Below are 57,671 nucleotides of genomic sequence, written 5' to 3'. Positions count from 1 at the left end.
AAAAGGTCCAGGAGCGCACCCCGGAGGACAACGCACGCCTGATCCGGCGCGGCGTCACCGCGGTGATGGGCGTGGGGATCCTCGCCCTGGTCGTCGCCACGGGCGTGACCGGCGAGAGCTCCAAAGCGGGCGCGGCGGACAACGCGGCCCAGATCGTCCAGCTCAAGGGACAGTTGGACAATGCCCAGTCCACGCCCGTGAAGGCAGACGCCGGTGCGCAGTTGTCCAAGCTCACCGAGGCGGCAGCGGCCGACGCGAAGAAGGTCGCAGCCAGGGAGCAGACCTTCGCCACGCTGTACCACCAAGCCAGCATTCAGCCCAGCCCGAACAACGGGGCACCGAATCAGGCCACGCTTCAGATCATCAAGCATCGCCGGGCCATGGCTCCCCTGTTCAGCACCGACTCCTTCCTGGTCGATGACAAGACGGCGTACAGCACTTCATCGCTGACGCCGTTCGATGCGACCACCGAGATCGATCCGCGTCACGCCTGGTACATCCGCTACGACGGTGCGAACACAGCCGCCCCGAGCACGTACGCGTGGAAGGTCGAGACGGTGATGCCCGACCTGAGCGTGAAGGACGTCTCGGGCATGACGAACCAGGCAAAGGTCGTCTGGCTGTGCCGGGACACGAAGAGCGGCGAGGTGCTCGCCTGGGCGAGTGCGCGCTATGTGCGTAGCGGCACGACGGGAGCCTTCGATCACCTGGCGCTCGTGGTGACCGCCACCGGGGCTCAGTACGAGAACCCCGCGATCAAGCAGCCGGCCGGTTCCGGCGTCCCCGAACTCAGCGGCTCGGGTGCACAGAAGAAGGGTGGGAAGCGATGACGGAGCAGACGGCAGCACCCACGCGCCGGGGGTTCTTCCGGCGCAATGCCTGGGTCCTGGCGACGGCCGCGGTCCTCGCAGTCGTCACCACGGTTGCCGGCGTGACCTGGAGCAGCCAGCACGCGGCCCTGACCAAGCAGGAAGCACAGATCAGTGACGTCGTGGGTCAGCTGGCGGGCATCCAGAAGAAGAACTCCGAGCAGGTGAACGCGGACGTCATGGCGGCCCTGGGTGTCAGCCAGAACCGGCTGAGCACCGACGGTGAGCGCATCAAGTCGCTGCTCTCGATGGCCTTCACGTGGGACTCGGGACAGAGCTACGAGGCAGCGCGCGAGAGCCTGAAGAGCCGGTTCGGCCTCACGGAGAACGATGCGTTCCTGAAGTCGTTCATGCCCCCGTCACGGTTCAGCGAGGACTCTCAGGGCCGGCGTTACTACTACATCGACACGGTCGGCCTGAACTCGGCTCTCGGCGGGGATCCCGACATCGAGGTCGTCGATGTCAAGGCAGGCGTCTACACCTACGCCGGCCTGGCCGACGTCGAGGCCACCTCTGATGCGGTGGCGCAGAACAAGGCGAGCAAAGCCAATGTCACAGCGCACCGGCGCGCGCTGCTCTTCGTCACGGTCGACGCCCAGGGCAAGGTCTCGAATCTCTCCGGTGTCTCGGCGAGTGGCGAGACTCGCCATTCCGGATGACTCAGACTCCCTTTCGACTCGTCTTATTGATAGAGTTGTCCTGGTATTCGAGTGGAACAGCGAGTTGAGGACTAATGGCATCGACACAGACCGATGAGTCGGGTGAAGGCGCAGTGCGCAAGACGCGCTTCGTCGCGACGTCCGCGTCCTCACAGGAGGGCGCAAAGGTCCCAGAGCAGACAGAGCCCACGGGTGGTCTGCGCAAGCGCACCATCGTGACCGGCGTGAGCATGGGCGTGGGCGCACTGCTGTGCTTCGTCCTCTGCGCAGGGTTCTCCGGCGGCCAGAGCGCGGTGAGCGACACGGCCGCACCAGAGATCTCCTCCCTGCAGGAGCAGATCCGGACCACCGAGGCGAAGACAGCGGCGCTGCCGAAGGCCGATGATGCCGAACGCGGCCTGACGGCGGCTCTGACGGCGGCCGGTCAGGTCGCGAAGCTGCAGAACGACTACCGCTTCTTGACGCCCGGCGTGGCGGCAGCCGGCGGCAAGCTGGACCCGGCGACTTCGCAGTCGACGCTGCGCAATCTCATCCCCTACTTCGCCCCGTCGGTGCACCAGGCGGAGCTGGAGCCGTGGTACCTGCTCGCCAGTGACAAGGACGCACCGACCGGCGTCGGGATCCCGATGAGCTTCAACTCGGGCTTCGAGTGGGCTGCGCAGGTGCCCTACCTGATCAACGACGACAGCACCATCACGGTGACCTGGCTGGCGGTGCAAATCCGGACCGGCACTGGTGAGAAGCCGGCGGTGCTGGCCTGGGCCCGCGCCGACTACGACCTGGTCCGCAAGGCGTTCGTGAACATCCAGACCGGCACAACGGCCACGGGTGAGGCCCTGAGGCAGGAGGTGAAAGCATCGTGAACGAGGAGATCAAGAACAAGCTGCGTCAGCACGCCGGGAAGATCCTGCTCGGCGGCACCGGGGCGCTGCTCGCCCTCTCGGTGGTCACGCTCGGAGCCAGCCTGCTCAGCGACGGCCCGGCCGCGTCGGACACCCAGGGTGATGCGGTAGTCCAGAAACTCGACGGCAAGCTCAGCGACGCCCAGGCCAATCTGGCAACGCAGCGCACGGCGCTGCTGGCCCAGCTGCCGGGCATGGACATCGAGCGGGTGAACCGCGACAAGGCGACGGGGCGGTCCCTTCTGCTCAGCTTCACCGACAGCTCGGCGTCAAGCCGGACCGTCAAGGGGCAGCAGGTGGTGTTCGATGCGCGCTACGGCTTCCTCGACCACACCTCCCGGGTGCTCATCGAGTTCGTGCCGGAGTGGATGACGACGACCGGAGCCACGAAGGGCGCTGGGATGACGTACACGCTCGTCAACCTGGATATCGATGTGAGCCGGGTGCAGGGCCTGACCTACTCCTACACGGGGGTGGCCCGGCTCGATCCGGTCCATATCGAACCGGATCAGAACAGCGCTGCCAAGAGTGAGCTCGTGGTCTTCACCTACGCCACCTTCCACGACGGCACGGTGACGTCACTGGACGCCTATCAGGCCTCCAGCAAGACCCGCGACGCCCTCGCTGCCAACAGCACGGCCCAGCCCTCCCCCAAGCCGACCAGGTGACCGAAGTGCCCACCGCTTCAGCACGCACCCCAGAAGACACCGACGAGACGAAGGACAAGCGCATGTCGACTCAGACCCTGGAGAAGACCGAGACCACCGCCCCGATGAGCCCGGCCGCGACGGCGAAGAAGACCACGGCGAAGCCCGTGACGGAGAAGAGGGACTCGAAGCTGCGCGCCGGCTGGCGGGCTCTGGCTCCGAAGAAGGAGGCCGGCAGGTTCTCCGTCGTGGTGTGGGCGGGGTTCTTCCGGGCGATCGTCCTTCTCGCCGACTACCTGCTGGCATTCATCACGGCCGTGGTCATCATCCCGTTGCTGGGCGCATGGCTGCACCAGCAGTCGGGCGCGTCCCAGGGTGCACTCAGTGCGGACGGGACCATCGCCATGTGGCTGATGCCGCTCCTCTTCCTTGTCGCGCTGCTCGCCGCGGGCGAGATCGTCGTGATGCGCAGCATGTGGCGCTGGGCGACTCGGATGATCACGAAGATCCGGGACGCCCGTGACGTCACGCCGAAGCCCATGACCAGGACTACCAACCAGAGCAAGACCAACCGCAAGAGGAGCAAGTGATGCGCACCGCAGGACTGACGATGAACGACGTATGGGCACACCGTGTCCTGCGTGAACGAGGAGTGGAGACGCACCGGCTGGAGGGGCTGAGTGCCGAGCTGGGCGTCATGGTCGAGTCGCTCGATCTCAAGCACCGGGGCAAGGAGGAGAACTACCGCCCCTATCTGCACATGGCGGGCGAGCTGCGCTCGGTCACCCCGGCCGAGAAGCTGCCATTCGGCATCTCCCAGGTGACCTACTCCCCCGGTCAGGGCGAGAAGGTCGATGCCTTCTACGAGTTCCACGACCAGCAGCTGGTCGTACTCGCCAGCAAGGGCTACTTCACGAGCGGCTTCGCCGTGCCCGAGCAGGTCACCGGAATCGAGTGGGAGCTTCCGGCCACCGCAGACATGCTGGTGCTCGCTCCGTCTGGAACTCAGACCGAAGGCGATGCGCCCGTGGTCTTCACCCAGATCCACGACATCGGGAACTTGGAGATCGACCTCGAGTCCAGCGGCTATGACCTCGCCGGCTACTTCGCCGACCACTCCAAGGACGGCGTCCAGCGGGCGGAGGCTGTGGTCGATGCGCGTGGGTTGAAGGCACGCTCGGACGCGATCAACCAGCTGTTCACCGAGGACGAGCTGGGTCTGGACACTGAGGGCAAGCCGGCCGTCGGGGTGCCTGTGCCTGAGGAGGCCCCGGTCGCCGCCGACGGCATGAGCGCACGCCTGCAGCAGATTGAGGCGGAGCTCGCCGCCGAGCGCGAACAGTACCAGACCGAACGCGCGAGCACCGAGGGCACCACGGAGAACCTCTACCGGGAGCGCGTGGTGGCAGCGCTGCACACGGCCGAGGAACAGGACGCGCTGTTCGCTCCCCCGATCCCGCCCCGTGAGGTGCAGCGTGACCTGGACCTCGATCTCGACCTGGAACTGGAGGAGCAGGAGACCCGGCGACGTGAGGCGATCAAGCCGGCCCCGAGCCTGGACGAGCGCAAGCGCCAGGTGGCGCAGCACGCGGCCGATCTGGACTTCGGCAAGGACGGCGAGCAAGGCCTGGGGTCCTGAGAACGGATCAGGCATGACAAGCGCGGCCCCGGTTGCTGGCAGACAGCAGCCGGGGCCGTAGTGCATTGGTACCGAGACAGGAAGGAGGGTGACGATGGGTCTGAAGCAGGACATCATCGTGGTCAACGAGTTCAGCGTGCCACTGCCCGGCGGCAAGGGGTCCCGCGGCGCGACGCCGGGCGACTACGTCACCCGGTACATGGCCCGTGAGCAGGCAACAGAGTCCCTGGCTCCGATCCAGCGCCTGCGCACCGACGCCTTCATCCTGCGCTACATGGCACGGGAGTCCGCCGTCGAGCGCCCCGGCATCACGCGGGGCGCGGCGAAGCATGAGATGCGCCAGGCCCAGGGCGACGGCGGTGTGGCCTTTGGCTACGGCTCGGTCTCGCTCTCGGACGAGCAGCTCAAGGCAGCGTCCAAGGACATCCAGCAGCACTTCGAGAACGGCAAGACCGTGTTGAAGACCGTGCTGTCCTTCGACGAGGAGTACCTGCGGAAACACAAGATCGTCGACAAGGACTTCCACTGTGAGGGCCGCGGGGACTACCGCGGCCACATCGACCAGATGAAGCTGCGCATGGCGATCATGCACGGCCTGGAGCGGATGAGCTCGGGCACCAGCGGCTTCGACGATCTGCGCTACGTGGGTGTGATCCAGGTCGACACCGAGCACGTGCACTGCCACCTGGCCATGGTCGACGGTGGGGTGGGCCACCTGGCCAAGGACGGTACCCAGCGCGGCAAGCTGCTGGACCGGCACAAGTCCCGGCTCCGCCGCGGCGTCGACGCCTGGCTGGATGAAAAGCAGGCGGTGGCTCATCTCTCCAGCGCCGTCGGCTACGAGCGTCGCAACGTCACCACTTTCATCAAGCGGTGGGCGCACGAGCGGATCCGCGCCGAGTCCCTGCCGCAGTTCCTGCTCGCCTGCCTGCCGGCGGACCGGACGCTGTGGCGCGCTGGCTCGAACGACGCACGCATGCGCAAGGCGAACCAGCTGGTGACCGAGCTCGTGAAGGAGCAGCTGGAGCGTGCCGGGTCTCCGATGCCGGAGGCCATGGAGCACATCGTCGACTACGCCAACGAGCGCCGTACGAAGGAGTCCCTGAGCACGGAGGAATGGCAGAAGCTGATCGATCAGGGACGCACGCAGATCACGGAGCGCTCCGTCAACGGCGTCTACCAGATGTTGCGGGCGATGCCGGAGTCGGAGCTGCGGGTGCACACGCCGATGCTCGAAGTCATGGGGATGGACTACCAGCAGATGGCCGTGCTGGCCGCGGACCGGCAGGGTGAAGACGAGAACGCTGAAGCCGATCTGGTCTCCTTCGGCTTCCGGCTGCGCAGCTACGCCTCACGCCTGCAGCACCACCGGGAGAAGGCCGGAGCCTACCGCGACCTTGCGCATCAGTGGGATCAGGCCGAGAAGGCCGGCGTCGCCGCCGAGGACTCGCGCCCGCTCTACGACTTCTACCGCTTCGAGGAGGACTACCACCGGCGGCTGATGAGCAAGTACCAGCACTTCTTGCCCTTCCTCGGGGACGCCGGCCAGTGGTACGAGCAGCAGCAGGACGTCGCCGCCTACGGTCAGCGGCTGCTCTCGCTAATAGCGCTGCGTGCGGATGCCTCCCTGCAGCGGATGAAGGACTCCGAAGAGGCCGAAGGCCTGGGCCGGACGATCTACGATCAGCCCGGCGGCCGGCTCCTGACCGAGGGCAAGCGCGGCCGGGCAGTGCTGGACGCGCGCATCCGGATGATGAAGCAGTCCTATGGCCGGAAGCTGGGCAGCCTGCGGGCTGATCTTGCGTCCTCCGGCCTGGTGCTGCGCGTGGGGTCGAGCGCTGAGGATCCTGCGGATGCCGGGACTGACGAGGTCAGCACGGACTTCGAGATCGTCGCCGGTGTCCTGTACGACTTCGACGAGGTCAAGGCCCTGGACCTGCATCACCTGGGCTACGACTTCGTCACCGACGTCGAGATCGGGCTGCAGGCACGCCAGACCTTTGTCGAGACGACCAGAGAACGCCGGCGGCTGCTGCTGTCGGCAATGGACTACCTCGACCAGTCGGGTCAGGCCGAGGCGATCCCCGATCTACCCGTGGATGACGTCGCGGCGATGACGCGCATTTCTCGGGAGCTGGCGCCTCAGCAACAGGACGAGGAATCCGGCTCACTCGTGCTGCGCTCCCGGATCGCGGAGCTGCGTGCTGAACGTGAGCAGGCCGAGCGGATGCGGCGGTCCAAGGCTTCGTCGCTGGATGCCGGCCTCGTCGTGCGGGTCCAGGCCCAGGTCGATGAGGCTGTGACCGCAACGGACGCCGGGATGGCATTCGACTCACAGTCAACTTCCCTGTCGAATGATTTGGAACGCGCACAGAAAGACTAGCCGTGAGTCTTGTTGAATGCTCTATAGCAGTATTAGTGTGAAGGGTGTTCGACAGGGACTCAACCCCTTGTCAGGACGATGCGACTGATCGCAGTCGGCCTTACAGAAGGCAGTCGGAACAACGAACGGAAGGAATCATGGCACTCCTCAAGGGCAGGGGCGCGATGACCGGGGTCAACCTCATCGCTCGGGTCTACAAGAACGGCATCACCAAGGACAGCAAGTCCCAGTACGCCGACGTCCAGCTCGATGCTCGAGATCCGCGCGGTCCCGAGCAGACGAACCTGCATCTGAAGTCCGATCGGGAGCGGGGTGATGACGGCAGGGTCCGTTACAACAACGGCGCTGCGTACTCCGTCGGCCAGATGGAGGAGATCGCCAAGGCTGCGGGTCCGAACAAGGAGCCGATCCTGGACAAGGACGGCAACGAGGTCGGCACCATCTACGGCTTCAAGGGCAACGTCATGCCCGCGACCCGCGGTACCGGCCTGGTGGTCAACACCAAGTCCGTCGAGGCCTCCGACTTCAAGATCGACGGCAAGACCATGGACAACCAGTTCGAGTCCATGAAGGCCGCGAAGGTTACTCAGGAGGCGGCCAAGAAGTCGCAGGCTGAGGCTCCGACCCCCGAGGCCGAGCAGGAGCAGGCAGCCGAGGTCGACGAGCCGGCGGTCGGCTGAGACCGAGCCAAGCCCCATTCGAAAGGCCCCCGGATGCCACTCCGGGGGCCTTTCGGCTACACGGGACACGAGCAGGAAAGAGGGAGAGATCACGGCGAATTTCAACGGACCGGCGCCGCGGGGCGTCAACTTGCTGGTCAGGTCATATCAGTGCAACCGCAAGGACTACGGGCGAGAGCGCATGTACATGGATGTGCAGGTCGACCATCGTGACCCGCAGGCGGGCTTGCAGAGGAACCCGCACCTCACCTCGATCGACGTGGTGGACTCCCAGGGCCGCACACGCGGCAGAACTACGCAGCGGAGTACCCGACCGATGACTACGAGGCGTCGAAGTTTCATTCGGAGCATCGCCGGGCTCCGATCCTGGATGGTGAAGGTGCCGAGATCGGCGAGGTGTTCGCGGCCAAGGCCGACCTGATCCAGACCGAGCACGGGTATGCCATCGACATCGACAAGCTTCAGACGCCTGATTTCGGGGTGGATGAGCACACGCTGGCGCGACACGCCGCCGCGAAGGCCGCTCGCCAGGCCCCGGTGGACGAGGCGTCGGTGATTCTGGACGATGAGCCAACGCGGGATGGCCAGCCGCTGACGCAGGAGAAGCTGCAGGTGATGATGTCGGGAACGACTGCATCGGAGCCGACGCGGACTCTGCCGGCGAACTCGCAGGCCGGGCTCAGCGCACATGGCGGGCCGCGCCACAGCTATTCGTCGGTGCCGGCACCCGGTGCGCCGGGGTCGCGCTTCAACCCGGTGGTGCGTGAGCGTCAGCCTCAGCCCCAGGAGCCGGCGGCTCCTGGGTTGATCACCGCCACCGATGTGCCGAAGTCCTCACCTTCGTTCGGTGCGGACCTGGTCGGCCGCATGGGTTCGGTGGTGAACAAGAGCGGTGCGGAGGGAAGCAACAAGGCCCCGGTCAGTGAGCGCTTCAACTACCAGTTCGAGCAGCCTCCGGTGCCGGAGGGCAGCGAGCCCGAGTACGGCGGGTGAGCGGTCCGCGACCAGAGCTCACAACGAAAGGCCCCGGAGTGGACTCCGGGGCCTTTCGTATTGACTATTCAACGCCTTATCGAATGCGATTCGTGATAGGATTTCGACTGATTTTCCAGTTAAATCTCAGTCCAGTCGAGAGGCCTTGCGCGGCATGTTTCACGAGACACAGCTCAATGAGCGCTACCCGCTCCTGTCCAAGCTCTCGGAGCCACTGAAGAAGGCCGAGCGCGACATCGTCGGCCGTAAGCACGAGACGACGCAGCTGCTGGCGTCCATGAGTCGGCCCGAGCTGTGCAACGCACTCCTGCTGGCCGAAGCTGGCACCGGAAAGCTGCTGCCGCTGGGCACGCCGATCCCGACGCCGTCCGGATGGACGACGATGGGCGATCTACAGCCTGGCGACTTCGTGCTCGGGCGCGATGGCAAGCCGACCAGGGTCTCGTACGTCTCTGAGGTCGACGAGACGCCGGCGCTGTACGACATCGCGCTGAGCGACGGCCAGGTGGTCACCGCCTGCGCGGATCACCAGTGGTTGGTGGCGTCCGTCTCCGGGAGGGCGGAGTCGTATCCGACGAATGTCGCGACGACGCAAGCGCGTCGCGACCGCGCCCAGGTCCGCAGGGAAGCTCTTCTGGCATTGGCCGAAGGGAGTGTTCCCGAGTTCTCTACGGCAGGCGAACTGATCGACATGATCAGCGAGATCGAGGGCGTGACGTGGCGTAAGCCCACGGGTCTACATACGTACCTGTTGAAGCAGGGTGTGGAGTGGCGCGAGGCGACGCGGACCACGGAACAAACCTGGAAAGGCGGCACCCGAGTCTCCACGGTGCATGTTCACGAGTTCAACACGCAGATCGCGCTGAAGGCGCTGTCAGAGCAGGTCTTCCGCCGTACGTCGTGGGGGACCAGCGGTGAACTGCAGGAGTCGGTCTTCACGACCCAGCAGATGGTGGACGCCGGTGTGTTGTGCGCGGGAGGCAAGCGTCGCCGGTTCTCCATCCGCGTTACCGAGCCCCTGGATCTGCCGGAGGCTGATCTCTTGATCGACCCGTACACCCTTGGGGCGTGGCTGGGCGACGGCTCGACCGGAAAGGGTTCATTCACCCAGTCCGATCTGTCCGCCGATGGGAAGTCCTTGTCGGACATGGGCCATCTGATCGAGCAGCTTCGGTCGGCGGCCTACAAGGCGTATCGGCTGACGAGCAACGACCAGACCGTCGGGACCGAAGGTCTGCAGGCCCAGCTGCGCCAGATCGGCGTCCTTGGTCGCAAGCACGTCCCGCTCGCCTATCTCCGTGCGTCCATTGATCAGCGCCTGGCGCTCCTTCAGGGGCTCATGGACACGGACGGGACGATCGACGAGCACGGCGTCTGCGAGCTGACGCTTTCCGACGAGACGCTGGCCAGAGACGCGGAGGAATTGATCCGTTCGCTGGGCATCAAGGTGAATCGTACGGAAAATCGTTCGGGGTACCGCGATGCCGACGGCGTGCACGTCGAGTGCAAGCCCCGGCACCGGATGGTGTTCACCACGACGCAGCAGGTGTTCCGCCTGCCGCGCAAGGCTGCCCGCGTGCCGAGCGCGACACGTTCGACCCAGGAGTGGCTCTACATCACGGACATTTCCCCTGCGCCGACTCTGCCGGGAAAGTGCATTCAGGTCGACAACGAGGACCACATGTACCTGTGTGGCCCCGGGTTCGTGCCGACGCACAACACTGCCCTGGTTCAGGCCACGATGCTGGTGGACAAGGACCGCCTCTACCTGGAGGTGGACCCGGCGCGCATGATCTCTGAGGCGGGCACCGCCGAGAACATGGCCGCGATGCTCAAGGGCTTCTTCGACGAGGCCGAGCGCTTCGTCAAGAAGGAAGAGCACGAACTGGTGCTCTTCATCGACGAGTTCCACCAGATCATCCAGCTCTCCGACGCCGCCGTCGAGGCGATCAAGCCGGTCCTGGCGGCCTCGGGAACCCGCGGCATCAGGATCATCGCGGCGACGACCTACGAGGAGTTCCACAAGCACATCTCACCGAACCAGCCGCTCGTCGAGCGTCTGCAGCGCATCAACCTCAACCCGCCGGACCAGGCGACGACCATCAAGATCCTGCAGGGCATGGCCGAACGGTACGGCGTGGCCGAGGAGTTCTACGACGATCACGTCTTCCGGCAGATCTACGAGTACACCCAGCGCTACATGCCAGCCAGCGCCCAGCCGCGTAAGTCGATCCTCGTGCTCGACTCTATGGTCGGCTGGCACCGTCTGACGCATCGCCCGATGGATCGAGATCTGCTCTCGGATGTGCTCATGGAGTCGCTGAACGTCAACGTGGCCTTCAAGGTCGACGGCGCGAAGATCAAGGAGCAGCTGGACGAGAAGGTGTTCAGCCAGGACTGGGCGACCGGCGCGGTGGCGCGTCGCCTGCAGCTGTCGGTGGCAGACCTCAACGACAAGGGTCGCCCCATGGCGTCCATGCTCTTCACGGGGTCGACGGGAACGGGGAAATTCTGCGTCGACTCGACGCAGGTTCCGGTCTACTCGAGCAACGGCGAGACCACTTGGAAGCTGCACGGCGACCTGATCCCGGGCGACAGAGTGTTCGGTCGCCAAGGTCGCCCGGTCGAGGTGCTCGGACACTTCCCGCAGGGCATGCAGGACGTCTACCGGGTCACGCTCTGGGACGGCCGGACTCTCGACGTTGGAGGACCGCACTTGTGGACGGTCTACACGGCCAATCAGCGGTCGACGAAGCATGCCGGCAAGGACGTCGCGCCGATGGTCCTGAGCACGCAGGAAATGGTCGAGCGTGGCGTCGTGCGGACCTACCCCGGCGACTCTCGGGAGCATGTGAAGTTCTTCATCCCGGCGAACGGACCGGTGCACTGGCCGGGGCAGGACTTCGACGTCGACCCGTACGTCTTGGGCGTCCTCATCGGCAACGGGTGCCTCACTGAGACGCAGCTGACGCTCTCGTCTGACGGGGACGACGCCGACCACACCGTGTGGACGGTGGGCGAATGGCTGGGATCGGCACCGAAGTCGTACGGGCACAGCTACAGCTGGGTCTTCCCTGTCGGCGTTGGCCCGGTGGAGGACCGCCGCGATTCGCTGTACCAGACGAAGGACGTGCTTGCCTCGGTTCCCCAGCTGATCGGCGTGCGCTCGGCGATGCGCCGTATCCCGGAGAGGTACAAGCACGGATCGGTACAGCAGCGGTGGGCTCTGGTACGGGGCCTTTTCGACACCGACGGATCGATCGGCGGCTCGAACGACCGCTTCAACGTCTCGTACTCAACGTTCTCCAAGGGGCTCGCGGAGGACCTGAGGGAGGTGCTGTTCTCGCTCGGCGTCTCGAACACGATCAAGTCGTGGACACGCACGAAGGAGGGCGGGCGCGAACTGGTCGAGTACGACGTGCACGTGAAGGTCGGCAACGAGGATAAGGCCCGGTTCTTCTCCCTCCCCCGCAAGCACGAGATCGCACGGCGGGCGGTCATCGAGACCTCGGGTCGTAAGCGCGTGAAGAAGTTCGACATGGTCGGCATCGCGTCGATCGAGAAGCTGCCGGAGCAGCAGAGCTCGTCGTGCATCTACGTCGACGACGAGGAGCACCTCTACCAGGCTGGTCAGTTCGTGGTCACGCACAACACGGAGCTCACGAAGCAGCTGGCGAAGCTGCTGTTCAGCGACGACCAACGCCACCTCATCCGGTTCGACATGACGGAGTACGCCGAGAACTCGTCATTCGCGGCGTTCCGTTCCGAGCTCACCAAGCGCGTGTGGGACCTCTCTCACGCGGTGCTGCTGTTCGACGAGGTCGAGAAAGCCTCGGCGATGGTCACGCGCGTGTTGCTGCAGGTGCTCGACGACGGCCGGCTCAACGACGACAACAACCGCGAGGTGAGCTTCCTCAACACCTACATCGTGCTGACGACGAACGCGGGCTCGGAGATCTACAAGGACATCGCACAGTATGCGGCGGATGACACGGGCTCGGGCAAGCAGCTGATGGAGTACGAGAAGCTCATCCGCCGCTCGATCTCCTCGACGACGGGCGACAACCGGTTCCCGCCCGAGCTGCTGGGTCGTATCGACGCGATCGTGCCCTTCCAGCCGCTGTCGCTGGCCACGCAGCAGAAGATCGTGCGGAAGAAGCTGCGCCAGATGGTGCAGGAGGTGTTCGTCAAGCACAACGTGCGCATCGACGTCGATACGCGGGTTCTGCAGTACCTCATCGAGGACAAGGGCGACATCGACTCTGACGCCGGCGGTGCACGTGCGGCCGTGGCGAAGCTGACCGACGAGGTCACCACCTCGGTGGCGACCTTCCTCAACGAGCACCCCTCGGAGCGGCGGATCCGCATCGACGTCGTCGGCGACCTGGTCAGCGACGACAAGAACCTGCTCAGTTCCGATGCCTACGTCGAGGTCAGTGCGGTGCGATGAGCCGGTCAAGGACAACGGGAACGAGTTGACTCATGAGTCAATAGCCCTTCCATGCCCTATGGTTGCCCACTCCGATAGGACGGCGATAAGATACTTATAAACCAGGAGAACTGTGTTTTATTAGCGAAGGGATCGGCATCAATGGACATTCTGGGAACGGCAACGGTCAGCCAGAAGAAGGAACGGAAGAAGAAGCCCGACGAGGTTCTGGCCTCCGTGGTGAGAGAGACGGCGATCCCAGCAGCGGTCGAGCTGCTGCGGTCGAACACTCAGTTCGTCTTTCCCAGCGGTACGGCCTGGGTGATGCTCGTGCTCGCAGCCGACGAGATCGGTGGTCTGAGCAAGCGGCATGGCCGGGACGAGGCGAAGGGCTCGATCATCGAGCTCATCAGCTCCGACCAGATCCGCACGGTGGCCACGGCGGAGATGATCGAAGAAGAGGTCTTCGGCATCATCCCCACCGACGAGACTCTTGAGCGCATGGAGGAGTACTCGCTGCTCACCGGTGCCAAGTACGCCTGGGCCGTCGTGTGGCAGAAGCCCAGCGGCGATCTGCTCGTGGATCTGGTGAACGATGCGAGCTTCGTGCAGGCGCGCTCTGTCGCGGCCGGCACCACGAGCCTCGAAGAGGCCGTGGGCGAGAAGGCATGGGCGGAGCACAGCGGCCTGGTCGCCGAAGCTGGGGCCACTGGCTCTGCTTCCGTGGTCCTCGGGGAGGACGAGGGCGATGTGATCTTCGACGAGATCCCCGGCGACGAGGGTGCAGACGAGGGTCTGGATGACGAGCCGGTCTTCAGCAACGTCGTTGATGACGACGAAGGAGCGGATGCGCCCATGTTCGACGAGGACGACGCAGGCATCGCCGCTCCGGCCTTCGAGACGGACGATGACTACGAGATGGCCGGCTACGAGGGCTTCGAGGAGACCGACGCCGGCTACGGCGTCGAGGGCGACTACCAGGAGGCCGACGACACTGTGCTGCTGGCCGATCAGACCCAGGCGCGTGACGTCATCGCCCGCCGGTTCCTCTCCGAAGAGCTTGACCTGGACGTCCGGCTCGACGAGTTCAACGCGACCTTCGCCATCGGTGCACCGGTGGTGCAGATCGCTGTGCCTGAGGGAGCGACCGAGTGGCTTGGAGACCAGGTCGCCCAGTTCAACCGGCAGGCCAACGCGGATCTGACGCAGCTGCGCCACGCGCACGAGGACGAGCTGCGCACGTTCTACGTCAACCTCATGTCGGCGCACACTGAGCAGGTCATCCGCGATGTGGCCACCGATCGTGACGGTTCCCGGTACAAGCTGCTGAAGGACGCCGCCGAGGCTGAGCATCAGCAGCGCCAGACGGAGAAGGACGAGAAGATCCGGACCCGCCGGGCCGAGATCGCCAAGGACTATGAGGCGCAGGCCACCAAGGTGGCTCAGCAGGCGGCGCTCTCGGCGGAACTGCAGTACAAGGAGCGCAACCGCTCGAAGATGGAGCGCGAGCAGATCGACTCCGTCGCCGAGATCGAGCGGAACATCGAGGACACCCACGCGCACAACCAGCAGGAGATCCTGCGGGTCCGGCGCTCGGACGCGACGCTGAAGATGCAGACCGGACAGTCGCGGATCTTCGAGCTGCTGGCCGAACGGCAGTCGGAGTACCTGGCTGCCGAGGAAGAACGGCTGACCCAGTGGAAGTCCGAGATCCAACGGATGATCGACGACAACCGCAAGGCCGACATCGCTCAGTCCGAGGCCCTGGCCGAGCACCTGCGGACCACGGACGAGATCGGCGTCCTGCGCCGTGACCACGAGGCACGCCTGGAGTCGGTGCGCACAGAGCATGCCGACCGGACCCGCCGGATGGAAGACGAGCTGGAGCGCAACCGCAAGGATGCCATCACGCAGATGACGGCGCGCGACGCCGAGTGGCAGCACAACCTCGACCTGGAGAAGCAGAAGACCGACTCCCAGGCGGCGCGGGTCATCGATCTGCTCACGCAGCTGGAGACGATCGAGGACACGGTCAAGCGCCGCTACGAGGGTCAGATCGAGCAGCTGAAGGAAGCGCGCGACTCCTACTCGCTGGAGATGGCGCGGGCCTCGGAGGTGCAGAGCCGCTCGAACAAGATCCTCATCGTCATGATCGTCACGCTCTCGCTCCTGATGGGCGTGGCCGGCTTCATCGTCGGGGTGGTCTTGACCCGTTGAGCGATCCGGTCATGACCGACGGGGTGATCTGACGGCGCATGGGGCGCGTTCCCCATGCGCCGTCGTCGTTCGCGCACACAAGCGCACTGGACAGCAGAACAGCAGAACGAGCGAGGCTCGAGAGTAAGGAACCACGATGGCCATGAGCAGGCGGAAGGCAGCACGGCCGAAGGCGAGCAGCTGGGACAAGATCTCGGCGCGGACGCCCGACGAGACGCTGACGAACCGAGATGTCTACGACAACCAGCAGCTGGACCGCAGCAAGTTCCTGACCCTGAAGTCGACCAAACCGGGCATCATCGTCGCGGCGATCACCGGCGTGCTGGTGACGATCGTCGCCTGGGTCTGCTACTCGCTCATCGCCACGGCAGTGCTCTCGGCGGGCGCGTCCATGAACTCGGGCCTGCCCGGCAGCAACAGCGGCAAGCCGAGCACGTACTACGTCCAGGACACCACGACGGGTGCGGGCGGCTCGGTCGTGAAGTGCTACCGCCCCCTGACCCAGGACGGCAACCCGGACGTGAAGGCGAAGTGCTACTCCAGCGCCGAGGCTGTCCCGGTGCCCGGCTGGTACAGCGCAGCGAAGGACGGCAAGCCCAGCGCCGAGAAGCCGACCGAACCCAAGAAGAGTACGACGACGGTCGGTGAGCAGCTGGCTGACGTCTCGTGGTTCAAGCTCTTCATCACGTTCGGCTCGGGTCTGATGATCGCCCTCATCATCGGCACGTGGTTCTCGCGGAAGGTAGCCGCGGCGAACCTGATGAACACCACGAGCGACATCAACCAGTACCAGAACGATCAGCACATCGCCCTGCCGGAAGAAATCCAGCAGAACTACGACTGGTTCCCCGACGCCGGCGCTCACTCCAACGTGCAGGTCAGCTCGATGCTCAGCCACATGATGCTCCGGAAGAAGGGTCTGGGCACCGTCGAGGTCGCCCAGCGCGCGAAGAAGGACGTCATCGATCAGGACGGGAATCTCGTCTACTACGCCGGCGAGATCATGGACGACGACGAGGGCAATCCGCTGATGCAGACCCTGCCGATCATCGACGAGGACTTTGGCGACGCTCTGTTTGAGGCATCGGGACTCCCCGATGACAAGGCGCTGCGCCAGAAGTACGACACGACGCTGATCCCGTACAACCCTGACGGCAAGTACCGGGACAAGCTCGGGAAGTACGCGACCGTCGCCGAGTTGATCAAGAAGGACTGGGAGTTCCCGGCGTACGAGGCCCAGCGCCCGGCCGGGGCGTACGTGGTCGATACCGCGCCGGTGAACACCATGGTGCTGGCCATCACCCGAGCCGGTAAGGGCCAGACGTACATCGAGCCGACCATCGACATGTGGTCAAGGGAGAAGAAGCCTTCGAACATGGTCATCAACGATCCCAAAGGCGAACTGCTGGTGAAGAACTACGTGCCCCTGGTCACGCGTGGGTTCGAGCCGGTGCAGTTCAACCTGATCAACTCCATGAAGACCGACATCTACAACCCCCTGGGACTGGCGGCCGACGCAGCGCGCGAGGGCAACTTCACCAAATGCGCCCTGTATGTGGAGAACATCGCCGGCATCTTCTTCCCGCTCGACGGCGGCGAAGACCCGGTCTGGCCCAACGCCGCCAACAACGCCTTCAAGAGGGCGGCCTACGGACTCATCGACTTCTACCTGGAGGAGGAGCGGGAACTGCGCAACGCCGCCGCGGTGCTGAACATGGACCCGGCGCTGCTGGAACAGAAGCTCGACGACCTCTGGGGCAAGGTCACGCTCTACAACTGCTACCAGCTCTTCGTCCAGATGAGCTCGAAGAAGATCAAGAACCCCGAGGCCGAGCTGGAAAAGCGGGTCAAGGCCGGCGAGTTCGAGAACAACGAGGATGGCCTGGCCGAGGAGCAGGAGAAGGCAGCGGCCCAGGCCTTCATGTGGGAGGGCAAGGCCGATCAGGACATGCTCAGCCTGTACTTCAACGCGAGCGAGGAGCTGCCCCGCAACAACATGCGCACGCTGGTGGGCAACGCCCACAACGCGCTGCGCTCGATGGCCGGCGCGGAGAAGATGCTGGCCTCGGTGTACGGCATCGCGATCACCGCCATGTCGTTCTTCACCGACCCCACGATCTCAACGCTGACCTCGGGCAAGCCCTCGCAGAACACGGATCTCGCGGGCCTGTCGTTCCCGCGCCGGCTCGGCGTGCGCTTCGCGCCGAACTACGTCAAGCGCGACCACCTCGTCGGCCAGCAGGCCGTGTGGTCGGCCTACGCGGATCCGATGTTCACCGAGAACCTCGGCGAGGACTTCGAGCACGAAGAGATCGTCGGCCGCGAAGGCTGGGCCCGGTACAACTTCAAGGGCAAGTTCCCCACCGACGAGGCCTGGCTCAAGCTGGAGCTGGTCAACCCGCAGACGAAGATGCTGGTGCGCACCTTCTACTTCAGCTTCACGAAGAACTACCAGGTCTCGCTCAACGGCCGGCACTACGTGGTCGAGCCGGTGACGGGCAAGAAGATCGTGAAGAACGGCGTGATGCGTGAGCTGAAGCCGGTGCGTGAGGGTGGCACCCGGGACGGAAAGATCGTCTCCTTCCAGCCCGCAGACACGCTCTACCCGGATACGAAGCTCGACTTCTCCGGTGGCGGCAACCCGGAGAAGGTCTCGTACCAGGCCCGGGCGATCACGCAGACGCTGGCGCGGTACTCGGAGGCGACCAAGGCACTGTTCTTGGTCACTCCCCCGCACCTGATGAAGTACGCCAAGCTGATCCTGATCCTGGTCAAGCAGCTGTTCGATGTGAGCGCCGACCAGGCGTACATGACCAAGTCGAACCAGAAGCCGCTCTACCGCACGCGGTTCATGCTCGACGAGCTCGGCAACCTTCAGTCGGAAGGCAAGGGCATCGACGGCTTCGAGACGATGCTCTCCATCGGCTTGGGCCAGGAGCAGCAGTTCACGCTCATCCTGCAGACCCTGCAGCAGCTGCGTGACGTATACGGCGAGTCGGTCGACAAGATTGTCCAGGGAAATGCCGCCCCGCTTCACTCGCTTATCGCCACTCCGACTGGATGGAAGCGCATGGGCGACATTGAGGTCGGCGACGAGGTGCTCACGCCGTTCGGCACGGTCACCACGGTGACCGGGGTCTATCCGCGAGGTGTGCGTCCGGTCTATCGGCTCACCCTGCGTGACGGCTCTTCAGCCGAGTCGTGCAACGAGCACCTGTGGCCGATCGAGCGCTGGAAGTCCAGCGTGAAGTACGTGGGAGGTAAGACCGAGGACGGCAAGAGGGCGTACGTCGGCGGCAATGGCGGCAAGACCGCCGAGCGTGTCACCGAGATCGTCACCACGGAGGAGCTGAAGTCGCGCGTCGACAAGGGTCGTCAGGTCGACCTGCCTCGCATCATGCCGGTGGCCTACCCGGAGGCCGACCTTCCGATGGACCCATACGTCCTGGGTGTTCTCATCGGGGACGGTCATATCGGCAAGGGTGGTTTCTCCTGGCTCTCGTGTAACGACGAGGAGATCGTGGAGGAGATTCGTCGTCGCGGTTACACGGTCTCGGAGTACAAGGTCGAGGATGGGCACTGCCCGACGTACAGCGTCCTTGGGGTCAGCAAGTACCTGCGCGCGCTCGGCCTCGCGGGCAAGCGCTCGTGGGAGAAGTCGATCCCGGAGGCTTACCTGTTCGGCTCGGTCCAGCAGCGGACCGATCTGCTGCGCGGTCTCATGGACACCGACGGCACGATCAGCCGCAAGGGCGAGATGGAGTTCACCTCCGCGAGCAGCGAGCTGGCTGAGGACGTCCAGAAGCTCGTGCGCTCCTTGGGCGGTCGTGTGGCGATCAACGTCAAGACGAACGTCAAGTACACCTCGCCGAACCAGCCGACACCGAAGGAGGCCAGGGACGCCTACCGCGTGCAGAACATTCGGCTGCCCGAGATCAATTCCTTCCTGCTCTCGCGGAAGGCTGAGCGCTGGCGCGACCGTACCCGTGGATTCAACCGTGTCGTGAGCGTCGAGTACGTGCGTGACGAGGAGGTGCAGTGCATCCGCGTCGCCGATGAGCGCCGCCTGTACATCACGGACGACTTCATCCCGACGCACAACACTTCGAACATCGTCTTCCTGAAGTCCACGGACGACTCGATGATCGAGACGCTGGAGAAGATGAGCGGCAAGACGCACCGCTCGTACCGGGACAGCAAGCAGATCAGCCAGGATCTCGACAAGGTCATCGGCGGCAAGACCGAGGGGCGTGTCTCCTACACGATGAGCACCAAGGAGGAGCCGCTGATCAGCTACAACGACATGGCCTTCCTCTCGCCGCGCAACTCAATCGTCTTCCGGGCCGGCGACGCGCCGATCTGGAACCGCAACCAGACGATCCTGCCGATGTCGTTCCGGCTGCTGGGGAGCACGATCAAGCATCCGGGGCACACGTACTCGTTGCAGACGATCCCGACCCTGTCCAGCGCCATGGACTTCGATGTGCGGATGAACCAGCCCGACTTCGTGAAGATGCTGGAGAAGCGCATGGCTCAGGCGACCAAGGCCTCGGACGCGAAGGCGCAGTACAAGGAGATCTACGGCTACCAGGGGGTCGACATCGAGCGCCTGGACCCGGATGTCTACGCCGACGAGGTCATGGAGGTCATCACGACCATGACCGCGGTCGCCGAGGGCCATGACCCCAATGCTCCGGTGGTCGTAGACCCCGACGAGTACGAGGGAACGATGATGTTCGACGATGACCAGTTCTTCGAGAACGTCGAGGTCGGGGTTGCGGTCGCTGAAAGCCAGGCCGTCAACACGGAACGGCAGCGAATGCTCTATGCCGAGGGCACGGTCGGCAAGGAGATGCTGGTCAACCTCGACGGCTCGGCGAAGGTCAAGAGCCTGGACATCGAGATCGGCGAGGCCTACAAGTCGGCGCAGACCGAGCTGGAGCAGGACCGGGAGCACTTCTCGGTCGGCGGTGACGGCGAGCTGCGCAGCGCCGATGGGTCCCAGACGTACATCAGCCAGATCCGCTCGGACGCGTACGCCAATGCGGCCCGCCGGATCAACGGCCACGTGAACGACGAGGATTCAAGGATGTTCGCCGAGGAGGACGTCACCGAGGAGGACCTGAAGTCGCTGGCGACGGTGAAGGTCCACGCTGCGTTCTACCAGTACCTGGCCTCTCTGCCGAGCTGGGAGGTGCTGGCCGACGGCCGGTTCGACCGGGCCATGGCCATCGAGATGAACTCGAAGTAGTCGGCGGCCACTTGGGGCCAGCGAAGGATCGCGATCAGTGCCGGGGCCGTCTCTCGAATGAGGGGGACTACCCCGGCACTGGCCTTTCTGAATGGCCTCTCGCTTCCTTTCGATAAGCGGGGTAGGCTCTATACACACTTACGTAACCCCGAGCATCAACAGGAACTGATTTGGCTATGAAGAAGGCACACGGACTGCGCAGGTACTTCTACGAATACGTCTACTACAAGGCCGTCGAGGAGGCCCGGGATCAGACCGGGCAGGTCATTCCGATCTCTCAAGCCAAGGCGATCCGCGCCCGGGTCGATGCGATCCTGGGCCAGCGGGGCACCGGACTGGCCGACCCGCGACTCGGCGTCACGGACTGCCTTACTGCCATCGACCAGGCGTTCGCAGAGAAGGTGGCCGACTACGAGCCGCAGTTCGGTGACCATTCGGCACAGAACGAGCGCTACCAGCAGTCGCAGCGGGAGTTCACCCGTGTCACCGGTGTCGGTGCCCAGGTGGACCCGAAGTCGGCCCGGCTGCCGATCAGCCCCTACGACCCCCACTGGTCCGAGCGCTCGACAGTGAAGCGCGCCGGGACTGCGCTGGTGTACCTGCCGGACGAGACGATCGGACGCGTGGCCGGCGGTGAGGTGGAGACCCTGGCCGGCCCGCGGCGCGGAAACATGGTGCTCTGGCGCATCGACGACGATGGCAGGCCGTTCGAGGCGGGCCGCGCGATGACGAGCGACGACGCCGCCGGACTCACCGCGCTGATGGACAAGATGAGCCAGCGGGAATACGACCAGGTCCGCGAGTGGGTCATCGACGGCGGCCGGACCCCGCAGACGAACCACGTCGACCGCAACCGCTTCATGTCCCAGCGCGCCGTGGCGCGCTCGGCAGCACTGCTCGAAGAGCTCAAAGCTCAGGGTGTGTCCTACGAGGTGATGCGCGACCGCGAGCCGGGCCAGATCAAGGCGAGGATCGCCGGGACCGGCATGGAGATCCGCCTCATCGACACGCGTCAGGAGGAGTACGCCGGAGCCCGGATCTACGACAACGGCACCGTGCTGCGCTACTCGACGAACTACCGGGTCCCCGGCAGCATGGCCGTCTACTCCCCCTCGCCGGGGGAAGCTGTCCAGCTACTGCGCTTCGCCCAGGGCCATCGCGTCGAGCGCACGGATCTGCCGGGGCACGCCGCCGGCGAGACCGGCACGACGCACCAGGAGCGCAGCCGCAGCCGCACGGTGGTGAATGTGCCCGACAGCTACCACGTCGACCGCGAGTCGATGTTCGTGGTCGGCGACTACACGGCCCCCGGCGAGTCCGGCCCCCGGCCCGGAGCGAAGGTGATGCTGCGCCGGGACGCGAAGAACCGCTCGCTGCCGGCCTTCTTCATCGACGCCGAGCCGGCCGAGGCCTATGCGAAGGCCGCCGTCGAGAGTGCTCGGGCGAACCTACAGGCAGCCCTTGGCGTCGAGTACCTCATTGCTCGTGCCGAGGACGAGCTGGAGCGAACCGGCGGACAGCTGGATGCGATCGAGCCGCCGGAGTACTCGGCTGACGCCGAGGTCGCTGCGATTCAGCGCTCGTACTGGGACGTGCTCACCGGCGCGAACAGCGACCTGCTGCGCCCGGGCGCGACCGAAGAGATGTACCAGGAACGCCTAGAGGCGATCGGCGAGCTGCAGCCTGGGGAGGTGCCCGAGATGGGCAACCTCGTCTACAGCGGCACGGCCATCGAGAAGGTCCGGCAGCACGCCGATGACGTTCCCTTCGAGCTCATCGGGACCTGGGAGGCCCAGCCCCACCACATCGACGGCGAGTGGGTCGACCAGCGCTTCAACCCGGACCGGGTGGCACGGTACATGACCAGCCCCACCGGGCAGTGGTCGAACCTCGACAACCTCGCCTCGGCGCTACGTCGCTGCGGGATCTCCCCCGACGAGGTGATGGGCTCGACCTTCCAGACGACCCGGTTCAAGGACCGGCTCGTCCGCTTCAACGCCGAGCGCTCCGTACCGATCGCCGCTCACGAGTCTGCGTTCATGCGGCGCGTCGGGGGCACCGTGCGTGACAGCATCGAGCGCAACGCGGCGACGGTCTCCGAGATCCTGATCGACGAACAGGGCGTCATCCGCTGGAGCGGTGAGAAGCTGCGCCGTGACGGCAAGGGGAGCCCGGTCTCGGGTGAGATCGGTCAGGTCTTCGATATCGGCGAGTACGGCGAGGTCACCACCGCCTTCGCCAGCGGGAGCAACGCCCTGGTCGTGCCGGGCTACGAGGCCACGATCACGGCCCAGGCTCCGGGCGAGGCCCCGACCTCGGTCGAGGAACGCACCCGCCTGCGCGGCTACGAGCAGCTCATGCACGAGCGCATCCAGTACCAGATCGCCGGCGACCTCATCTCCGGACGCAGCGAGACCGGCGAGCCCTCCTCGCTCAACGCGGTCTACTCACAGCTGTACGGCACGAAGCACCCGGTCGACTTCATCGAGCGCGCCACCACGTACCGGCTCGACGAGTCCACCGGCGAGCTCAAGGGGCACCTGGAGGAGTGGACGGCCGCGATCCTGCAGACCGAGGCGCGCCGTGTGCGCTACTCCAACGAGATCAAGGCAGGCTCGACAATCTACGCCGAGTACCGGGCCCAGCGCGACCGGACTGACCCGGCTGACGACAACCGCTTCGACGCCTGGCGGCTCACCGGCGGACGGAACATGACGGTGCTCACCGGCAAGGACCGGAACAACGTCGTCGCGCCCCGCGGCTACTTCGACCCGGTGATGACCGGGGGCGCGACCAACCAGGGCATCGTGCGGTACCTGACGGCTCAGGCCCGGGTCGGCGCCGACGGCCGGATCGTGCCGGGCGACGAGAGCGTGGCCGGACAGCGTGCGCCGCTCATGGCTCTTCCCGAGCTCGAAACGCTGCAGTACGACCCGTTCGACCGCCAGCAGATGACGGCCTCGACGATCATGCAGTCCTCTGAGGTCACCGCGCCCGCGAAGACGGCCCTGATGACCTTCGGCGGCTGGACGGCCGACGATCCGATCGTGGTGTCGAAGGAGTTCGCGGGGCGCCACCGCATCCGCGGGGCCGGCGGCCGGGAGCGCGATCTCGTCGTGGGCGACAAGATCTCGGATCTGCACGGCAACAAGGGCGTGATCTCGCTGATCGTCGACTGGGAGATGCCGCTGCAGGACGCGCAGGAGCAGGATGTCGTCGAGGAGGTCAACTGGTTCCGGGCCAACCCGGGCCTGGACGTGGTGATGAGCCCGTTCAGCCTGATCTCCCGGCGCAACGCGGGCTCGGCGCGCGAGCTGATGAGCGGGAACGTCTCCGACCTGCGCTCCCCCAACGGGGGACTGCGGCCGAGTGCCCTGGGCGAGATGCGCTTCGTGGTCACCCATATGGCCGTCGACGAGAAGACGAAGATCTACGACGACCAGCAGGTGCGTGCCGGAAAGGGCCGTAAAGCCTCCTCCCAGCTGGCCTGGGCGCTGCAGTCCCAGGACTGCCTGGCGATCATGCGCGAGTTCTACGGCCACAACAGCGGACCCGAATCGAACCTGCGCGAGTACCTGCTGGTGACCGGCATGGACATGGAGGCTGACGGCACACTGCGGGTGATCGGCCAGGCCGAAGGCCTCGACGAGCGCCCCGAGCGCCGGTTCATCCCGATGCCCGGGCTGCTGCGCACCCAGCCGCGCAAGGCGGGCCAGCTCCCGGGACTCAACACCACGGCGATGCGCAAATCCTTCGGCGCCCTCATCGGCGACCGCGGCGGCGACATGGAGATCCCATTCCCGCTCACCTATCCGACCGGGGAACAGACCGAGACGGTGAGCGCGAGCTCGTGGAAGCTGCCGGTGATGTCCTCGCATCTGCGCAGCGGCCAGGAGTTCGAGGACGGGTCCTCCGTCACGCACGACCACACCCGCAGCTACCAGGACGTCTTCGTCGATGCCTGCCGCTACCGCTACATGGCAGAGCAGCTCGCCGGGCAGGGCCTGTCCGCGGAGAAGCGCGCCGAGGTGCGCCAGGGTATGAGTGAGTTGGTCTCGCGCGCTCAGCGCGCCTTCGAGTCGCTCACGACCGACGTACAGAACCGGGTGCTGACAGGCAAGAACAACATCTTCAAGACCGGGCTGATGGCCTCGCGGCTCACCGACTCGGCGACGATGGTGTGGACCTCCGACCCGCGGCTGGACGTCGACCAGATTGCGCTCAGCTCGGTCAAGGCCGAGCAGCTGGGGCTGGCCGAGGGCGACCACGCGCTGGTGTGGCGTGACCCGGTGCTCCGCGACGCCGGCGTGCGCTACATGCGGGTAGCGATCGACGACCGGCTCACCGGTGCCGCGATCAACCCGGTGATGGACGCCTGCTTCGACGGCGACTTCGACGGCGACGCCGTCGCCGTGGTGAAGCTGCACAGCGAAGCCGCCAAGGCCGAGGCCCTGGCGAAGCTCTCGGTGCCGGCCAACCTGCTGGACACCGGAGTGGTCAAGGGCGACGGCACGCACCCGCTGGCCATGCAGGTGTCGCTGGACACCCAGGTCGCGCTCTCCAAGGACACCGGACTGGCAGAGGAGCTGGAGAGTTCGCGGAGCGAGTCGAACCGGATCAGGCTGCAGGCGCTCACGGGCACAGAGTCGCCTGAAGACATCAAGCTCGCCCAGCAGGTCGTGACGGAGGAGCTGAGCGGGCTGTACCGCCAGGCGCAGCGTGGTGAGCTCGGTGCGGCACTGACGTTCTCGGATCGCGAGGCACACCTGAAGAGCGTGCGCGAGGTCTGCGTCGAGACCGGCGCCAAGGGGAGCGAGAAGAAGCTCGGCGACTACGCCCGCAACCTGGGCGATGCACACGGCACACCCGGCATCACGCAGGCAGACCAGGAAGCCTCGATGTTCGCCACGGCGATCAAGGCCCACGGCACCGGCCTGGGCGGATCGTTCAGCCAGCGGGCCGTACGCGCGCTGCGCGGCGAGGACCTCAAGGCCGTCCTGGAGGTCACCTACCCGGTCACCCAGTCGATCCTGCAGGCCAAGCACGACGCCGCCGAGGCCCGGCACAAGTACGCGATGCTCCAGGGCCCCGGCCGCGATCTCTGGAGGGGCCGCAGCATCGAGCACGTCGGACCGGGCCAGTGGCGCACGCCACTGCTCGACGGTGAGCCCGTCCAGGCCACGGCTGAGGAGTGGGAGAAGCAGTTCATTGAGTTCTACGAGTCCAAGGAGGGCTTCGGTGTCACGGTCAACCCTGACTACGTGGCCCGCGTGGCCAGTGCTCTGGAAGACCCGAAGACCGGGCTCATCCGCAACCTGGAAGAGGACCCGTCGCTGGCCGGCACCGTGATGGACCGCATGGCCTACGGCGGTGACTTCGAGGCGCTCGTGCAGGCGGCCAAGAACCGCGAGAGCGTCTACGACGGCGAGAAGAACGCGCAGTTCGCCTCCTCCGGGACCCGGAAGGCCCGGGCAGAGATCTGCCGGCAGCTCGATCAGCTGGGCTCCGCCGAGGCGCACAGCCTGGACAGCGCCGTGATCGCTGTCGACGACTCGGTGGTCAAGCCCGACGTGATTTTCCAGGACCGCACCCGCGGTTCGCACCGTCGCTCGGCGCATGCCGTGGGCGTGGGCGCGTCGCACCCGGTCTACACGCCGAGCATCGAGATCGAACAGCGGGGCAACGACGACTACGAGATGGGGTACTGAGATGGCACAGCGCAAGGACCTCAGCGCGGGGCCTGCGGGCCGCCGGCGGGCGACCAAGGAGCTTCCGGTGGACGACCATCGGCAGCAGGCCGACGAGCCGAAGGGCGGCGCCTATGCCTACTGGGACTCGCGTTCCGACGAGCCGATTGACGCCGAGGTGATCGACGAACCGGGATCGGAGGATGACGCCTCGCGGGCATGGCGCGAGCGGCTCCGGGACCGCACCCGTGGGTTCTTCGGCCAGAAGACCCGGGAGCGGATGGCCGATCGGGATGCGGATTACCGGATCGACATCGACCTGACTGAGAATGAGAGCGAGGGCCTGGACCAGCGCGAACAGCTGCTCAAGCTCCGGGCGGAGACGCGGCTGGCCGGCGAGAAGTACATGGCCTCGCTGCGGGACTCGAAGTTGCTGGTGCCCGGTTTCAATGACGAGGAGCGGACGCAGGAGCTCGGCGTCATGCACCACGTCTACATGCAGATGATGATGCAGTCGTGTCTCAAGCCGCTCTCGCGCGGAGTCAATGCCAACTCGGTCGTCCAGGCCGTCGGGATGGTGATGGCGATGCGGATGCTCGCCCCGGACTTCAAGAAGGAGATGGACAGCTACCTTCAGCCCCTCAAGGACAAGATCCAGGAACGCATCGACACCCGGACCCACGGCATGGTCGCTTCTGCCGAGAGCGGCATCGCGCACCGGCAGCGGATCTTCAAGGACGTGCCAAGCGAGGCCAGGCGTGAGCGCCTCATTGGCAGCACCGATCCGCTTGACCATCTGACGAAGAAGTGGCAGAAACGCTTCGACGCCATGCAGCATCGCAAGCGGGGCCACCGCGAGATGTACACCCCAGACTCGGCGGCCATGACCGAGGTCGCGCTCATGGAGAATGCCTTCTGGAAGATGCGTGAGCCGGGCGCGGATGCTGGCTTGATCCGTGACAGCTACCAGGCGATGCGCAAGCGGCTGCACGAGCAGATGAGCGAAGACGGCTTGGAGCGTCAGGAGGTCGTTCAGCGTGCGCGGATGATCATCGGCGAACGGATGGAATACGAGCCCGAACTGCGCACGATGTTCAACGGCGTGGCCCACGGCCGGATCGTCAAGGCCTCCGCGCACGAGGAACGGATCGCAGGCTCGGAGAAGGTCCGCACGGTCTGGAGTGGGGAGTTCGACGACCAGCTCGGCCAGCGCCTGCCCAAGGACGGGATGTTCACGCTGCGCCGGCCCATGGACGCCGATGCTCATCAGGTGCAGCTCGCCGAGACGATGAAGACCTCGATGCTCGACGCGCTGGGCCGCGATGACGAGGAGGACTACGGGGGCAACATGCTGGGTTACCTGGTCGGCTTCGCGGCACAGAAGCAGGGTCTGGACACCAGCGGGCTGCCCGACATGCTCCAGCATCGCCTGGACCAGTCCGAGGTGATGATCGCGAGCATGGACATCGATGGCCTCTCGTCTGAAGAGCAGCAGCGGGTCTACTCCAATGCCTACGTCGACGCGATGGAGGCCGTGAACGAGAAGTACCCGGATCTGGAGGCCGAGTTGAAGCGGAGCCTCGGGGAGAACTGGCATCAGACGTTGCAGACGGCGGTCGACGACCCGGGTGCCTTCTTCGAGGAGCAGCGGCTCAAGCCGCGGTCGCGCCCCACGGGCCCGTCGTCCGAGCGGGAGGCCGGCCCGCAGAACGACGGCCCGAACGCTGAGGCCGATTCCGAGGACTACCAGCCCGCCTGAGGGCGATCCGAGAACACGAACAAGGAGCAGGAGGAAGGGCCATGAGCCAGGAACAGAATGAGGGACAGCAGATCAGGTTCGGATCGCGTCTCGCGCAGATGTTCGGCTACGTCACGCCGGAGGACCGGAGCCGATGGGAGCAGCAGCGAGCGCAGAACAAGCCGAACATCAACGCGACCAAGCAGGGCACGAAGTCATTGCTGGGCTCGATGATGGAGTTCGGGGAGCGCAACATCGGCGCGAAGCTCGACGCGGCCCACCGCGTGGCGGCGCAGCAGCGGTTCGAAGAGTCCCACGACAAGATCGTGAACCAGCGCCGCGACCCGAACACGCGGAACATCATCGAGTCGGTCGACTACGAGCCCAAGGACGACCGGGAGGAGATCGAGCCGGATCTGGAGCTCTAGTCGAATGGGCCACGACAAGCGAAGCGAGCGTTATTCGATAAGCCCTCCCCTCCTTCTCGACTCGTAACTATCTTCGATAGACTGGTTTCTAAGCGAAACCGCGGCATGAAGGACGACAGGACAGGGTGTGGGTATGGAGACGACGACGAATCCGCGTGTCAGTAAGCGCGAGTTCATTTCTCGGGTCGCGACTCGCAGCGAGTTGCCGGTCCGAGTGGTGAACAAGGTGTACAAGTCGTTGCTCGGTGAACTCACGGGGGCGGTCAGTTGCGGAGAGACGGTCGTGCTCACGAGCTTCGGCCGCTTCTACCGACAGGACCACAAGGGTCACAAGGTGCGCTTCGGCAAGAGCAACGTCGACGACTACGTGGTGCTGAAGTTCTCCGCGTCGAGCAGCTTCAACCGCCGGCTCGGAGGCGACGGGGACGAGATCGCACCGGAGACCTACGGGATGATCGAGGATGCGGACGAGTTCGAGAACGTCATTGAGGATCGCGAGCAGCGGGCCGCGTCGTAGGCAACGAGGGGCCAGCAGAAAAAAGAGAACCCCCGTGATGCTTGCGCATCACGGGGGTTGGTTCTCTCATGGCGGGACGAGCCCAGGCGCAAGGCTCAGTCGTCGGCGATGCGAAGATCAGAATGAGCACGATGACCGGGACGAGGAGTACGCCGGCCCCGGCGCGAAGGTGTTCCCATCCCAGCGGCGAGTTGGTCCAGCCCATACACCGGAGCAAGCAGATCAGCGTGGAAGACGACATGGAGGATTCCGTAGGCCATGCCGAGCGCGATCGCCAGTCCGATATTGGGTCGCACGAGGGGTGCGGAACGAAGGATGATCCGCCGACGGCGATTCGCCGCCTGCGCTGGACTGGGGTTCAGCATCAGGAGCAACTGCCTGAATCACTGGACTGTAGCCGCATATCCTCATCATCTCGCTCTTATCGAATCGTCGTTGCTTCCATTCTGCGAGAGGGCCTGGCTGATGAACAGAATCATTCACTCGATCAGGAGGTCAGGCTCATCCGAGGAAGGCGTTTCGAAGCTGCTGGTCGAGCGCTGCTGAGATCGTGAGGGATCCGCGATCGGTTCACGCTGTGCAGCCAGCTCGGCGAGGGTGACGCCTATGGGGCGACCTAAACGCTGGCCGGCGATTCGATACACCTTACTGTCCTGCCGAGCGCCGATCGCGACGATCTCGCGGCGGGTGATCCCGTCAGGGCGGTTCGGTCTGATGTCCCGGGAGACGATCCGCAGCGGCGGTTTCTCGTAGGGATCGGCTCCGATGTAGGTCGTGTCGCAGTCGGAGAGATCGGCGAAGTGCGGGTTGCAGTCGAGCGGCTTCGTCGGATGGCGACGCCCGTTCAGCCGGTGCAGCATCACGATGGTCGCTTCCAGCAGCGCCTCCTCCTTCCCGTGCGGGTTCTTGAGGGCTCGCTGATTGAGCTGCTGAAGGTCGGCGCGACCCCCAGGACTCAGATGGACCTTGATCCGGAGACTATTCGCCATCGTCGAGCACCCTGCGGATTATCGACTGGGCCGGTCCTCCGAGCTCGTCACCGAGTTCTTCCAAGGTCATGCCCGGCTCGCCGGAGGCGTCAGACTCCTCGATACGGCGGGAGAGTTCGGTCTGGAACGCCGTCTCTTTGCGGACATGGGTCGCGTGGTCGTACTTCATGAGGCGCATGAAGGCGGCAAAGGGGATGATCACGGCTTCGGGCTTGTTGTTGTCGCCGAAGATCAGCGGCGTGTTCTCCCCGCGGCGATAGAGGTTCAGCATCGTGCCGAGGTCCTCGCACCTGAGCCGGTTGGTCGGGACGACGTTGACGGAGAACTTCGGGAGGTCGGTGTCGGCGGTCTTGTCGTTGTGAGTCATAGCTTCAGCCTAATCAGTCGAGATTAGATTGTCATCGACTCGCATACGACCGAGTTTGCCGAGTCGATAGGGAATCAAATGGTGGATCGCTCCGTCTCTGAGAGCTAGGACAGGCGAGGAGAAAAGAACAGGCCCGTGCCCTCAGCCCGCGCGGTGCGGAGCCGAAGACACGAGCCTGGGTGGCTGCACGGTCGCAGCCCAGAAGTCTCCGTCGTCGACCTGCAGGCAGACGATGCAGAGAGAGCGCCACAGGGCCACCACTCGGTCACGGCCGTCCAGGGCCAGGCGGACGTCGTAGAGGTCACGGATGTGGGTGTTGAACAGTTCGCGCTTGACGGCGGTGATCGGGGCATATGTCCCCCTGGCCACGCATCAGCAGCGGAGCATCCTCCGTCCGCTCCCCCCAGGTGCTGGCTTAGCCGGCCTTGGGTCGCACCGCGGACGCTGTAGCCCCGGTCGTCGTGCTCGGGCCGACCCGGGCAGAGGATGATGCTGGCGGGGTTGGCGTACCGGTGGGGCAGTCCCCGGACCGGCTGGTCGACGACAGCGCGCCCGAGTAGCCCGCGGCCTGACCGTCAGGAGTGGAGTTCCCTGGTCGCGTTGGACGGCTGAACGCCCTTCAGCACGGCCAGCTCCCGCCGCGCCTCCACCAGCTTGGCCAGGTACACCGCGGCCTGTTCCTTCCAGTCCGGGGCCGCCCCAGCCCGTATACGGCCGGTCATGAACCGGTCCCAGCCTTCCAGGGCGTACTCGAGGTTCCGGATACGGGCGCGTAGACCGTCTGGGTCGCGGTCCTGCCGTAGCTCGGCGACCTCGGCTTCCAGGCGGCGCATGTCGGCCGCTGTACGGACCTTCTGGCGTTCCCTGCCCTTCTCGTAGCCGCGGGTGAAGGCTTCCCGGCGTTCCTCGCGGGGGCGCTCCTCGATCCATGTGGCGAGGGCTGCGGCCGCGTCCCGATGTTCTTGGGCCCGCTCAGGGTCTTCCTTCTCCGGTTCGTCCAGGGAGCAGTAGTCGTACTCGCGGGCGAGCTGGTCGGCCAGGCGCTGCTCTCGGGTCGGCTGGTCGGTCATGAATGGTCAGTCTCCCTCGATGTGCTGGTGTGCGTCGCGGTGCTGTCCGCACGGGACTCCGAAGTCCTCCGCCTGGCAGGCTCCGGGGCCCTCGTACGCGTGGTGCCCGATCGTGGCAACGCTGATGGTCTCTTGGCCGGCGAGTGGCGCTGGAGTCGGCTTGGACAGATTGGTCTGTAGGGCGTCCAGGCGGTCGCGCACAGCCGTCTCGGTCACCGCTCGTTCTCCTTCCCCTCGATGGCGTCGAGCGTCGGGCAGGGGTGCGGGATGAACGCTACCCATTCCTCCGTCTTCGGGCCTGTACGGCGGCATACGGAGCACTCGCCGCACCAGGTCTGTCCCATGTGCTGAACGGGCGTGTGGAGTTCCGTGACGCGCTTCTTCGCGTCCTCCCAGGTGCCAGCGCAGACGTGCAGGGCCTCGACGGCGAGGAAGCGGCACTTGCGGAGGGTCTTGATGACGGCGGAGATGTCGACTTGGTCCAAGGGGCGGTCCAGGGCCGACCAGACAACGAACTCGATGGAGTCGTCCGGGTAGGCCTGGTCGGCGAGGTCTTTGCGGGCGCGTTCGGCTTCCTTCTGCCACGCGGCGGCGAGCTTCTCCATGGCGGCCAGTTGGGGCTCGGCGTCGGCCAGCTTGGCTTGGCGGGCCTGCTCCAGTTCGCGGGTGAGCCGTGCGATGTCCGCTTCCATCTCGGTGACACGGTCGTCCAGCCCGGCCAGGCGTGCCCGACCGGACTTGGTGCAGGCCTTGGAGGCGAAGTGTTCCGCTTCTTCAGCCCAGTCGATGAGGTTCGGCCAGGGCAGGTCGGGTGCGGCTTTGAGGACGCGGGCGAGTTCGCTCCGCCAGCGCTCCAGCTGTTCCTCTGGCGTCTGCTCGGTCACTGAGAGTTGGCCTCCTTGATCTGCTCGGCCACCTTGATGGCGTTGGCTACCCACCACCGCAGTTGTCCGGCACGGATGGTCTGGTCGGTGGGAATCCCGTGCTCGCGGGCGATGTCCCACAGGCCTTGGTCTCCGGCGCAGTCGTCGTCGTGAATGTGCCCCTCGTCAGGGTTCTCGCAGTTCCAGCCGACGAGGACGGCCCACAGCCAGGCATCCAGCTTGTCGGCGGCCCAGTCTCGGGAGTCGGTGGTGATACGGCTGCGCAGCGCCTCAAGGGAGGTTCGCGCGCCCAGGAGGGCGGGGACGGCGGCCGTGTAGCCAAGCATGCAGGCTCGGGCGGTCTCTCGGGTCTCCTCCCGGTCGGCTTCGGCGTCCCACAGCCGGTCGTACAGCTCGGCGAGCGTCGCCTCGGTGTGCTCGGCGAGGGGGATGCGGTGCTCGGGGCCCGTCTGCGGGGGCGCGGCCGGGAGCTTGCCGGTCTCGGTGAGGAGGTGCTCCTCCCACAGGACGCGCAGGAGCGCGTAGTAGCGCACGGGCGGTGCCGTCCAGCCGCATGGGCAGGCAGCGCTCCACCGGTCGTTGGGGAGCTGGAGACGCTGCGGCAGGTGCGCGGTGACGACGTCCTTGTGGTCGGGACAGACGTGGCCACCACCGCTTACGATGCTGCCGGTACCCAGGGTGGCCCAGCCCTTCCCGGACCACTCGGGGCGTGGGGGCGGGTCGCCAGCCATGCAGGAGAAGGCGTCGTACTGGCGTAGGCAGCCGGGGAAGAAGCAGGTCCGCAGGGACGGGGCATTGGTGTAGGCGTCGATGCGGGCGTACAAGCCCTCGAGGTCGTCTTCCGTCAGCTCGGTGAGCGGTACGCGCTCTTCATGGATCACGGGGCGGTCCTCTCGGTGGCGTGCTCGTAGTCGTGGCGGGCTTCGCTGTCGTCGGCCTCTGTCTCGCAGGTGGCGCAGGTGCCCGGGGTGACGGGGTCGTCGCCAGGCTGGTGTGCATCCTTCGGGTGCCCGCACTCAGCGCACGGCGCATGTGCGCGCCGTCAGAGGGGCCCGAAACTGCACTGGTGGCAGTGACCTGCACCGAGGAGCCGCAGTCGCACATGTGGTCGCCGTGCCAGAGGGATCCGTCGCAGTTGCGTTCCCAGTCGATGGTGACGGGGATCGGGTTCATGTAGACGAGGTCCTGCCAGTCGCCCCAGCCATGCGGGGGCTGCTTCCCGCAGGCAGCGTGGACGAGGACGGCCTGTCCTTCTTCGATCTCAAGGAGGTACTGGTTGTCGCCGGGCGCGCACTGGCATCCGGTGTCGTCGAAGTCCGGGTTCTCGGAGACCGGTTCGTCGGCGGGCTGGAAGTTCAGGGTGGTCATCGGGTGACCCTCTCGGGGTGGGCTGTGTACTCCATGAGCACGCGCGCGTGACATTGGTCGGGGTCGCCGGGTTCGGGGAGCGGACACCAGCAGGAAAGGTCGCGGCCGGCCAGTTCCCGGCGCGCGGCGGTGGCGAGGCCGGGCTGGCTGGAGAACCACGCGCGGTACCAGTCGACGGCCACACGGCGGGCGTCGGTCGGGTTGTCGGCGGTGTAGATGATGCCGCCGTCGGGGTTGATGACGGTGTGGTGGAGGGCGTGTCCGACGACCTTGTAGGGATTGCCCCAGCGGCTGCCGCGTCCGCCGGGGTGCGCTGTGGCCGGCGCCGCGCAGCACGTGCACCGTGTCGATGACGGGCGGGTTGGGCAGGTTCCAGATCACCCGGCGTTAGTCGTGATGGCCCCGCAGTAGCGTGCCGTCGTCGAACACATGCTTGGCCATCATTCCGTCGATGTCGACGATGACGGCCCGGGCCTTGTATGGCGTCTCGGTAGTCGTGAGTGCGTTCATAACTGGTGTGCCTCTCCTGGTCGAGATCGGTGCTTCAGCTGACGACGGGAGCGTGGACGAGCTGGCCGTCCACGATGATCCAGTTGTGGCGGTCGACCAGGCTGTGCTCGTCGGAGGCGACGAAGTCGGCGTCGAACAGCTCGTCGGGGGCGGTGAGTTCAGGCATCAGTGGGCTCCTCTCGGCTGGTAGCGGGCCCCGACAACGCTGGGGCATCGAGTGACGAGGCTTCGATGGAGGGCTCGGCACCGGTCAGCCGGACAACCTCCAAGGCGTGGGCCTCGATGTCGGCGCGGACCTGGGCGACGACTGCTCACCGGCCTCCACGAGCGAGTCGACGGTGAACTGGGCGTTGTTGCCCGCGCCCGCGACAGCGTTCTCCAGTGCGTTGAGCGCTTCCTTGGTGGCTCTCACGCCCTTCTTCTCGTGGATTGCTTCGTGCAGTGCCGCTGTGGCGGTCTTGACGCGGGCGTACATCCGGTCGGTGGCCTCCCGGACCTCCCGCAGGTTCTCGGCGGTGCGGGGCTGATGCGGGATCTCGGGCAGGAAGGCGTCGCGCTCAGTACTCCGGATGGTCACCGGCACGCCACTGCCGAGACCCATGGAGGACACGAGCGAGCCCCACTGCGCGAGGCTCATCTCGATCTCGACGAGCTCCCGGCCCGGATGGACCCAGTCGTGGTTGAGGTCACGCTTGCGTACGGCCTCGCGGACGGAGAGCGAGACGGTCTCGTTGTGGAGCAGGTCGGACTGGAACAGCGAACGACCCCCTCCGCTCCGTCGCGTGACAACCGCGACGCCAAAGGCGGGGTGGATCTCACCGCCGTCCTCCGCGTCGATCGCTGGTTCCTGGGCCGGACGGCGGCTCATGCCGGCATCACCTCAGACGCCTCGATCTGCTGGGCCTGGTGCCCTCGGTAGGACCTCAGGGCCAGCACGATGCAGTAGCAGGTGAAGATGCCACCCATGCCGGCGTCCCAGAACGACGAGTCGCGCAGCGGCCGCAGAGGGCCGTGCGGTCGTGCGGGCTTGATGTCGATTCGCTCGGTCATGCTCACTCCTCGGTGGCGTATTCGATGACGATGGCGTCGTCGCGGACGTGGAAGCGGAGGGCATCTCCGGGGATCGGCTCTGTACTGGCGAGCTCGCACGTCTCCCGGTAGGCGTCGGCGGCCACGGCCCACGCTTTGCTGATCTCCTCCGCTGCGGCGCCCCAAGGTTCGGGGGCGGGAATGATCCAGCGGTGCACACTGCGGGTGACCGTCTCGAACGTGAAGTCAGCCACGAGCCACCGCTACCTCGGACGGGGCTTCCACGATCACGTCAATGTGGGTGAGGTGGATGCCGCCCGTGTAGCCCTCGACGGACACCACGGGGGCGCCGTGGCCGAGCGTCCAGGCCGGAGTACGCGTGACGGTCGTCAGGGCGCGGCACAGGTCCGCGTCGGCCTCTTCCACGAAACGACCGTCCGCCTGCCGCTTCCGGACCGCGACCGCGAGCGGGTCCTCCAGGCGGACACCGGGGTACGCGACCACCGGCGTACCGATCGGGTACAGGGCGTTCCACTGCTCGGCGTTCACCGGTTGCCCTCCTCGTTGTCGGCTGGCGGCCGGTGCGGGATGTCGATCCCTTCGCCCAGGGCAGGCTTGTTGTAGGAGGCGAGGACTGCTTGCCACTTGCGCCGGAAGCGGGCGGCCTGGACGAGCGACCACGCAGTGGTCACGATCTGCGCGCACACCAGGCCCGTCATCGGCGACGGTGTCTCGCCCGCGGCCACGAGCCAGATGCCGGTCACGACCAGGGCTCCAGCCACGCCGCTCAGGAAGGCTTGGGCGAGCAGCCGGAGGAGCGAGAAGCACGTCACGACGCCTCCTCTCCAGCTACCGAGACATCGCGGTGGCCAGCCGAGAGGTGGGGATCCCCGTCGACGTACATGGCCAGGAAGCTGTCGTCGAGCGGATCGACGGCGTGCTTCTCGGTGAACTCGGCCTGGTATTCGCGGGGATCGCGACCTCCGGGGTGGTTGCGCACCTTGCCGATGGTGTCGGCGATCCATGCGAGGGTGTGTTCACCAGGCCAGTCCGGCGAGGTGCCAAGGCCGAGCGCGATCGCGTCGACTACGTCGGTGTCGGTGAGGGGCGTGTGGTCCCCGCTGCCGTTCGCGCGCGAGAGCGGCAACTCGTGGTCCGGGATGAAGCCCATGGCCACCAGCACGCTCTCGGGCAACTTGTAGGCGTTCCAGATCGCGCTGGTCGCATCCGTGGGGCTGTCGCCGTTGGAGAGTCCGCCTGAGAGCCTGTCGGGTGGCTGATCATGCGTGATGCGTGACGGTCGTGATCTGCCTTCCGGGCATGGCGACGGCCCCGGAATGATCACGTGGTGTGTGCCAGTGCGACAACTCCGAGGCCGTCAGCGGCCCATGCTATCCGTCCAGCCTGACCGATGAGATGTGGGAGATCATCCAGCCGCTCCTTCCCGCGCGTGACCTGCGAAAAGGCGGCGGGATGCGCAAGTACGGAGACCGGTTGGTGCTCGACTCGGTGTTCTACGTGCTGCGGTCGGGCTGCCAGTGGCGGATGCTTCCGCGCGATCTGATGCCCTGGGACGCGGCCCACCGCTGGTTCACCAAGTGGCGCCGGGACGGCACCTGGGACCGCGTCCACGGCGAGCTCCGCCGCCAGGTCCGGGTCGGGGCCGGACGCGATCCCGAACCGTCGGCCGCCGTGATCGACGCCCAGTCGATCAAGACCAGCGAGGGCGGCGAGGCGCGTGGGTTCGATGCGGGCAAGCGAACGACAGGGCGGAAGAGACACGTGATCGTGGACACGATGGGCCTGCTGCTGGTCGTCGCGGTCACCTCCGCGTCCGTGCAGGACCGGGCCGGAGGCCGCATCGTCCTGGCCCGTCTCGCGAAGGGATTCCGCACGGTCAGTCTGGTGTGGGCCGACGGCGGATACGCCAACTCCGTTGATTCCAAGCTTCTTTCATGGGCCCGGGATGCGTTGAACATCGTTGTCGAGATCGTGAAGCGGACCGACGACGTCAAGGGCTTCAAGGTCCTGCCCCGCCGCTGGGTGGTGGAGCGAAGTTTCGGCTGGCTGGTCCGAAACCGTCGGCTGGCCCGCGACTACGAACGGCTGACCGCAACCTCCGAGGCCATGATCAAGGTGGCAATGATCCGCTTGATGCTCGTCCGGCTCGCCGGGCAGTCCTTGCGGTGGAGCCATGAATCCCACCGCAAGACCGCACGAGCCCACACCGTCGAGGACTACATCGCAGCGTAATCAACCGGCCACCCGACAGGCTCTGAGATGTAGATCCTGTAGTCGGCGATGGTGAGGAAGGTCGTCTCTCGGGAGTCGAGGGCCATTTCGAGGTTGCCGATGATGGCGAGACCGGTACGCCGGGCGTACTCGATGAGCACTTCGCCGTCCTTGTCGACGAGGTCGGACTCGTCGTCCAGATCCGGCAGCAGCTCCGTCAGCTCGTCCTTGGGCTCATCGAAGCTGAAGAGCGAGGCGTCTGTGACCTCTTCGAGCAGCTGACGGCCGCGGTCGAAGTTCGGCGGCTCGGTGCGGGCGGCCGGGAAAGCGATGGTGGCGGTGAGCATGCTCGCGCCCATGGTGATCTACTCCTTCGGTGATGAGGGGGACTGCGGGTCTGATCAGTCCTGGATCCAGCTGAGGACGTCGTCGACGTCCTGGTCGTAGCTGGCCTGAATCGCCTGACGCAGAGTTGCGACAGGGTTCTGCAGGTAGTACTGCGCGGCGCTGTCGATGAGGTTGGCTGCGTCACGGACCTGCTCGTTCTCAGGTGCGAGGTCGCTCACGTCGTTGGCGGCCTGGCTCACGGCATCCCTGATGCGCTCCTGGAAGTAGGCCTTCGAATCGGCGGAGCCGTCGAGGCGTTCGCTGAGGATCGTGCGGGTCGTTCGCAGAGCACTGCCGCCGATGGTCGGTACGGTGAGGGCCTTCTCGACGACAGCCCGGAGGCCGGCGGGGATCTGCTCCTCCTCGAAGTGATGGAGCTCCCGGGCGTGCATCTCGGCGGTCTGTGCAGCGAACGCAGTGTCGGCCGCCTCGATCCGGCAGATCAGCCGCTCCCACTCCCCCAGCGTCATGTGGACCTTGCCGCCATGGAACGAGGTCAGGCCCGGCGAGCCGGTGGCGGCGCTGAGCCGGTCTTTCAGCTGGTTGAAGCGCTGCTCGGGCAGAAGCTCAGCGCTCTTCTCGGACGTGATGTCGTGTGCGTTCATGGCGAATACCTCTTCCGGCGGCGTATGAGCCTCCAGCGATAGATCGGACTGGGGATGATGTCGGATTTGCGCCGGTTGTGCCCACGGCAGAGCAGCTGGCCGTTCCACAGCTCGGTCGCCCCGCCGCGGCTCCAGGGGTGTATGTGATCCGCTTCTGTCCCTGGTGCCGGGCATCGGAACCAGAGGGGCGGCTTGTGCTCGCACCGGCCGTTGGCCTGGCGGATGAGCTGTTGCTTCTGGGGCCAGCTGAAGAGCCGGGTGGGATCACGCCAGCGCCGCCGCCGGCCCACACCGGCGGCGAGGCACAGGATGCCGAGCGCGGCGACGGCCAGGCAGGCAAGCAAGAGCGTCGGGTCCGGCAGCATGGCTGTCAGTGCAGCCCGTTGCTGAACGAGATCAGCTCACGTGCGACGGCGAGAACGCCGTCCCAGCCAGTGGCTTCACGGTCATCGGTGAGCCGGCGGACTTTAGTGCCTCGTGAGAGGTAGACGTCGCGGGCGTCGTCATGGATCTCGATCATCGCGTAGGGGTCGACGAGTGGTCGCGTGAGGAGCACGGAGATATCCAGGCCGGGCACGAGTCCCGACTCGCGGAGCCCGTGAACGACCAGCTTGACGATGGAGGCGAACACGTCTGACTCGACGAGCGGGGAGGTCATGTCCTCGAACTCCCCGGGGTCGATCAGCGGATCGCCGGCGTCGTCGAAGGGGACGGCTCTCGTCAGGGCACGGGTGATCTCTTCGTCAGAGAAGGCGACGCCGGGGTGGATCTCCTCAACAGAGACGATCCGGCGGCCGAGGTGCTCGCCGACGAGAACGTCAGCGGCTTTTGCCACGGCCGCGGGCAAGTTCCCGGCTTCGATGGCCGTGACGAGACGGGCCTTGTTGTGGCGAAGACCGGCCCCTCGGGGCTCACGGTGTTCAGCTTCGGGTCTGGGATCGGAGACGACGCGGTACTTGGGCACGGTCAGTCCTGCTTTCTGCACGGGAAGAGGTGAAGGGCCCAGACAGCGAACCGCCGAGGAGACCGGAGTGGCTCCTCGGCGGTTCACATGAGATGCGTCCTCAGAAGTCGATGGAGTACTTCGGGGGACGGCGCAGGGTCACCGAGGCGGCGCTCAGGTCCCTCTTGTCGTCGGGCGACTTGTCCTCCTCGTCACGGAGGTCGGTGAGCGTGAAGGCACCATCCGGGAGCACGTAGCCGTCTTCGGACGGGACGGCGTCGCGCATGCTGAACTGCAGCCTGGTGCCGGTGTCCCAGTCGTTGATGGTCTGCAGGCTGTCGCTGTTGAACAGATCGACACGGCCATCGAGGACGTCGGTGTCGCCGTTCTTCCAGGTGATGTGGGCCTCGATCCGCGAGCCGGCGTGCTCGCTGCGCTTGATGTTCAGGTCACCGATCACCTCAGCGAACGACTCGCCCAGGCGCAGCTCGAAGGCGATCGCCCGCAGGTGGTCGAAGTTGATGTCGTACTTCCGGGAGAAGTCGACGATCTCGGCCACCTGCTTCTCGGCCACTCCGGGCACCTGGTCGTGCAGGTAGGTGGCGACCGTGTCGGGCTCGGGGTAGGCGAAGCGCATGTGGTAGTGGAAGCGGCCGGGGCGGTTGAGCATGTAGTCGTTGACACGGTGCAGCTCGTTGACCGACAGGACGTAGAGGCGCTTCGTCGTGCTCAGCCCATCGAACAGGCTCAGGAACTGGTTCTGCGATTCGTCGTCCTCGTTGGAGAAGATCTTTTCGAACTCGTCGAAGACGACGACTACTTCGCCCAGCTCGTCGAGGAAGGCGGCCAGCCCCGGCGTGTCGTGCTGCACGAGCACGGTGGGCAGGTGGTGCTCCTCGCGCATACGCTCGGCAAGCAGGCGGAGCATGAGGCTCTTGCCCATGCCCTTGTCGCCGGAGAGGATGACGCCGAGCGAGCGCTCCATGGCGGAGTAGCCGGTGACGATCCGCTGTACACGGGAGGCGTGGCTGCCGTAGACGGTCTCTTCGGCGGATGCCAGCGGCTCCGTCTGGCGCAGGCTGTAGCCGGCCATCTGGGAGAAGGAGATCGTGTAGGTGGCCACGGGCAGATCAGCGAAGGTCTGCACGGAGTCCCCGTAGAGGCGGAACTCCCCGCCGGAAGCGACGATCGTGGATGCGGGCATGAAGACTTCTCGCTTTCGCAGGAGTAAGTGGGTGGAGATGGCAGCGGGGCAGCGGCACTCAGCGGATCGGAAGCACGCTGCTTTCCGGCCGGTAGACGCCCTCGTTCTCATTGAGCGTGGACTTGGTGAGGGTGACGGTGGCCGGCATCAGGAGTGTTGCGACAAGCGCGGCCAATCGCTGCTCGTCGGCCAGCACGGTCATGGGGATGTGGCCGGGCGAGGTGAGGGAGTGCTCGGCGCGCTTGATGAGGCTGGCTGTGCGGGCCATGCGGTCAGGGAAGTGCTCGGCGACCGTCTGGCCGGGTTCGTACTTGGTGACGACCGAGTAGAGCGTCTTGGGGCCGCGCTCTTCTTCGCGGTGGTGCTCGCATAGAGCTGGAGGTCCCACTCGCGGCAGAGCTTGGCGAGGGCGTTGACGACCTCGTCCGGGGTGGCGCAGAGCTCCTGGAGGTTGCTCTGCCGCTGCGTGATGTAGGCGTTGTGGAGATCGCGGATCTGGGCGGCCCTGGTGGCCGTGATGATGTCGGCCAGAACATCGGAGTCCGTGAGGATGCCGACGCACATGCGCCGGCCACCTCGCCAGCGTTGATCAGAGCGCGGGCGGCGGCCGAGCGGCGCGGCGGCCGAGAGGCGGGCGGGGTGGGTTGTGCGTCAGCTCTCCGGGACGGTCCGCGGCGCCGGGGGGTTGGCGCTGACGAACTGGAGGAACCAGTCGGGTACCTGGCCCAGCTCGGCGTGGTGGCGGGTCCAGATCTTCCGGACGGGAAGGCGGTCCAGGCTCTCGTCGGGCAGGACCACGTGGCCCGTCACCTCGATGCTGTTCCAGCGGGGCGCGGCAGCACCGTCCTGGAACCAGCGGATACGCAGCCGGACGGGACGGACGCGGTGGTTGCCCTCCCCGTCCTCGATGGTGAAGTCCGGGCCGCACTGCCCCTGCCACACCTTCTCGAACGTCCGCTGCGGCGGCTTGGCTGTCCCCGCATCGTTGTACTGGACCAGCTCGTCGTACCGCTCCGCACGCAGTGGGGGCGTGAACGACGCGGGCACGCAGGGGCTGTCGGCCGTCTGCTTCATGTCCTGCTCCCTCTCCATCACAAGGGGCGGTCCTGGCGGGGTGCTGCCGGGGCGGTTCGCCGCGGCGGCGGGCCGGGGGTCAGGAGGCGGCGTAGCTCACGAACAGCCGTGTGCCGTCGCTGACCGGGATCGCACCGGCCAGCCCCTGATTGTCTCGGATCCGCTCGTCGTCGGTCGGTGTTCAGAAGGTGCACCGCGTACTCCTCGGCGGCGTCCGGGATCAGAGGGCTGTCCGCCACCAGGACGAAGTCGTCCTTCTCGGCGATCGTCCAGGTGTAGCCGCGGTGCCCGAACTCCCTGCACGCTTGCGCCCTGACGGCCGCGAACCCCTGCTCGGTGTCCCTGCCGGTACCGGAGTGGGTGAAGTCGTAGGCACCCATGCGGGAGCTCCTTTCGGGCAGTGCCGTCTGCTGCGGGTGACGGGGCGGTCCGCGGGTTGGACGGGCTGCCGAAGCGAGTCGGTGCGCGGTCGCGGGACGGGAAGCGAGTCGGTGCACGGCATGGGGAATCCGTACGGGACCCGTCCCGCCCCGGCAATCGCGTCCCTTCGCGGGGCCATCGCCTCTGGGCACCGTGAGACGGCGTGGCGGCGTCAGAAGTCGCCGTCGGCGACCTGAAGGACGGTCAGCCCGATGGCCCTCCACGCCTGGACGACCTGAGTGCGATCGTCGAGTACGCAGGTGACGTTGTAGGTGTCGCGTACGTGGGCGTCAAAGATTTTAGATTCCCGCGTTCTGCTTGGCGAACGCCAGTACGGCAGTGTCGTCGCCCTGGCTGCCGAGGCGGCCGGCCTTGTCGACCAGCGTGGTGGTCCAGCCGTCGATGGGGTTGCCCGCCGCGTCCCGGTTGATCTTTCCGCTGGCGATGATGCTGGCGGTTGCTCCGGCTCCGAGGGTCGGCATCAGCTCGTCGAGCAGTACGGCAGAGCCCTGGTTGCTGGCGTCGTAGACGTTGAGGGAGACGTTCTGAGCCTGGTCGAAGTTGGTTCCGAGCTTGTAGGCGAACACCGCCACTGCCCACTCGGTCACCCACGCGGGAAGGCTCGTCAGGTTGAGCGTGATCGTCTCGTCATCACCGTCGCCCTCGCCGGTCTGGTTGTCTCCGGAGTGGACCGCCGCGCCGTGCACCGGGTCCATGTTGTGGCCGATCACGATGCGCTTGGGCTCGCCGTCGCGGTAGAGGATCAGCGCCAAGTCGAGGTCGATGTCCTTCTGCCCACCGCCCAGGTTGATCTTGCCGCCGGTCTTGAGCGCGAGCTTGCGGGCGAAGCCGGACTGCTTGGCGGTCTTTCGGTCCCAGGCCGCGCCGAACACCAGCTTGGTCACGCCGTCGAGCGACGAGTCGACACCCTTGCGGAAGTTGATGGTCATTGTTCGAACTCCTTCTTGAAAGTCGCTTTTTGCGGAACACGGAGGCCCCTGTTCTGATCATGACGATCCGGAACATGGGCCTCGCTGCGTCTTTGCTGCTCTTCGTCGCCGGGCGAGGATCCGTCCCTGCGGCATGGGGTGGTGGCGGTTGGTCAGACGGCCGCGGTGACCGCGGAGCGGTCGTCGGCGCTGCCGGGAGCAGCGCTGTCGTTGTCGTCCAGGAGATTCGGATCGATGCCGAGGGCGCGAGCGGCGTTCCTCTTGTCGCGCTCGGTCAGAGCCGTCACGATCTGCTCGTAACTGCTCTGGATCGGCGGGTTCTTCACGGTGCCGTAGCCGAGTACGTACTGGCTCTTCATGGCACGGGTGAAGGCGACGTAGTACATCCGCTTGGCGTCCTGGGTCATCTTCGTGTCCTCCCTGTAGAGGACGACAGCGTTATCGAATTCGAGACCCTTGGCACCGTGGATCGTCGAAACGACCAGGTCGGCCTTGGACTCGAGGTTCTTCCGCTTGCGCTCCTGGTTCCTCTGCTTGTTGATGTTCAGCTTCTGCTGGTTCCGCTGAATCTCGAAGGAGAGGAGGTTGTCGCGCAGCCGGTCGAAGAATGCCTTGTGCGTGAGCGCGCCCTGGTGGCAGAGCGTCACCCAGCCGTTGATCGTCGCGCTGTTCTCGATCCACCACTCGGAGATCGTGCGCAGGATCGCCTTCTCGACGTTGGCATTGGCGGCGTTCTTGGTCAGCTTGCCCATGTTGTCCTTGATCCCCTGGGAGACCACGAACGCGGCGTTGTTCGGCGGTGCCTGCAGGACGTCGTTCCAGAAGAACTTGATGTACTTCGAGAAGATGTCCGTGGCGTACACGCGGTCGCTGACCAGGGAGGCGACGTGGCGGTCCGGGTAGCGCTTTTCGAGCACGTCCTGGATCAGGGCCACCTCACGGCGCGAATAGGCCAGGAAGGCCACCTGCTCGCCCCGGTCCAGACACTTGTCCACGTAGTCGGGGATGACCGTGTTGCGCACGATCGCCTGCAGGTCCTGGGTGACGAACCCCGTGAGCCGGGCCACCTCGCGGTACTCCAGCGTGACCTTCTCCTGGAACGAGTCGGCCGTGGGCATCGCGAGCGAGTTCGCCTGCAGCTGGATGTTGGCGAACTGGTTGGTCTCCAGGCCGCCGAGCACGACGTTCGCGAAGTCCAGGATCTCCTGGTTGCTCCGGTAGTTCGTCGTGAGCTTGAAGGTCGCGAAGACCCCCGAGCCCTCCAGGGTGTTGAGCGCGCGCGGGTTCGCCGAACGGAACTCGTACAGCGTCTGCGAGGCATCGCCGACGATGAACAGGGACTGAGAGTGCTTGGTGATGTACTTCAGCACGTAGATGAACTCGAAGACCGAGTTGTCCTGGACCTCGTCGATGATGAGGTACTTCGACCGCACATGGGCCGGCTCGGCCATGTCGTCGATCTTCTGGTAGCAGATGATGATCTGCAGCTCCAGCGACGTCTGCTCGATGCGGTCGAGCAGAGCAATCACCTCGTCGAAGTGGCTCTCGACGAAGGTGTTCAGGGCCGTGAACGCGCCGGTCCTGTTCTGGTCGACCTCCAGCAGGCGGTGGCGGAACGTCGCCGCGAACTGGCTGTTCGGGTAGAAGATGTCGATCGAGTTGATGATCGTGTCGATCGCCGAGACCTTGTGCCTCGGGTGGTTCATCGAGTAGATGTCGATGATCATCTTGGCGATCGTCATCGAGCCGACGTCCGGGTTCTTCTCCGTGATGTTGTCGGCCGCTGCGTTGGTGAACGAGAGCACCGTGATGTCCGAGGCGGGGACGCCGCAGGCTTCGAGGTACTTGATCCGCTCCAGGATCACGGTCGACTTGCCGGTGCCGGCTCCTGCCTGCGTCATCACCAACGGCTCGTGCGTGGTGAGCGCATCGAGCTGCTGCTTGGACAGGTGGGGCGGCAGATTCGGAGGCGTGGCCGGCTGCGCAGGTACGATCAGCTGCGGCTTCATCTGCTCCAGGTGGTCGAGCGTGTGGTTCATCAGCAGGCTGAGGTTCTGCTTCGACAGCTTCGTGGAGATCGGGTCGGAGAAGGTCACATCCAGCTGCTTGTGGATCTGGCGGTAGGCCTCCAGCGGGACGTTGTAGTTCTCCAGGTAGCGCAGCTGGACGGCGAGCATGTTCAGCTGCTGCTCCGTCGGGCCTGCGGGCATGTCCGTGATGTAGCGGCAGACCTCCTCGGCGATCGCCTCGGAGTCCCAGATCTGGGCCAGACGCGTGATGCGCTCGTAGATGGAGTACTGGCGCATCCACTCGTCGAACTCGTCGTCGAGGTTGGAAGCCGTCAGGCCGACGGATGTGAGCACGTCCTGGACGTAGTCGCGGGCGTTCTCCAGCGGGCTGGTGTCCCACTGCAGGAAGACGGCGGCGTTGTGGTTGCCGTAGCCGACCGAGTGCGAGACAGCAGTTGTGAACTCCGGCTCGGGAAGCCCCTTCTTGAAGAAGTACAGCCCCATCCGGTACTGGATGACGAGGTCGCGCATGGACTTGCCGCCGGACTTGTCCTCGTAGAACACGAGCGCCTGCGGGGTCATGTCGAAGGTGACGTCCCAGTCGTCGAAGCGGCTGTAGGAGGTGTCGATGGCGAAGCGGTCATCGACGTGCGGGCTCGGCAGGGTGAAGGACCCGCCAGCGTTCAGGGCGCGGCGCGTGATCGGCGCGAGCGGGATCGACGTCGTAGTGATGTCGTGCTGCGTGGAGCTCTGCTTGACCTCGATGTCGGTGGCCATGGCGTAGGCGGTGTTGGTGACCGTGTTGATGGGCAGCAGGGACTCGTTGAGGAGGCCGATCTTCTTGCCGTTGCCGGTGAGCTTGGAGGAGAAGAACTTCGGGTCGACGGCCTTCTGAGCAACGGCGTTGGCCGAGAGATCGAGGTCATCAAGCAGGACAGGCATGTCGTTGCCTTTCTTTCATGGACCGAGAGGCAGATCGAGAGAAAGAGTGAATGGCGCCACATAGCAATTCCGGCAGGAGTTGATTAGTCAGTCGAATGCTCGAAAATGAGCGAGAAGAGCAGCGACAGGGCTGGATCATGGGCGCAGGTATGAACACGGGCGGGGCTCTCGCCAGATGACGAGCCCCGCCCGTGTTCCTCTCAACCCACCCGTCAGGGGCCGTTAGGCCCTTGAATCCGGGGTACGTGGCGAAGCCACACCCCGGACACCGCGCGCTACCCAGGCGCGCGGTCGTTCATCAGCGGCAGCTCGGCTCATTCCGTGGAAGAGTCCGAGCGCCGGTCGGGACCATCGGCGGCAGCATCGCCGTCATCGAGATCCCAGGGACAGGCCGTGACGAGGGATCCTGCGGGATCGACCTCGATCAGGCCAAGCATGAGGCCCAGTTCGCGGAGCTCATCGGTGTTCCGGACATGGGTGGTGAGGTTTGCTCGGGCTGCGGCGGCGAGCCCCTGGGCTCGCTTTCGCTGCTCCTGGATCAGGGATTCGGGGAGCATGGTGGACATGGCTGTCCCCCTTTCTGAGCAATGAGGGTTTGGGGGTGAGGTACGTCGAGCGCCCCTGCTCCGGAACAACCGGAACAGGGGCGCTCGACGTGCTGCGAGGCGGACGGCTGCTCAGTCGTCCGACGGAGATGCTGCTGTGACTGTGCTGCCGGTCTGGGCAGCGAGCAGGTAGTCCTCGATCCAGGTGCGAACCGCCTTGCGCGCCGGCCGCGCACCCTGGGAGTCCACGTAGGTGGCATCTTCGATGGCATGCAGCTCGTCGTCGGGCATCGACGCGGGCAGCACCTGGGCCAGCCGCGGCTTGGCCTCGACGATCCGCTCACGCTGCCGGGCGTAGTCGGCAGCCATGACCTGCCGGTAGGTCTCCCGATCGATGGGGTTGAACCCGACAACCAACGAGAACCGACCCAGCAGCTCGGCATCGAAGAATTGCTCCAGCGCCTTGTTGAGGCTCTGGCTCGAGATGGTCTTCGGGTTGCTGCCGAAGCCGATCTGCCTGCCGTCAAGCGCCTCCCGCGCGGCGTTGGTCGTGCAGATGACCAACGCCTTACTGAAGTCCAGTACCTTGCCGTGGGCGTTGCGGATGTAGCCCTCATCGAATGCCGAGAGGAACAGGCGTTGCACGGCCTTGTCGGCCTTCTCGAACTCGTCGAGCAGGATCACCCGGTACGGGTTGGACTCCAGCGTGTCGAACGGGAGCTCCTGGTTGGAGTCCGATCCGACGTAGCCGGGAGGCGAGCCGATGATCTTCGACGTCGACCACTCTGAATGGAACTCGGTCATGTTCAGGATGATCGGCTCCATGCCGGTCATCTCCTCGGCGATGATCTTGACCGTCTCGGTCTTGCCCACGCCCGAGGCCCCGGCGAACAGCCACGTCGTAGGCGTCTTCGTCGGGAACAGGTCGAGCTCTTCGCGGGCCAGACGGTCCGTGAGCGTGGCGAGCACGTCGTCCTGACCCTGGAGCCGGCTGGTGAGCGTGGCGCTCAGCGCGGCGACGTCGAGGTCCTTGCGCTGGGCGTTTCCGGTCATCAGGCGCTTGGCCACATCGAGCACACGGGTGTCCGTCAGTGGCACCTGCGGGATGGACCGCAAGGCCTGCACGAGCACCGTGTCGCCGGCGCTCTCGGCCTGGACGATGAGCTTCTTCTGCTCCAGGACCCGGTCGGCCATCGCCCGGTCGAGCAGGGTGATGGCGTTGTCCGGACGGTGCTGGCCAGCTCGCGAATTGGCTTCAGCGATCTGCACCACTGACGCCAGGACGTCGTCGGAGACTCCGATCTGGTGCCGGTAGTGCGCCATCAGACCAGGCCGGACCGTGGTCATCACGGACAGGGTCTGCTCCACGCTCAGCTCGTCGACGATGAGCCGGGTGAAGCGACGGGCGAAGGCAGGGTCCTCGTCGAAGGCCCGGGACTCGGTGCTGGTGGTCGCACCGATGACGGACATGTCGCCGCGGGCCAGGGCCGGCTTGAGGATCTGCGAGATCTTGCGGCCGACGGCGTCGCCGTGGCTGCCAGACCCGCCGGTGATCTGGTGGATCTCGTCCATGAACAGGATGACCTTGTTCTTGGGGTCCGAGGCGAACTCGACGATCGCCTTGACCTTCTCCTCCAGCGAACCGACGATGCCGGTCCCAGCGATGATGTTGGTGATGGGCAGCTCGTAGATCGTGTGGTCCTTGAGCTGGTCGGGAATGAGGGTGTCGCCCAGCGCGATGCGCCGTGCAATGTCCTCGACGATCTTCGTCTTGCCGACGCCGGCGGAGCCGACCAGCAGAGCGTTGGGCTTGGTCTTGCAGATCATGACCGAGAGGACCTGCTCGATGAGCGTGTCCCGGAACATGGTCGGATCGACGTTCTTGAACTTCTCGTTGTAGTCGACGAGGAGCTCCTTGACGTCATCGGCGCTGCCGGAGGGCAGGCCCATCGCCGGGAACCGCGGAGGGAAGCTGCCGCCACCACTGCCGTTGCCCGTGTCGTCGTCGGAGCCGCCGGGTGTGAAGTTGCTGAGACCCATCGGGTCCTCCTTCGGTGCGGGTCGCTCGGCGTGATGGCGCGCTGGATGGATGCGCCACGGGGCTCCGAGCAGGGAAATGGATGGATGAGAGAGAAAGTCAGGAGTCGCCAAGAGCGGTGCCGACCAGCGGGGTTGGTCGCACGGCACCGCTCTTGGCAGTTCTTGGGGGGGGATGGCAGGGTCAGACGACCATGCCGAGGAGTTTCTGCCGGATGCTCGGGTCGATGTGCTTCATCGAGTCGGCGTAGCGCTTGGCCAGGTCCACCATGGACGACCAGTCCATGGCGGAGCACGGCGCGTAGTACAGGTTCTTCGGGTGGTCCTGACGCGTGGACGGCGGCGACCACTCGAAGTCGGTAATCATGAGCGAGAGCCTGCGCTGGCGCACTCGGCTGGCGTTGATGTACTGCCAGATTTGCGTGTACTCGGTTCCGCCCGACACCTTCGGGATCTTGCGGAACTCCCTCCAGATCTGGGCCGTCGATTTGCCTTCCGTGCGCAGCATCACCTCCTGGGACAGGAAGTGGCTGAACGAGTTGAAGTACAGGTTGATGTTCAGCTTCTTGGCGATCTTGATGAGCGTCATGACCGCCTCCTGGTAGTTCGCCTCGGAGATCGAGCCGGAGGTGTCGATGTAGATGTGCAGATCGGGCATGTACTGCACCGAGGTGATCCGGCCGGGCTTGTTGAAGTCGTCCGGGTCCCGGCGGTTGGCCTTGAGGAAGGTCGCCTTCGTCGTGCGGAACACGTTCTGCGACTTGTTGACCTTGCCCATGCGGCGCAGCACCCGGGTGATGTCCTTGAACAGGTCGAGCTTGCTCGGCGGCTGCTTGCGGAACGCCACCTGGGCGCTGCGGCTGCCAGGCTGGCCCGGCTGCTGCTTGGCCCCCATAGCGGCAGCCCGGGCGGCTGCCCGCGGCAGCGAGGTGAGCTTGGACAGCGAGGCGTTCGAGACGACCTTCACCGGCGAAGCCAGCGACTGGTTGATGAGGTTCCACTCCCCCGTGATCTTCGCCGCGGTGGCCCGGGCGTGGGCCTCGACGTTGACCAAGACGATGGAGCGCGGAACGAACAGCTCTCCCACGGTGAACGGCAGGACGCCGGTATCCAGGGTGATGCTCTGCTGGCTGGCCTGGGCCCGCTGCTGCCCGACGTAGTTCATGAGCATGTGCACGAGCACGCGGGCGAAGGAGTGCTCATCGTTGGCGTCGGAGTCGTCCTTGCGGACCAGCAGCGACTCAGTGAGTCCTTTCAGGGACAGGTTCGTGAAGTCGTTGAGCAGCTTGGTGGTGGCCGGCGGCAGCGCATTGGCCATCGCCTGAGTCTGCTGGGACAGCCAGACCTTGAAGTCGTCGAAGGCCGCAGAGGACTGGAACCAGAACCCGAGCGTGTCGGGGTGGAAGGTGTAGGCGATCGAGGCGAAGAAGGCGCTCTCGTCGCCGGTCCCCGCCAGCAGAGCCTTCGCGGTCGGAAGGACATCGACCTGCGCCGTGTAGAGCACCCGTGTGGAGGGCGCGGGCATCTTGTTCCGCTGCCCGGCCTGGACGGCGAAGAGCTCGGCGACCGGCAGCGGCGTGCCCTGGTCGAAGTTGATCAGGGTCTGTCCGAGCAGCTCCTTGACGGTCTGCTCGCTGGTCGCGTTCACCGTGTCGCCGAGGCAGCTGAGGATCAGGTCCGGGATGACCGGCGTCAGATCAGCGCCCTGGGCGTCGGTGATGCTCGCCGGGGCATTGGGGTTCAACGGCTCCAGCAGTGGGTCGATGAGGGTCTGCTGGATCGCTGGCATCGGGTCGTAATCACCGGTGCACGAGATGGTGTGCAGTGCGTCGAGTACGGCCGGCTTCTGGTTCGTGACGGTGATCGTCATGGTTTGTGGTCTCCTTCTGAGGACAAGACAGCGCAGTGCAACGCGCTGCCGCTGGTGGGGAGTTGTAGCAAGGACTGGAGCCCGAGGCAGTCCCCACCACCGGTGAGCGATCGATCAGAGGAAGGCCGAGAGAAACGGCTTGGCCTGGTTGACGATCGGAGCGTCGATCTCCATGAAGGCCTCCAGGTTCTGGCGGTCGATCTGCTGGCTGGTCACCATCTCGATGAGCGTGCGGGTGTGTTCCGGCTCGAACTGGGTGGTGGCCATCGCCAGCTGCTCGATGAGGCGCGCGTTGTCCTTGCTCTCCTTGAGGGCGTACAGCAGCGACCCGGACTTCTCGTTGTCGGTCAGCGTGGTGATGACCGCGGCCATGTCGGTCACGGTCGCGACAGCCTGCAGGTTCCGGTAGCAGTTCGGCCTGGGCACGTTCACCCGGTTCTGCTGCACGCCGCCGGCGTTGTTCGCCAGGTCCTGAGCGATGGTGGCCACGAGCTGTGTGGTGAACATGGTGTCCCCCACGAAGGCCTCGATGGCCTCGTTGAGCAGCGAGACCTCGCGGTCGCCGACCTGGACCGGGGTGGCCAGGTACTGCGCCAGCTGCTGCGGGTCGGCCACGTTGAGCCAGTTCGACAGGTTGTCGATGGTTCGCGGCGTGGTGAGTTGGTTCATCTCTTCGCCGCCGTCGAACAGATCGGCCATCGTCACGTTGCCGTTGTCGTCGTCGTCCTGGCCGTCGGCGACGATGGCCTCGGGCGTCGACTTCTGGAAGATCAGCGCGGGGTACTGCGTGAGCACCGCCTTCACCCAGGGGTTCAGGTTGTCGCCGAGGACGGACATGAGGGTGGCGGCATCGGGCTCGACGTGGAAGATCGCGAAGCGGGACAGGCTCGCCTCATCGAGCGAGGTGACGTTGCCCTTGTCGTTGCCGGCCACGACGATGCGTACGTTCTTGGGCAGCGCAACATGGCCCATACGGCGCAGCGTGACCAGGGTCAGCGCGCCGGACGTGACGTCGGAGGTGGTCCGGTTGATCTCGTCGAGGAAGAGGATCGGCCACTCGCGCGGGTTCGCCTCGGCGTAGTCGATACACTCCTGGATCACCTGGTGCGGGTAGAAGACCTGCTTGTAGCTCTCGGTGCCGTCGTCCTTGGTGTACGGCACCAGGCGGGCACCAGTGAGGTCAGCCTTGTCGGCCAGCTGGTTGCACGGCAGCGTGAAGGCCTGCGTGCCCATGGAGTAGGCCAGGGCCTCGACGAAGCTGGACTTGCCGATGCCGGGCTCACCCATGAGAGCGGGCGTCGCGCCGATCTCGAGTGACTGCTTGATGAGGGTCGTCAGGGTGTCGTTGAACTTCATGTCGATGTCTTTTCTGTGCGTGGGCGAGGAAGAGAGAGAAAGAGAAGAGACGTCGGAGGACGGTGCTGCGCCGCTCTCGGCATCGCCGAGGCTGAACAGACCGTGAACGGCCCCGTGGCGCAGGCCATGGGCCGCGTCGTCGGAGCCGGGCGGAGAGCCGCACTCCCGTCATTGGTGGCGATGGAGCCCCGCTGCACATCGCCACCCGATCGCGCTCCGCGCGATCCAGCACTTATCCACCACCTGTGCTCGGCCCTGCCGCAGCACCCGTCACCCACCCCACCCGCTGCCGGAGACAGCAGATGAACCAGGAGCAGATGAACCAGGAGCAGATGAACCAGGAGCAGAAGCAGCAGGTGCAGGAACAGAGCGTCAGTTGGCCGACGCTGCGCGGGCCTCACGGTCGGCCACGAGTGCAGCCGCCCGGTCCAGGAGGAAGGGCCGGCCGTTGCGCCGCTCGCTGTGCTTGGGGCGCGCCGGGATGACGTCGAGCGCCGCCTTGTAGAGCAGCCACGCGATGTCGCCCGTCGAGTACTCGACTCCGAGGGCGCTGTAGGCGCGCAGTTGCGTCCGCATCCAGCCGTAGAGCGAGGCGAGAACCGAGAACTCCCAGCGGGACATGTCGTGGTTGAAGTCGCCGGGATCCCGGAACTGATGACGTGCGTTGACCAGGGTCTGCTCGACGATGGCCTGCGAGTAGGGGATCTCGGGCATGTCATCGGCGGTATCGACGGCTGATGCTGAAGCACCAGCGCTCTCGCGGGCGTTCACGGCCAGCTCCGCGTAGAGGTCCTCGATCGAGGCGAAGGCAGGCGCAGTAGTCACCGCTTCGACGTGGGCGACGATGCGCTCGGGCACCGGCTGGCGCGTGAAGGTCGACCAGTGGTCCAGGAGCAGCTCGTACCAGCCGTGCTCCTCGCGCAGGACGCGCTTGTCGGCGGCCACGGGGAAGTCGTGGAAGTTCTTCGGCATCGGCATGACGAGGTGGAAGCCCCGGCCGGACATCGACAGCTCCGAATAGAGGATGCCCGGCAGCCGCAGCAGGTCTGTGGCCACTGCAGGCGGGCAGTCAGGCTCGATGTCGAGGACGAGCAGCCCGTCTGTCTGGGCCTGGAGGTAGAACGCGGTGTTCGCGGCATTCGGTATTGCTGCGGTGAGCTCGTCGAGGGTGAGCAGGCAGGTCTCGTCCAGGGCAAAGGCTCCGCGCAGCGGGCCGGCGTGCTTGCAGCCGGACGTGCAGCCGGCGAGCAGGTGTCGCACGTCGATCGGGGCCTTGCGCTTCGGCGGCTTGGTGGGATCGTCGGGGGTCTCCTCTCCGATCTGTCCGGAGATGGTCCACCGACAGGCACTGGCGAGAGTGCGGATCGCGGGGTTGCCGTAGAACTGCGGGAACCAGGCATGAGGGTCGGCTGGAGTCATCGTGGGACACGTGCTTTCGATCGGAGGAGCTGGAAGAGAAAGACAGGACCCCCGTACTGCACGCATGCGAGTACGGGGGTCTCATCGGGGGTCAGCGTGGATCAGCTCTGGTAGGTGATCCCCGCCTGTTGGGGCTGGCCGCCGCCGTTCCAGGGGCCGGTTGCCACGGGCGAACCCACGGCCGAACCGGTGTCCTTGAGGGCGGTGTTCTCGGCCTCCAGGCGCGCGAGCTTCTGCTCCAGGGTCTCCTGCTGGGCAGGAGCGGGAGCCGCAGCCGGAACTGCAGCCGGAGCAGGAGCAGGAGCAGCAGCGACGGGTGCAGCCACGGCGGTCGGCTGAGCGACAGCAGCCGGAGCCTGCGCCTGAACCACAGCCGGCGCGGCCACCGCCGGCTGCGGGGCCGGGAAGGACAGGCCGTCCTCGACCTCGGTCGCCACCGGGACGGCGGCAGCGGCAGCAGCGATGGGCGCAGCCTGGACAGCGCGCGGCGTGCCGTTGAGCACAATGCCACGGGCAGCCAGCTCAGCCTGGTCGATGCCACCGGCGTTGTAGTAGCGCGGCGTCTCGTGAACGATCACCTGCTCCAGGGCCAGGCCGCGGTTGTTGAAGTTCTTCGGCTTGTAGGTGCGCAGCACGAGCGTGACGTCCAGACCCTGGGCGAGCTCCTGGCCGGACTCGTCCTGGTCGAAGGTGCCGTCGCCGGTCGCAGACGGGATGGCGATGATCGGCAGGGTGCTGCCCTTGGAGTCGATGGAGTAGTTGAGTCCGGTTTCGGGCCGCTTCGGGGACGGGTAGCGGCGCTCGGCGACGAACTGCTCTTCGAGGGTCGGGCTGCTCGGATCGGCGCACTGGACCTCGGCGTGAATGATCGTCGCCGTGGTGTGCGGCTTGCCGACGGGGTTCATGCCGTTCTGGGTCTTGCGCTGGTCGCTGGCGGCGAGCTCTGCACCCTCGATGAGACGGGCGAGCACGGCGAAGCCGAGCTTGCCGCGGATGAAGACGTTCTTGCCCTCGGTGATCTGGCTGGCGGAGATGGAGTAGTTGGCCATGGTGGTGCGGTTCCTTCGTTCGGTCTGACGGTCGGTGGTTCAGGGGTCTATTCAGGGCCTATCGGACAGGATTCGAACTGCCATCCAGTCCCTTATTCTATCAACTTCGATTCGACTATGAGTAGAATGTTGATGTCGGACATGAATGGTTGTGCGCGCTATTCGCAGAGGAGTTGGGACAGGGATGACGGCTACGATTCAGAGGCCATTGGGGGCGGCATTGAAGTCGTCGGCACAGACGAGAGCGCCCGCCGGGAGCCATGCCGGCCCGATGGGCTTCGGCAACGGACCCGTCATCGCCGCCAGTGTCATGGTGGGCGGGGCAGCGCTCTTCGCCGGCTGGGGCCTGACGCAGCTCGCGATCTCCGACGGCGGCATCATCGAGGCGCTGCAGGGCCATCACGCCCCGGTTGAGGCCCCGGTGAACCCGGGCGAGCAGAACGCCGGAGGCGGTGGTGCTCAGCAGCCGGGCGGAGGCGGCACGAGGAAGCGGGACGAGGGCTCGGCGAGTCAGGATCCGACGCCGGGTCGCGGCGACGAGGACAAGTCCAACGGTTCGGGAGCGCCGACCGAGGCGAAGCCCGCGCCGAAGGCGAAGCCGTACAGCATCAAGCCCTGCGACACGCTCACGGCGATCTCGGGGACGACCAGGGTGCCGATCGGCATCCTGGTCGAGACGAACAAGATCCAGAACCCGGATCTCATCTACGCAGGGGCTTCACTGCTCATCCCGCCGGTGTGATGACCCGGCGGGGCGGCCCTGCTGCCCACGGAGCCCACCTGGATGCCCTGATCGCCACGCCGGCGGTCAGGGCATCGTCGTCTTATCAGGCGGAGGAGTCTTCCTCCTGACGGGCCTGCAGGTCCGCCAGCCGCGTGCGCAGCTGGCGCAACTGCTCGACTTCCTCGTTCATGCGCCGGATGTCATCCGGCGCGTAGTCCTGCGGGTATTCGAGCTTGTACTCACCGAGCAGCTCGATCTTCGCGTCGACGAGGTCGAGCGCCGTGCCCAGATCGAGGAGGTCGCTCAGCGTCAGTCCGGGACTACCAGGGGCTGTCATGCTTCGGTCTTGGGCTCGGGGAGGTTCTGGATGCCCAGCCAGAGGCTCATCGCTTCGTCGGGAGTGGCGACCTTGTCGCTGGTCTTGCGCAGGTGCAGGAGCCTGATCCAGCCCGCGGGAACGAGGGTCGAGACGCCGAACTCGACCCCGGCGCTCGATGACGCGGTAGAGGCTTCCCTCAGGGGTCTGCCAGATCGTGGTCTTGGTGCCATCCACCCCGTCATCCAAGGGATTGACGTGGCTGCTGGTGAACTTGAGCGTGGGGTCCAGCATGGTCAGCCGATGACTCATGGTTGTGCTCCTGTGCGCGGAAGGCGTCGAAGACAAATTGCGGAGCCTCGGCGGGCTCACCGCGAGACGTCACCCGGGACCGGCGTGAGCCGGTCCACGGCATGCCTTACTCGCAAAGCACTCGGCCTGGGTTCGACACCCGGATCAGCTGTGCTGATCCCCTCCCCTGTTGTGAAAGTGCAGCTTTGTAACAGCGTCAGAGATCAGAAAACCCCGCCGGCTGTTGGCCGGCGGGGTCGTCTGAGGTACGAGGTCGTGGTCTCTCACGCGGCATCAGTGTCGTCGGACTCACCTCGGCCAAACAGGAATCCGCGGACGTCACCGTTCTTCATCATGTCCTGCAGATGCGCGAGGAACACCGCGCGCTGCGTGGCCCGACGATCGGCCAGGGCGTCGTACTCGCGCAGGGGCTTCAGGTTGACGACCCAGCCGTATTCACGGGCGATGGCCTGCTCAAGCTGGGAGTCGGGCACGACGCTCATGCCGGTGAAGTCATGGTCGAACTCAGGTGTGACATCGAGGCGTTGATTCGGTTCGTCGACGTAGAGCGTGTCGACACCGACCTGTTGGCCAGCCTTGTCGAACGCCACGAGGAACACACGGTCCGCCCTGGTGGTGTTGTCGATGTGGACGGCTGTCACATTCGTGTCACCGATGAAGCTGGTCTGCTCGAACCGCTCGTACACGCGGGCACGAGCGTCATGGCACCACATGATGCGCCGGGCTTCGTTGAAGCCCTTGAACTCGTCAGAGCCGGACGCTTCGTCGGGGTGAGGGTGGATCACCGGTGCACTCCTTTATGTGCGAGATCAGGGAGGTTTGCTGCGCTTGCAACAGCAACGCTATGCATATTCAGCGGGTTACACCATTACGCCCCTGCACAAACCGACTGGATGGTCGTATTGACTCTGCACCTGCCAGCCGCTTAGCGGCCCAGGTGTGCACCTCCCACACGGCACTCACGCCGGGGGTGCACACCACCGGCACGAGCGGCCGGAGCAGCGCCTCCCGAATGTCCGCCCGGCCGCCAAGTCACCCTAATCGCCGTCGCATTGCCCGTTGAATGTGGGTACGCTTCGGCTTGCCGGGACGCCGAAGCAGCAGGCCTGCCCGCGTCCGATAAGCCGCCACAACTTCCCAGCCCTTGCGGTACGCCGGCCTGACGGCACGACTCCGTGATCACGCAGTAAGCGGAACCCGTCGCCCGCCTCGCCCGCTCAGCAGCCGCAACAGACAGATGCTCAACGGTCACGCCACTACGCCGCATCCGGTCCATACCGCACCACCGGTCAAAGCCCTGACGGCGCCCCACACACACATTAGACAGCGGGAGCCACCGGCCTCCCGAGCAGCGCCCCAGCAACGAGCAGTCTCATCGAGGCAACAGCTCGGCCGCCGCAGCCCACGCGACTCACGCATGCGCAAGCAGACACAAAACCGCCACAGACGTTCCCATTCAGACCGCTTGGTCGGTTCTTTGAAGCGATGGGGCCCAGCATTACGCCCGCCATTGAGGCGCACAGACACCTTCACAGCCCCACGCACGACTCGCGATTTGCATAAGTAAAATATCTGGCGTGATGTGCACGGTATTTACTGCAGGCCGGCTCAGGCCACGATGCAGAGACCTTCCTCGGACTCATCTGTGAGAAGACCGGGATTGCCCGTGACGACATACAGAGACACGTAGAGGTCGCGCACGCCAGAAAAGGAGGCCAGATCGCGCTGCATGTGGTTCTCCAGGACCCGCAGATGAGAGCGGACCGTGCCTTCGGAAAGCCCGAGCTCGCGTGCTGCAGGTTCGACATGTGTGTCAAAGGCGAGCCAGGCTCGCGCCGTGGCCAGAAGGTCACGGCGGTCCGCCTGGGCCGGCCTGAGCAGTGTCTGCGCCCAGGCGTGTATCTGTGGTGCAGCCAGGAGTCGCGTCCCCTCTCTGTCAGCCTTGGGTGAGACATCCCGTTCTGCGGGGTTAGCCTGAGAGGGCACGACAGGAGAACCGTCCCTTATGCCCAGCACAGAGC

At 65.6% G+C, this 57,671-nt stretch carries 55 protein-coding genes and 1 pseudogene (1 of these 56 running past the window's edge); 18 read left to right on the top strand and 38 right to left on the bottom strand.

The window, feature by feature from the left end:
• The 16 genes from ACZ68L_RS35400 to ACZ68L_RS35325 form a co-directional block, all read left to right on the top strand.
• Positions 1-830, top strand: partial view of a hypothetical protein gene (locus ACZ68L_RS35400; RefSeq protein WP_469585636.1) — the 3' portion only. 154 nt of this gene lie to the left of the window's left edge; 830 of the gene's 984 nt are visible here — the last part of the coding sequence; the start codon falls outside the window, past its left edge; the stop codon is at positions 828-830.
• Complete coding sequence (locus ACZ68L_RS35395) at positions 827-1,528, top strand: hypothetical protein (RefSeq protein ID WP_469585634.1); 702 nt, start codon at positions 827-829, stop codon at positions 1,526-1,528. Before ACZ68L_RS35400 ends, ACZ68L_RS35395 begins: the two co-directional genes overlap by 4 nt.
• Before the next feature lie 113 nt (positions 1,529-1,641).
• On the top strand, positions 1,642-2,391 hold the full coding sequence (locus ACZ68L_RS35390; protein WP_469585631.1) for a hypothetical protein: 750 nt from the start codon (positions 1,642-1,644) through the stop codon (positions 2,389-2,391).
• Positions 2,388-3,098 (top strand): hypothetical protein, encoded by a 711-nt coding sequence (locus tag ACZ68L_RS35385; protein WP_469585628.1) that lies wholly within the window; start codon positions 2,388-2,390, stop codon positions 3,096-3,098. The genes ACZ68L_RS35390 and ACZ68L_RS35385 overlap by 4 nt, the downstream gene beginning before the upstream one ends.
• 62 nt (positions 3,099-3,160) lie before the next feature.
• Positions 3,161-3,667 (top strand): hypothetical protein, encoded by a 507-nt coding sequence (locus ACZ68L_RS35380; RefSeq protein ID WP_469585625.1) that lies wholly within the window; start codon positions 3,161-3,163, stop codon positions 3,665-3,667.
• Positions 3,667-4,716 carry a hypothetical protein gene (locus tag ACZ68L_RS35375; protein ID WP_469585623.1) on the top strand — a complete coding sequence of 350 codons (1,050 nt, stop codon included), beginning with the start codon at positions 3,667-3,669 and terminating at the stop codon, positions 4,714-4,716. The genes ACZ68L_RS35380 and ACZ68L_RS35375 overlap by 1 nt, the downstream gene beginning before the upstream one ends.
• A 94-nt stretch (positions 4,717-4,810) precedes the next feature.
• A complete protein-coding gene (gene mobL / locus ACZ68L_RS35370) occupies positions 4,811-7,099 on the top strand; it encodes a relaxase MobL (RefSeq protein ID WP_469585621.1) in 2,289 nt (762 codons plus the stop codon).
• Positions 7,100-7,236: 137 nt separating this feature from the next.
• On the top strand, positions 7,237-7,779 hold the full coding sequence (locus tag ACZ68L_RS35365; RefSeq protein ID WP_469585619.1) for a hypothetical protein: 543 nt from the start codon (positions 7,237-7,239) through the stop codon (positions 7,777-7,779).
• A gap of 396 nt (positions 7,780-8,175) precedes the next feature.
• Positions 8,176-8,772 carry a hypothetical protein gene (locus ACZ68L_RS35360; RefSeq protein WP_469585616.1) on the top strand — a complete coding sequence of 199 codons (597 nt, stop codon included), beginning with the start codon at positions 8,176-8,178 and terminating at the stop codon, positions 8,770-8,772.
• 154 nt (positions 8,773-8,926) lie between these two features.
• Positions 8,927-13,222, top strand: coding sequence for a Hint domain-containing protein (locus ACZ68L_RS35355; RefSeq protein ID WP_469585613.1), 4,296 nt, complete (start codon positions 8,927-8,929; stop codon positions 13,220-13,222).
• A 141-nt stretch (positions 13,223-13,363) separates the two neighbouring features.
• Entirely contained in the window at positions 13,364-15,418 is a 2,055-nt protein-coding gene (locus ACZ68L_RS35350) for a hypothetical protein (protein WP_469585612.1), read from the top strand.
• A 142-nt stretch (positions 15,419-15,560) separates the two neighbouring features.
• Positions 15,561-20,669, top strand: coding sequence for a type IV secretory system conjugative DNA transfer family protein (locus ACZ68L_RS35345; protein ID WP_469585609.1), 5,109 nt, complete (start codon positions 15,561-15,563; stop codon positions 20,667-20,669).
• Between the two features lie 176 nt (positions 20,670-20,845).
• Complete coding sequence (locus ACZ68L_RS35340; protein WP_469585606.1) at positions 20,846-26,377, top strand: hypothetical protein; 5,532 nt, start codon at positions 20,846-20,848, stop codon at positions 26,375-26,377.
• Position 26,378: 1 nt separating this feature from the next.
• The gene (locus tag ACZ68L_RS35335; RefSeq protein ID WP_469585604.1) at positions 26,379-28,115 is read left to right on the top strand and encodes a hypothetical protein; all 1,737 of its coding nucleotides are present in this window, start codon (positions 26,379-26,381) and stop codon (positions 28,113-28,115) included.
• 41 nt (positions 28,116-28,156) lie between these two features.
• The gene (locus tag ACZ68L_RS35330; protein ID WP_469585601.1) at positions 28,157-28,522 is read left to right on the top strand and encodes a hypothetical protein; all 366 of its coding nucleotides are present in this window, start codon (positions 28,157-28,159) and stop codon (positions 28,520-28,522) included.
• 133 nt (positions 28,523-28,655) lie between these two features.
• Positions 28,656-29,039, top strand: coding sequence for an HU family DNA-binding protein (locus ACZ68L_RS35325; RefSeq protein ID WP_469585598.1), 384 nt, complete (start codon positions 28,656-28,658; stop codon positions 29,037-29,039).
• A 479-nt stretch (positions 29,040-29,518) separates the two neighbouring features.
• On the opposite strand, the gene ACZ68L_RS35320 is transcribed toward ACZ68L_RS35325, so the two are convergent.
• The 17 genes and pseudogenes from ACZ68L_RS35320 to ACZ68L_RS35240 form a co-directional block, all read right to left on the bottom strand.
• Entirely contained in the window at positions 29,519-30,028 is a 510-nt protein-coding gene (locus ACZ68L_RS35320; RefSeq protein ID WP_469585596.1) for a hypothetical protein, read from the bottom strand.
• Positions 30,018-30,395 (bottom strand): hypothetical protein, encoded by a 378-nt coding sequence (locus tag ACZ68L_RS35315; protein WP_469585594.1) that lies wholly within the window; start codon positions 30,393-30,395, stop codon positions 30,018-30,020. Before ACZ68L_RS35315 ends, ACZ68L_RS35320 begins: the two co-directional genes overlap by 11 nt.
• A gap of 141 nt (positions 30,396-30,536) precedes the next feature.
• A complete protein-coding gene (locus ACZ68L_RS35310; RefSeq protein ID WP_469585592.1) occupies positions 30,537-30,764 on the bottom strand; it encodes a phosphatase domain-containing protein in 228 nt (75 codons plus the stop codon).
• 206 nt (positions 30,765-30,970) lie between these two features.
• On the bottom strand, positions 30,971-31,465 hold the full coding sequence (locus ACZ68L_RS35305; protein ID WP_469585589.1) for a hypothetical protein: 495 nt from the start codon (positions 31,463-31,465) through the stop codon (positions 30,971-30,973).
• Between the two features lie 6 nt (positions 31,466-31,471).
• Positions 31,472-31,681 carry a hypothetical protein gene (locus ACZ68L_RS35300; RefSeq protein ID WP_469585587.1) on the bottom strand — a complete coding sequence of 70 codons (210 nt, stop codon included), beginning with the start codon at positions 31,679-31,681 and terminating at the stop codon, positions 31,472-31,474.
• On the bottom strand, positions 31,678-32,349 hold the full coding sequence (locus ACZ68L_RS35295) for a hypothetical protein (RefSeq protein WP_469585584.1): 672 nt from the start codon (positions 32,347-32,349) through the stop codon (positions 31,678-31,680). Before ACZ68L_RS35295 ends, ACZ68L_RS35300 begins: the two co-directional genes overlap by 4 nt.
• Positions 32,346-33,230 carry a hypothetical protein gene (locus ACZ68L_RS35290; protein ID WP_469585582.1) on the bottom strand — a complete coding sequence of 295 codons (885 nt, stop codon included), beginning with the start codon at positions 33,228-33,230 and terminating at the stop codon, positions 32,346-32,348. Before ACZ68L_RS35290 ends, ACZ68L_RS35295 begins: the two co-directional genes overlap by 4 nt.
• Positions 33,220-33,717 carry a hypothetical protein gene (locus ACZ68L_RS35285; RefSeq protein WP_469585580.1) on the bottom strand — a complete coding sequence of 166 codons (498 nt, stop codon included), beginning with the start codon at positions 33,715-33,717 and terminating at the stop codon, positions 33,220-33,222. The genes ACZ68L_RS35290 and ACZ68L_RS35285 overlap by 11 nt, the downstream gene beginning before the upstream one ends.
• Positions 33,714-34,007, bottom strand: a pseudogene (locus tag ACZ68L_RS35280) (DUF4326 domain-containing protein); the annotation flags it as partial. The pseudogene ACZ68L_RS35280 and the gene ACZ68L_RS35285, both read right to left, overlap by 4 nt.
• Positions 34,008-34,104: 97 nt before the next feature.
• Positions 34,105-34,227 carry a hypothetical protein gene (locus tag ACZ68L_RS35275; RefSeq protein WP_469585578.1) on the bottom strand — a complete coding sequence of 41 codons (123 nt, stop codon included), beginning with the start codon at positions 34,225-34,227 and terminating at the stop codon, positions 34,105-34,107.
• 34 nt (positions 34,228-34,261) lie between these two features.
• Complete coding sequence (locus ACZ68L_RS35270) at positions 34,262-34,393, bottom strand: hypothetical protein (protein ID WP_469585576.1); 132 nt, start codon at positions 34,391-34,393, stop codon at positions 34,262-34,264.
• Positions 34,394-34,477: 84 nt separating this feature from the next.
• The gene (locus ACZ68L_RS35265) at positions 34,478-35,095 is read right to left on the bottom strand and encodes a hypothetical protein (protein ID WP_469585574.1); all 618 of its coding nucleotides are present in this window, start codon (positions 35,093-35,095) and stop codon (positions 34,478-34,480) included.
• Positions 35,092-35,277 (bottom strand): hypothetical protein, encoded by a 186-nt coding sequence (locus tag ACZ68L_RS35260; RefSeq protein WP_469585573.1) that lies wholly within the window; start codon positions 35,275-35,277, stop codon positions 35,092-35,094. The genes ACZ68L_RS35265 and ACZ68L_RS35260 overlap by 4 nt, the downstream gene beginning before the upstream one ends.
• Positions 35,278-35,279: 2 nt before the next feature.
• Complete coding sequence (locus tag ACZ68L_RS35255) at positions 35,280-35,510, bottom strand: hypothetical protein (protein WP_469585570.1); 231 nt, start codon at positions 35,508-35,510, stop codon at positions 35,280-35,282.
• Positions 35,503-35,805 (bottom strand): hypothetical protein, encoded by a 303-nt coding sequence (locus ACZ68L_RS35250; protein ID WP_469585568.1) that lies wholly within the window; start codon positions 35,803-35,805, stop codon positions 35,503-35,505. Before ACZ68L_RS35250 ends, ACZ68L_RS35255 begins: the two co-directional genes overlap by 8 nt.
• Entirely contained in the window at positions 35,802-36,089 is a 288-nt protein-coding gene (locus tag ACZ68L_RS35245) for a hypothetical protein (protein WP_469585566.1), read from the bottom strand. Before ACZ68L_RS35245 ends, ACZ68L_RS35250 begins: the two co-directional genes overlap by 4 nt.
• Positions 36,086-36,601, bottom strand: coding sequence for a hypothetical protein (locus ACZ68L_RS35240; protein WP_469585565.1), 516 nt, complete (start codon positions 36,599-36,601; stop codon positions 36,086-36,088). Before ACZ68L_RS35240 ends, ACZ68L_RS35245 begins: the two co-directional genes overlap by 4 nt.
• Positions 36,602-36,606: 5 nt before the next feature.
• Between ACZ68L_RS35240 and ACZ68L_RS35235 the strand changes: the two genes are divergently transcribed.
• Positions 36,607-37,509: an IS5 family transposase gene (locus tag ACZ68L_RS35235; RefSeq protein ID WP_469585563.1), complete on the top strand. Its 903-nt coding sequence runs from the start codon at positions 36,607-36,609 to the stop codon at positions 37,507-37,509.
• Here the strand turns inward: ACZ68L_RS35235 and ACZ68L_RS35230 are convergent.
• From ACZ68L_RS35230 to ACZ68L_RS35150, 17 genes are all read right to left on the bottom strand, one after another.
• The gene (locus tag ACZ68L_RS35230; RefSeq protein ID WP_469585560.1) at positions 37,494-37,847 is read right to left on the bottom strand and encodes a hypothetical protein; all 354 of its coding nucleotides are present in this window, start codon (positions 37,845-37,847) and stop codon (positions 37,494-37,496) included. The two genes, ACZ68L_RS35235 and ACZ68L_RS35230, sit on opposite strands and share 16 nt — an antisense overlap.
• Positions 37,848-37,889: 42 nt before the next feature.
• Entirely contained in the window at positions 37,890-38,480 is a 591-nt protein-coding gene (locus ACZ68L_RS35225) for a hypothetical protein (RefSeq protein ID WP_469585558.1), read from the bottom strand.
• A complete protein-coding gene (locus ACZ68L_RS35220) occupies positions 38,477-38,845 on the bottom strand; it encodes an HNH endonuclease (protein ID WP_469585556.1) in 369 nt (122 codons plus the stop codon). Before ACZ68L_RS35220 ends, ACZ68L_RS35225 begins: the two co-directional genes overlap by 4 nt.
• A 5-nt stretch (positions 38,846-38,850) precedes the next feature.
• On the bottom strand, positions 38,851-39,465 hold the full coding sequence (locus ACZ68L_RS35215; protein WP_469585553.1) for a hypothetical protein: 615 nt from the start codon (positions 39,463-39,465) through the stop codon (positions 38,851-38,853).
• Positions 39,466-39,544: 79 nt separating this feature from the next.
• On the bottom strand, positions 39,545-40,627 hold the full coding sequence (locus tag ACZ68L_RS35210; RefSeq protein ID WP_469585550.1) for an AAA family ATPase: 1,083 nt from the start codon (positions 40,625-40,627) through the stop codon (positions 39,545-39,547).
• Positions 40,628-40,685: 58 nt separating this feature from the next.
• Positions 40,686-41,015, bottom strand: a complete 330-nt coding sequence (locus tag ACZ68L_RS35205) for a hypothetical protein (protein ID WP_469585547.1) — start codon at positions 41,013-41,015, stop codon at positions 40,686-40,688.
• 263 nt (positions 41,016-41,278) lie between these two features.
• Complete coding sequence (locus ACZ68L_RS35200; RefSeq protein ID WP_469585544.1) at positions 41,279-41,701, bottom strand: hypothetical protein; 423 nt, start codon at positions 41,699-41,701, stop codon at positions 41,279-41,281.
• 17 nt (positions 41,702-41,718) lie between these two features.
• Entirely contained in the window at positions 41,719-42,081 is a 363-nt protein-coding gene (locus ACZ68L_RS35195) for a hypothetical protein (protein ID WP_469585541.1), read from the bottom strand.
• A gap of 212 nt (positions 42,082-42,293) precedes the next feature.
• Positions 42,294-42,419 carry a phosphatase domain-containing protein gene (locus ACZ68L_RS35190; protein ID WP_469585684.1) on the bottom strand — a complete coding sequence of 42 codons (126 nt, stop codon included), beginning with the start codon at positions 42,417-42,419 and terminating at the stop codon, positions 42,294-42,296.
• A gap of 1 nt (position 42,420) precedes the next feature.
• Positions 42,421-43,071, bottom strand: a complete 651-nt coding sequence (locus ACZ68L_RS35185) for a TerD family protein (RefSeq protein WP_450202236.1) — start codon at positions 43,069-43,071, stop codon at positions 42,421-42,423.
• A 152-nt stretch (positions 43,072-43,223) separates the two neighbouring features.
• A complete protein-coding gene (locus tag ACZ68L_RS35180; protein WP_469585538.1) occupies positions 43,224-46,022 on the bottom strand; it encodes a UvrD-helicase domain-containing protein in 2,799 nt (932 codons plus the stop codon).
• A 314-nt stretch (positions 46,023-46,336) separates the two neighbouring features.
• Positions 46,337-46,588: a hypothetical protein gene (locus tag ACZ68L_RS35175; protein ID WP_469585537.1), complete on the bottom strand. Its 252-nt coding sequence runs from the start codon at positions 46,586-46,588 to the stop codon at positions 46,337-46,339.
• A 111-nt stretch (positions 46,589-46,699) separates the two neighbouring features.
• Positions 46,700-48,607, bottom strand: a complete 1,908-nt coding sequence (locus ACZ68L_RS35170; RefSeq protein ID WP_469585535.1) for an AAA family ATPase — start codon at positions 48,605-48,607, stop codon at positions 46,700-46,702.
• Between the two features lie 181 nt (positions 48,608-48,788).
• Positions 48,789-50,474 (bottom strand): vWA domain-containing protein, encoded by a 1,686-nt coding sequence (locus ACZ68L_RS35165; RefSeq protein ID WP_469585532.1) that lies wholly within the window; start codon positions 50,472-50,474, stop codon positions 48,789-48,791.
• A 114-nt stretch (positions 50,475-50,588) separates the two neighbouring features.
• Positions 50,589-51,830, bottom strand: coding sequence for an AAA family ATPase (locus ACZ68L_RS35160; RefSeq protein ID WP_469585529.1), 1,242 nt, complete (start codon positions 51,828-51,830; stop codon positions 50,589-50,591).
• Between the two features lie 372 nt (positions 51,831-52,202).
• Positions 52,203-53,249, bottom strand: coding sequence for a hypothetical protein (locus ACZ68L_RS35155; protein WP_469585528.1), 1,047 nt, complete (start codon positions 53,247-53,249; stop codon positions 52,203-52,205).
• 101 nt (positions 53,250-53,350) lie between these two features.
• Entirely contained in the window at positions 53,351-54,298 is a 948-nt protein-coding gene (locus ACZ68L_RS35150; RefSeq protein WP_469585525.1) for a hypothetical protein, read from the bottom strand.
• A gap of 184 nt (positions 54,299-54,482) precedes the next feature.
• Between ACZ68L_RS35150 and ACZ68L_RS35145 the strand changes: the two genes are divergently transcribed.
• On the top strand, positions 54,483-55,040 hold the full coding sequence (locus ACZ68L_RS35145; RefSeq protein WP_469585522.1) for a LysM peptidoglycan-binding domain-containing protein: 558 nt from the start codon (positions 54,483-54,485) through the stop codon (positions 55,038-55,040).
• A gap of 85 nt (positions 55,041-55,125) precedes the next feature.
• On the opposite strand, the gene ACZ68L_RS35140 is transcribed toward ACZ68L_RS35145, so the two are convergent.
• The 4 genes from ACZ68L_RS35140 to ACZ68L_RS35125 form a co-directional block, all read right to left on the bottom strand.
• Positions 55,126-55,359 carry a hypothetical protein gene (locus ACZ68L_RS35140; RefSeq protein WP_469585521.1) on the bottom strand — a complete coding sequence of 78 codons (234 nt, stop codon included), beginning with the start codon at positions 55,357-55,359 and terminating at the stop codon, positions 55,126-55,128.
• Complete coding sequence (locus tag ACZ68L_RS35135) at positions 55,356-55,571, bottom strand: hypothetical protein (protein WP_469585518.1); 216 nt, start codon at positions 55,569-55,571, stop codon at positions 55,356-55,358. Before ACZ68L_RS35135 ends, ACZ68L_RS35140 begins: the two co-directional genes overlap by 4 nt.
• Before the next feature lie 342 nt (positions 55,572-55,913).
• Complete coding sequence (locus tag ACZ68L_RS35130; RefSeq protein ID WP_469585516.1) at positions 55,914-56,435, bottom strand: hypothetical protein; 522 nt, start codon at positions 56,433-56,435, stop codon at positions 55,914-55,916.
• A gap of 823 nt (positions 56,436-57,258) precedes the next feature.
• On the bottom strand, positions 57,259-57,671 hold a 413-nt coding region (locus tag ACZ68L_RS35125), incomplete at its 5' end, for a helix-turn-helix domain-containing protein (protein WP_469585513.1).

It is taken from the genome of Streptomyces sp. NPDC104309 (assembly GCF_055584025.1).
This window is presented reverse-complemented; position numbering and strand designations above follow the sequence as displayed.

Coding starts and splice junctions, on each gene's coding strand:
- ACZ68L_RS35395 (WP_469585634.1), top strand. CDS start 827: ATGACGGAGCAGACGGCAGCACCCACGCGCCGGGGGTTCTTCCGGCGC.
- ACZ68L_RS35380 (WP_469585625.1), top strand. CDS start 3,161: ATGTCGACTCAGACCCTGGAGAAGACCGAGACCACCGCCCCGATGAGC.
- ACZ68L_RS35375 (WP_469585623.1), top strand. CDS start 3,667: ATGCGCACCGCAGGACTGACGATGAACGACGTATGGGCACACCGTGTC.
- mobL (WP_469585621.1), top strand. CDS start 4,811: ATGGGTCTGAAGCAGGACATCATCGTGGTCAACGAGTTCAGCGTGCCA.
- ACZ68L_RS35365 (WP_469585619.1), top strand. CDS start 7,237: ATGGCACTCCTCAAGGGCAGGGGCGCGATGACCGGGGTCAACCTCATC.
- ACZ68L_RS35355 (WP_469585613.1), top strand. CDS start 8,927: ATGTTTCACGAGACACAGCTCAATGAGCGCTACCCGCTCCTGTCCAAG.
- ACZ68L_RS35350 (WP_469585612.1), top strand. CDS start 13,364: ATGGACATTCTGGGAACGGCAACGGTCAGCCAGAAGAAGGAACGGAAG.
- ACZ68L_RS35345 (WP_469585609.1), top strand. CDS start 15,561: ATGAGCAGGCGGAAGGCAGCACGGCCGAAGGCGAGCAGCTGGGACAAG.
- ACZ68L_RS35340 (WP_469585606.1), top strand. CDS start 20,846: ATGAAGAAGGCACACGGACTGCGCAGGTACTTCTACGAATACGTCTAC.
- ACZ68L_RS35335 (WP_469585604.1), top strand. CDS start 26,379: ATGGCACAGCGCAAGGACCTCAGCGCGGGGCCTGCGGGCCGCCGGCGG.
- ACZ68L_RS35330 (WP_469585601.1), top strand. CDS start 28,157: ATGAGCCAGGAACAGAATGAGGGACAGCAGATCAGGTTCGGATCGCGT.
- ACZ68L_RS35325 (WP_469585598.1), top strand. CDS start 28,656: ATGGAGACGACGACGAATCCGCGTGTCAGTAAGCGCGAGTTCATTTCT.
- ACZ68L_RS35320 (WP_469585596.1), bottom strand. CDS start 30,028: ATGGCGAATAGTCTCCGGATCAAGGTCCATCTGAGTCCTGGGGGTCGC.
- ACZ68L_RS35315 (WP_469585594.1), bottom strand. CDS start 30,395: ATGACTCACAACGACAAGACCGCCGACACCGACCTCCCGAAGTTCTCC.
- ACZ68L_RS35305 (WP_469585589.1), bottom strand. CDS start 31,465: ATGACCGACCAGCCGACCCGAGAGCAGCGCCTGGCCGACCAGCTCGCC.
- ACZ68L_RS35285 (WP_469585580.1), bottom strand. CDS start 33,717: ATGACCACCCTGAACTTCCAGCCCGCCGACGAACCGGTCTCCGAGAAC.
- ACZ68L_RS35275 (WP_469585578.1), bottom strand. CDS start 34,227: ATGAACGCACTCACGACTACCGAGACGCCATACAAGGCCCGGGCCGTC.
- ACZ68L_RS35270 (WP_469585576.1), bottom strand. CDS start 34,393: ATGCCTGAACTCACCGCCCCCGACGAGCTGTTCGACGCCGACTTCGTC.
- ACZ68L_RS35265 (WP_469585574.1), bottom strand. CDS start 35,095: ATGAGCCGCCGTCCGGCCCAGGAACCAGCGATCGACGCGGAGGACGGC.
- ACZ68L_RS35260 (WP_469585573.1), bottom strand. CDS start 35,277: ATGACCGAGCGAATCGACATCAAGCCCGCACGACCGCACGGCCCTCTG.
- ACZ68L_RS35230 (WP_469585560.1), bottom strand. CDS start 37,847: ATGGGCGCGAGCATGCTCACCGCCACCATCGCTTTCCCGGCCGCCCGC.
- ACZ68L_RS35225 (WP_469585558.1), bottom strand. CDS start 38,480: ATGAACGCACACGACATCACGTCCGAGAAGAGCGCTGAGCTTCTGCCC.
- ACZ68L_RS35220 (WP_469585556.1), bottom strand. CDS start 38,845: ATGCTGCCGGACCCGACGCTCTTGCTTGCCTGCCTGGCCGTCGCCGCG.
- ACZ68L_RS35210 (WP_469585550.1), bottom strand. CDS start 40,627: ATGCCCGCATCCACGATCGTCGCTTCCGGCGGGGAGTTCCGCCTCTAC.
- ACZ68L_RS35200 (WP_469585544.1), bottom strand. CDS start 41,701: ATGAAGCAGACGGCCGACAGCCCCTGCGTGCCCGCGTCGTTCACGCCC.
- ACZ68L_RS35195 (WP_469585541.1), bottom strand. CDS start 42,081: ATGGGTGCCTACGACTTCACCCACTCCGGTACCGGCAGGGACACCGAG.
- ACZ68L_RS35185 (WP_450202236.1), bottom strand. CDS start 43,071: ATGACCATCAACTTCCGCAAGGGTGTCGACTCGTCGCTCGACGGCGTG.
- ACZ68L_RS35180 (WP_469585538.1), bottom strand. CDS start 46,022: ATGCCTGTCCTGCTTGATGACCTCGATCTCTCGGCCAACGCCGTTGCT.
- ACZ68L_RS35175 (WP_469585537.1), bottom strand. CDS start 46,588: ATGTCCACCATGCTCCCCGAATCCCTGATCCAGGAGCAGCGAAAGCGA.
- ACZ68L_RS35170 (WP_469585535.1), bottom strand. CDS start 48,607: ATGGGTCTCAGCAACTTCACACCCGGCGGCTCCGACGACGACACGGGC.
- ACZ68L_RS35165 (WP_469585532.1), bottom strand. CDS start 50,474: ATGACGATCACCGTCACGAACCAGAAGCCGGCCGTACTCGACGCACTG.
- ACZ68L_RS35160 (WP_469585529.1), bottom strand. CDS start 51,830: ATGAAGTTCAACGACACCCTGACGACCCTCATCAAGCAGTCACTCGAG.
- ACZ68L_RS35155 (WP_469585528.1), bottom strand. CDS start 53,249: ATGACTCCAGCCGACCCTCATGCCTGGTTCCCGCAGTTCTACGGCAAC.
- ACZ68L_RS35150 (WP_469585525.1), bottom strand. CDS start 54,298: ATGGCCAACTACTCCATCTCCGCCAGCCAGATCACCGAGGGCAAGAAC.
- ACZ68L_RS35145 (WP_469585522.1), top strand. CDS start 54,483: ATGACGGCTACGATTCAGAGGCCATTGGGGGCGGCATTGAAGTCGTCG.
- ACZ68L_RS35140 (WP_469585521.1), bottom strand. CDS start 55,359: ATGACAGCCCCTGGTAGTCCCGGACTGACGCTGAGCGACCTCCTCGAT.
- ACZ68L_RS35135 (WP_469585518.1), bottom strand. CDS start 55,571: ATGGCACCAAGACCACGATCTGGCAGACCCCTGAGGGAAGCCTCTACC.